This window comes from Pseudomonas japonica, from assembly GCF_900188455.1.
Lineage (GTDB): Bacteria > Pseudomonadota > Gammaproteobacteria > Pseudomonadales > Pseudomonadaceae > Aquipseudomonas > Aquipseudomonas japonica.
This window is the reverse complement of record NZ_FZOL01000034.1, coordinates 1-55,265: the sequence shown is the minus strand read 5'-3', so window position 1 is coordinate 55,265 and position 55,265 is coordinate 1. Positions and strand designations below refer to the sequence as shown.

The 55,265-nt window shown below is 66.5% G+C and carries 53 protein-coding genes and 1 pseudogene; 21 read left to right on the top strand and 33 right to left on the bottom strand.

Annotated features, from left to right (window positions below):
* Positions 1-162 precede the first annotated feature (162 nt).
* Positions 163-1,455, bottom strand: coding sequence for an ATP-binding protein (locus CHB99_RS27680; protein ID WP_042128170.1), 1,293 nt, complete (start codon positions 1,453-1,455; stop codon positions 163-165).
* Positions 1,452-2,195: a response regulator gene (locus CHB99_RS27675; protein WP_042128172.1), complete on the bottom strand. Its 744-nt coding sequence runs from the start codon at positions 2,193-2,195 to the stop codon at positions 1,452-1,454. The genes CHB99_RS27680 and CHB99_RS27675 overlap by 4 nt, the downstream gene beginning before the upstream one ends.
* Before the next feature lie 221 nt (positions 2,196-2,416).
* Here CHB99_RS27675 and CHB99_RS27670 point away from each other — a divergent pair, with 221 nt between their 5' ends.
* Together CHB99_RS27670 and CHB99_RS27665 are read left to right on the top strand one after the other, a co-directional pair.
* Complete coding sequence (locus CHB99_RS27670; RefSeq protein ID WP_042128174.1) at positions 2,417-3,625, top strand: cytochrome c biogenesis protein DipZ; 1,209 nt, start codon at positions 2,417-2,419, stop codon at positions 3,623-3,625.
* Between the two features lie 90 nt (positions 3,626-3,715).
* A pseudogene (locus CHB99_RS27665) lies at positions 3,716-3,946 on the top strand (alpha/beta fold hydrolase); the annotation flags it as partial.
* A 26-nt stretch (positions 3,947-3,972) separates the two neighbouring features.
* Here the strand turns inward: CHB99_RS27665 and CHB99_RS27660 are convergent.
* Together CHB99_RS27660 and CHB99_RS27655 are read right to left on the bottom strand one after the other, a co-directional pair.
* Positions 3,973-4,290, bottom strand: a complete 318-nt coding sequence (locus CHB99_RS27660) for a helix-turn-helix domain-containing protein (protein WP_084702882.1) — start codon at positions 4,288-4,290, stop codon at positions 3,973-3,975.
* A gap of 105 nt (positions 4,291-4,395) precedes the next feature.
* Positions 4,396-5,295, bottom strand: coding sequence for a LysR family transcriptional regulator (locus CHB99_RS27655; protein WP_042128181.1), 900 nt, complete (start codon positions 5,293-5,295; stop codon positions 4,396-4,398).
* A 129-nt stretch (positions 5,296-5,424) separates the two neighbouring features.
* On the opposite strand from CHB99_RS27655, the gene CHB99_RS27650 reads away from it, so the two are divergent.
* A complete protein-coding gene (locus CHB99_RS27650) occupies positions 5,425-6,489 on the top strand; it encodes an AbrB family transcriptional regulator (protein WP_042128183.1) in 1,065 nt (354 codons plus the stop codon).
* A 36-nt stretch (positions 6,490-6,525) separates the two neighbouring features.
* Here the strand turns inward: CHB99_RS27650 and CHB99_RS27645 are convergent, their stop codons facing one another.
* Together CHB99_RS27645 and CHB99_RS27640 are read right to left on the bottom strand one after the other, a co-directional pair.
* Entirely contained in the window at positions 6,526-6,813 is a 288-nt protein-coding gene (locus CHB99_RS27645) for a DUF2218 domain-containing protein (protein ID WP_042128185.1), read from the bottom strand.
* 100 nt (positions 6,814-6,913) lie between these two features.
* Positions 6,914-7,342: an SRPBCC family protein gene (locus CHB99_RS27640; protein ID WP_052419518.1), complete on the bottom strand. Its 429-nt coding sequence runs from the start codon at positions 7,340-7,342 to the stop codon at positions 6,914-6,916.
* Between the two features lie 324 nt (positions 7,343-7,666).
* On the opposite strand from CHB99_RS27640, the gene CHB99_RS27635 reads away from it, so the two are divergent.
* On the top strand, positions 7,667-9,685 hold the full coding sequence (locus CHB99_RS27635; RefSeq protein ID WP_245655650.1) for a c-type cytochrome: 2,019 nt from the start codon (positions 7,667-7,669) through the stop codon (positions 9,683-9,685).
* Between the two features lie 67 nt (positions 9,686-9,752).
* On the opposite strand, the gene CHB99_RS27630 is transcribed toward CHB99_RS27635, so the two are convergent.
* From CHB99_RS27630 to pxpB, 17 genes are all read right to left on the bottom strand, one after another.
* Positions 9,753-10,580, bottom strand: coding sequence for an HpcH/HpaI aldolase/citrate lyase family protein (locus CHB99_RS27630; protein ID WP_377698798.1), 828 nt, complete (start codon positions 10,578-10,580; stop codon positions 9,753-9,755).
* Positions 10,580-11,776, bottom strand: coding sequence for a CaiB/BaiF CoA transferase family protein (locus CHB99_RS27625; protein ID WP_042128189.1), 1,197 nt, complete (start codon positions 11,774-11,776; stop codon positions 10,580-10,582). Before CHB99_RS27625 ends, CHB99_RS27630 begins: the two co-directional genes overlap by 1 nt.
* Positions 11,777-11,852: 76 nt before the next feature.
* On the bottom strand, positions 11,853-13,202 hold the full coding sequence (locus CHB99_RS27620) for an MmgE/PrpD family protein (RefSeq protein WP_042128191.1): 1,350 nt from the start codon (positions 13,200-13,202) through the stop codon (positions 11,853-11,855).
* Positions 13,203-13,215: 13 nt separating this feature from the next.
* Positions 13,216-14,376 (bottom strand): acyl-CoA dehydrogenase family protein, encoded by a 1,161-nt coding sequence (locus tag CHB99_RS27615; protein ID WP_042128193.1) that lies wholly within the window; start codon positions 14,374-14,376, stop codon positions 13,216-13,218.
* A 44-nt stretch (positions 14,377-14,420) separates the two neighbouring features.
* A complete protein-coding gene (locus tag CHB99_RS27610) occupies positions 14,421-15,248 on the bottom strand; it encodes an HTD2 family dehydratase (protein ID WP_042128195.1) in 828 nt (275 codons plus the stop codon).
* A gap of 143 nt (positions 15,249-15,391) precedes the next feature.
* Positions 15,392-15,988 carry a thiamine pyrophosphate-dependent enzyme gene (locus CHB99_RS27605; protein ID WP_042128197.1) on the bottom strand — a complete coding sequence of 199 codons (597 nt, stop codon included), beginning with the start codon at positions 15,986-15,988 and terminating at the stop codon, positions 15,392-15,394.
* Positions 15,989-15,997: 9 nt separating this feature from the next.
* Complete coding sequence (locus tag CHB99_RS27600) at positions 15,998-16,516, bottom strand: thiamine pyrophosphate-binding protein (RefSeq protein ID WP_042128200.1); 519 nt, start codon at positions 16,514-16,516, stop codon at positions 15,998-16,000.
* Positions 16,517-16,600: 84 nt separating this feature from the next.
* Positions 16,601-17,773: an NAD(P)/FAD-dependent oxidoreductase gene (locus CHB99_RS27595; RefSeq protein ID WP_042128201.1), complete on the bottom strand. Its 1,173-nt coding sequence runs from the start codon at positions 17,771-17,773 to the stop codon at positions 16,601-16,603.
* Positions 17,774-17,807: 34 nt separating this feature from the next.
* Positions 17,808-18,530: an ABC transporter ATP-binding protein gene (locus CHB99_RS27590; protein ID WP_042128203.1), complete on the bottom strand. Its 723-nt coding sequence runs from the start codon at positions 18,528-18,530 to the stop codon at positions 17,808-17,810.
* On the bottom strand, positions 18,530-19,339 hold the full coding sequence (locus tag CHB99_RS27585) for an ABC transporter ATP-binding protein (RefSeq protein WP_042128205.1): 810 nt from the start codon (positions 19,337-19,339) through the stop codon (positions 18,530-18,532). Before CHB99_RS27585 ends, CHB99_RS27590 begins: the two co-directional genes overlap by 1 nt.
* A complete protein-coding gene (livM, locus tag CHB99_RS27580; protein ID WP_042128206.1) occupies positions 19,336-20,649 on the bottom strand; it encodes a high-affinity branched-chain amino acid ABC transporter permease LivM in 1,314 nt (437 codons plus the stop codon). The genes CHB99_RS27585 and livM overlap by 4 nt, the downstream gene beginning before the upstream one ends.
* The gene (locus CHB99_RS27575) at positions 20,649-21,563 is read right to left on the bottom strand and encodes an ABC transporter permease subunit (protein ID WP_042128208.1); all 915 of its coding nucleotides are present in this window, start codon (positions 21,561-21,563) and stop codon (positions 20,649-20,651) included. Before CHB99_RS27575 ends, livM begins: the two co-directional genes overlap by 1 nt.
* Before the next feature lie 60 nt (positions 21,564-21,623).
* Positions 21,624-22,727 carry a branched-chain amino acid ABC transporter substrate-binding protein gene (locus CHB99_RS27570; RefSeq protein ID WP_212555929.1) on the bottom strand — a complete coding sequence of 368 codons (1,104 nt, stop codon included), beginning with the start codon at positions 22,725-22,727 and terminating at the stop codon, positions 21,624-21,626.
* 432 nt (positions 22,728-23,159) lie between these two features.
* Complete coding sequence (locus CHB99_RS27565) at positions 23,160-24,431, bottom strand: aspartate aminotransferase type Ic (protein WP_042128210.1); 1,272 nt, start codon at positions 24,429-24,431, stop codon at positions 23,160-23,162.
* Between the two features lie 44 nt (positions 24,432-24,475).
* On the bottom strand, positions 24,476-25,063 hold the full coding sequence (locus CHB99_RS27560) for a TetR/AcrR family transcriptional regulator (RefSeq protein ID WP_042128212.1): 588 nt from the start codon (positions 25,061-25,063) through the stop codon (positions 24,476-24,478).
* A complete protein-coding gene (locus CHB99_RS27555; RefSeq protein ID WP_042128214.1) occupies positions 25,060-26,019 on the bottom strand; it encodes a 5-oxoprolinase subunit C family protein in 960 nt (319 codons plus the stop codon). The genes CHB99_RS27560 and CHB99_RS27555 overlap by 4 nt, the downstream gene beginning before the upstream one ends.
* A complete protein-coding gene (gene pxpB / locus CHB99_RS27550) occupies positions 26,016-26,696 on the bottom strand; it encodes a 5-oxoprolinase subunit PxpB (RefSeq protein ID WP_042128216.1) in 681 nt (226 codons plus the stop codon). The genes CHB99_RS27555 and pxpB overlap by 4 nt, the downstream gene beginning before the upstream one ends.
* A 470-nt stretch (positions 26,697-27,166) precedes the next feature.
* Between pxpB and CHB99_RS27545 the strand changes: the two genes are divergently transcribed.
* Positions 27,167-27,919 (top strand): helix-turn-helix domain-containing protein, encoded by a 753-nt coding sequence (locus CHB99_RS27545; RefSeq protein WP_042128218.1) that lies wholly within the window; start codon positions 27,167-27,169, stop codon positions 27,917-27,919.
* 158 nt (positions 27,920-28,077) lie between these two features.
* On the opposite strand, the gene CHB99_RS30400 is transcribed toward CHB99_RS27545, so the two are convergent.
* From CHB99_RS30400 to CHB99_RS27520, 5 genes are all read right to left on the bottom strand, one after another.
* The gene (locus CHB99_RS30400; RefSeq protein ID WP_052419519.1) at positions 28,078-28,467 is read right to left on the bottom strand and encodes a biotin/lipoyl-containing protein; all 390 of its coding nucleotides are present in this window, start codon (positions 28,465-28,467) and stop codon (positions 28,078-28,080) included.
* A complete protein-coding gene (accC, locus tag CHB99_RS27535; RefSeq protein ID WP_042128220.1) occupies positions 28,464-29,825 on the bottom strand; it encodes an acetyl-CoA carboxylase biotin carboxylase subunit in 1,362 nt (453 codons plus the stop codon). Before accC ends, CHB99_RS30400 begins: the two co-directional genes overlap by 4 nt.
* Entirely contained in the window at positions 29,822-30,250 is a 429-nt protein-coding gene (locus CHB99_RS27530; RefSeq protein WP_042128273.1) for an acetyl-CoA carboxylase biotin carboxyl carrier protein, read from the bottom strand. The genes accC and CHB99_RS27530 overlap by 4 nt, the downstream gene beginning before the upstream one ends.
* Positions 30,251-30,267: 17 nt before the next feature.
* Positions 30,268-31,050 carry a LamB/YcsF family protein gene (locus CHB99_RS27525; RefSeq protein WP_042128222.1) on the bottom strand — a complete coding sequence of 261 codons (783 nt, stop codon included), beginning with the start codon at positions 31,048-31,050 and terminating at the stop codon, positions 30,268-30,270.
* A gap of 79 nt (positions 31,051-31,129) precedes the next feature.
* On the bottom strand, positions 31,130-31,906 hold the full coding sequence (locus tag CHB99_RS27520) for an SDR family NAD(P)-dependent oxidoreductase (protein ID WP_042128224.1): 777 nt from the start codon (positions 31,904-31,906) through the stop codon (positions 31,130-31,132).
* A gap of 260 nt (positions 31,907-32,166) precedes the next feature.
* Here CHB99_RS27520 and CHB99_RS27515 point away from each other — a divergent pair, with 260 nt between their 5' ends.
* From CHB99_RS27515 to CHB99_RS27495, 5 genes are all read left to right on the top strand, one after another.
* Entirely contained in the window at positions 32,167-32,961 is a 795-nt protein-coding gene (locus tag CHB99_RS27515) for an NAD(P)H-dependent oxidoreductase (protein ID WP_042128226.1), read from the top strand.
* Positions 32,961-33,407: a VOC family protein gene (locus CHB99_RS27510; protein ID WP_042128228.1), complete on the top strand. Its 447-nt coding sequence runs from the start codon at positions 32,961-32,963 to the stop codon at positions 33,405-33,407. The genes CHB99_RS27515 and CHB99_RS27510 overlap by 1 nt, the downstream gene beginning before the upstream one ends.
* Positions 33,408-33,559: 152 nt before the next feature.
* Entirely contained in the window at positions 33,560-33,955 is a 396-nt protein-coding gene (locus CHB99_RS27505; protein ID WP_042128230.1) for an ACT domain-containing protein, read from the top strand.
* Between the two features lie 158 nt (positions 33,956-34,113).
* The gene (locus CHB99_RS27500; protein WP_042128233.1) at positions 34,114-34,410 is read left to right on the top strand and encodes a type II toxin-antitoxin system MqsR family toxin; all 297 of its coding nucleotides are present in this window, start codon (positions 34,114-34,116) and stop codon (positions 34,408-34,410) included.
* A 2-nt stretch (positions 34,411-34,412) separates the two neighbouring features.
* A complete protein-coding gene (locus CHB99_RS27495; RefSeq protein WP_042128235.1) occupies positions 34,413-34,814 on the top strand; it encodes a type II toxin-antitoxin system MqsA family antitoxin in 402 nt (133 codons plus the stop codon).
* A gap of 12 nt (positions 34,815-34,826) precedes the next feature.
* On the opposite strand, the gene CHB99_RS27490 is transcribed toward CHB99_RS27495, so the two are convergent.
* Positions 34,827-35,762, bottom strand: coding sequence for an AEC family transporter (locus CHB99_RS27490; protein ID WP_042128237.1), 936 nt, complete (start codon positions 35,760-35,762; stop codon positions 34,827-34,829).
* Between the two features lie 97 nt (positions 35,763-35,859).
* Here CHB99_RS27490 and CHB99_RS27485 point away from each other — a divergent pair, with 97 nt between their 5' ends.
* Positions 35,860-36,741, top strand: a complete 882-nt coding sequence (locus tag CHB99_RS27485) for a LysR substrate-binding domain-containing protein (RefSeq protein WP_042128239.1) — start codon at positions 35,860-35,862, stop codon at positions 36,739-36,741.
* Here the strand turns inward: CHB99_RS27485 and CHB99_RS27480 are convergent.
* From CHB99_RS27480 to CHB99_RS27470, 3 genes are all read right to left on the bottom strand, one after another.
* Entirely contained in the window at positions 36,730-39,834 is a 3,105-nt protein-coding gene (locus CHB99_RS27480) for an efflux RND transporter permease subunit (RefSeq protein WP_042128241.1), read from the bottom strand. The two genes, CHB99_RS27485 and CHB99_RS27480, sit on opposite strands and share 12 nt — an antisense overlap.
* On the bottom strand, positions 39,831-40,922 hold the full coding sequence (locus CHB99_RS27475; RefSeq protein WP_042128243.1) for an efflux RND transporter periplasmic adaptor subunit: 1,092 nt from the start codon (positions 40,920-40,922) through the stop codon (positions 39,831-39,833). Before CHB99_RS27475 ends, CHB99_RS27480 begins: the two co-directional genes overlap by 4 nt.
* 124 nt (positions 40,923-41,046) lie before the next feature.
* A complete protein-coding gene (locus tag CHB99_RS27470; protein WP_084702886.1) occupies positions 41,047-43,071 on the bottom strand; it encodes a methyl-accepting chemotaxis protein in 2,025 nt (674 codons plus the stop codon).
* A gap of 317 nt (positions 43,072-43,388) precedes the next feature.
* On the opposite strand from CHB99_RS27470, the gene CHB99_RS27465 reads away from it, so the two are divergent.
* From CHB99_RS27465 to CHB99_RS27450, 4 genes are all read left to right on the top strand, one after another.
* Complete coding sequence (locus tag CHB99_RS27465; protein WP_042128245.1) at positions 43,389-44,222, top strand: phytanoyl-CoA dioxygenase family protein; 834 nt, start codon at positions 43,389-43,391, stop codon at positions 44,220-44,222.
* A gap of 13 nt (positions 44,223-44,235) precedes the next feature.
* Positions 44,236-44,652 (top strand): RidA family protein, encoded by a 417-nt coding sequence (locus CHB99_RS27460; RefSeq protein ID WP_042128247.1) that lies wholly within the window; start codon positions 44,236-44,238, stop codon positions 44,650-44,652.
* 39 nt (positions 44,653-44,691) lie between these two features.
* On the top strand, positions 44,692-44,988 hold the full coding sequence (locus CHB99_RS27455; protein ID WP_042128249.1) for an EthD family reductase: 297 nt from the start codon (positions 44,692-44,694) through the stop codon (positions 44,986-44,988).
* 153 nt (positions 44,989-45,141) lie between these two features.
* Complete coding sequence (locus tag CHB99_RS27450) at positions 45,142-45,855, top strand: TetR/AcrR family transcriptional regulator (RefSeq protein WP_042128252.1); 714 nt, start codon at positions 45,142-45,144, stop codon at positions 45,853-45,855.
* A gap of 28 nt (positions 45,856-45,883) precedes the next feature.
* Here CHB99_RS27450 and CHB99_RS27445 read toward each other — a convergent pair whose 3' ends face one another.
* Positions 45,884-46,153, bottom strand: coding sequence for a hypothetical protein (locus tag CHB99_RS27445; RefSeq protein WP_052419521.1), 270 nt, complete (start codon positions 46,151-46,153; stop codon positions 45,884-45,886).
* A 249-nt stretch (positions 46,154-46,402) separates the two neighbouring features.
* On the opposite strand from CHB99_RS27445, the gene CHB99_RS27440 reads away from it, so the two are divergent.
* From CHB99_RS27440 to CHB99_RS27415, 6 genes are all read left to right on the top strand, one after another.
* Positions 46,403-47,890: a flavin monoamine oxidase family protein gene (locus CHB99_RS27440; protein ID WP_042128254.1), complete on the top strand. Its 1,488-nt coding sequence runs from the start codon at positions 46,403-46,405 to the stop codon at positions 47,888-47,890.
* Positions 47,887-48,555, top strand: coding sequence for a c-type cytochrome (locus CHB99_RS27435; RefSeq protein ID WP_042128256.1), 669 nt, complete (start codon positions 47,887-47,889; stop codon positions 48,553-48,555). The genes CHB99_RS27440 and CHB99_RS27435 overlap by 4 nt, the downstream gene beginning before the upstream one ends.
* Positions 48,556-48,989: 434 nt before the next feature.
* Positions 48,990-50,489 carry a flavin-containing monooxygenase gene (locus CHB99_RS27430; RefSeq protein ID WP_042128257.1) on the top strand — a complete coding sequence of 500 codons (1,500 nt, stop codon included), beginning with the start codon at positions 48,990-48,992 and terminating at the stop codon, positions 50,487-50,489.
* Positions 50,490-50,578: 89 nt separating this feature from the next.
* Positions 50,579-52,207, top strand: a complete 1,629-nt coding sequence (locus CHB99_RS27425; RefSeq protein WP_377698813.1) for a 3-(methylthio)propionyl-CoA ligase — start codon at positions 50,579-50,581, stop codon at positions 52,205-52,207.
* Positions 52,204-53,154, top strand: a complete 951-nt coding sequence (locus CHB99_RS27420; RefSeq protein ID WP_042128260.1) for an alpha/beta hydrolase — start codon at positions 52,204-52,206, stop codon at positions 53,152-53,154. The genes CHB99_RS27425 and CHB99_RS27420 overlap by 4 nt, the downstream gene beginning before the upstream one ends.
* Before the next feature lie 57 nt (positions 53,155-53,211).
* The gene (locus CHB99_RS27415) at positions 53,212-54,792 is read left to right on the top strand and encodes a GMC family oxidoreductase (RefSeq protein WP_042128262.1); all 1,581 of its coding nucleotides are present in this window, start codon (positions 53,212-53,214) and stop codon (positions 54,790-54,792) included.
* Positions 54,793-55,265 lie beyond the last annotated feature (473 nt).

The window sequence follows — 55,265 nt, the reverse complement described above, 5'->3', positions numbered from 1 at the left end:
ATTCGACCCTGGGCTATCTACCGCCCAACCGGTATGAGCGGCAGATAGCCTGAGCTCCCACATTGCGGTGTCCGGAAAAAGTTGACCAGCTCAAAGTCTGTCGCCATGCACAACGCTCGATTTCACGGTCACCGCCCCTTTCAAGACAAACCCCTTGCCCCCTCACTCCCCCCGCAACACAACCTCGGCACACAACCCACCCTCCTGCCGATTGCTCAGGCGCAATTCCCCGCCCAGGCTCGCCGCCAGTTGCGCGGCGATGGCCAGGCCCAGGCCGGTGCCGCCGGTATCACGGTTGCGCGAGCTTTCCAGGCGGAAGAACGGCTTGAGCACTTCGCCCAGCATCGCCTCGGGAATGCCCGGACCACCGTCCAGCACCTGAATCGACAAGCGCCCGGCGGACACATCCAACACGCGCAACCGTGCCTCGCCGCCGAACTTCAGCGCGTTGTCGATCAGGTTGGTCAGCAAGCGGCGCAACGCCTGGGGCCGGCTGACGATCAACAGACCGGCCGGCGCCTCCAGGGCGACCGGCTTGCCGGTGTCGAGGTAGTCGAAAACCAGGCTTTCGAGAAACGCATCGAGGCGGATCCGGCTGGCCGGCTCCGTCGAGGGTTCGGTACTGCGGGCATAGGCCACCCCCTCCTTGACCAGGTGCTGGATCTCGTCGAGGTCGCTGCACAGTTTGTCCTTTTCCGCGCAGTCCTCCATGAACTCGACCCGCAGCTTCATCCGCGTGATCGGTGTCTGCAGGTCGTGGGAGATGGCGGCGAGCAGTTGCACGCGCTCCTTCACATAGGCGGCAATGCGCTCCTGCATGGCGTTGAACGCGCTGGCCGCTCTGGCGACTTCGGTCGGGCCGCGCTCCTCCAGCGCTTGCACCGGGCGGCTCAGGTCGAGGTTGTCGACCGCGTTCGCCAGGTGGGTCAGCGGGCGCAGGGCGGTGCGCACGGCCAGCCAGGTGCAGACCAGCAGCAACGCCAGTTGCCCCAGCAGCAGCAACGGCAGCCAGGGCGACAAGGGCATGATCGACGGACGCACATCGAGGGTCAGCGGCTGGCCGTCGGCGAAGCGCAGGTGTGCCTGGTAATGCGCGCGGCTGTCGGGGATATCGCGGAACGTCAGGTCATAGTGCGCGCCGAGGGTGGCCCTGATCGACTTCACCGAGACCGGCTCGTCCCGCATCGCCACGCCCGCCTCGCCCTGGTCCAGGCGATAGCTGTAGTTGGGCCGCTGCAGGCGCGCCAGCCAGGCCGGCCGCTCCTCCGCCGGCAGCCGTTCGAGAATCGCCACCGAGGTGTCGATGTCCTGCTCGAAATTGCTCAGCATCAGGGTTTTCGCGCTGCTGTAGCGCTCGAAAGTCTGCAGGCCGAAGGACAGGCCGTGGGCGATCACCAGGCTGGCGAGGAAGATCAGCGACAGCCGCGAGGCCAGGCTGCGCGGCCAGCGACTCACGGCGTGCCCTCGATCAGGCGCACGGCGAAGCTGAATACATAGCCTTCGTTGCGCACTGTCTTGATGTAGGCCGGCTGCCGCGCGTCGTCCAGCAGGCGCTGGCGCAGGCGGCTGACCATCAGGTCGATGGAGCGGTCGAACAGATCGGCCTCGCGGCCCTGGGTCAGGTTGAGCAACTGGTCGCGGCTGAGCACCCGTTGCGGGTGGTCGAGGAACACCCGCAGCAGGCGGTACTCGGCACCACTCAGGGCCACCACCGTGTCGTTGGCGTCGAGCAGATGGCGCGCCGTGGTATCCAGGCGCCAGTTGCCGAAGCCCAACAGTCGCGCCTGTTCGCTGACCACCAGATTCGGCGGCAGCATGCGCGTGCGGCGCAGCACCGCATTGATCCGCGCCAGCAACTCACGGGCCGAGAACGGCTTGACCAGGTAATCGTCGGCGCCCATTTCCAGGCCGACGATACGGTCGGTTTCGTCGTCCCGCGCGGTGAGCATCAGCACCGGGGTATGGCGGTGCTTGCCGGCGCGCAGTTCGCGACACAGCACCAGGCCATCGTCGCCGGGGAGCATGAGGTCGAGGACGATCAGATCGACCTGACCGGCGTCGAGAAAGGCGCGCATCTGTCGGCCGTCGGCGGCCAGGGTGGTGCGCAGGCCGTTCTTCTTCAGGTAGTTGCCCACCAGCTCGCGGATTTCCCGGTCGTCGTCGACGATCAGCACATGATCAGCGTTGGCATCCATCGCAGTGGCCTTTTAGCGGAGAGACGGTGGGTGGAGTCTATCGAGCCAGAAATCGTCTGACAGCCCGGTTTGTAGGGTTATGTATCAGAACCGTGCCGATATACCTGAAGCGACAGTAAAGACCGGCTGCGAAACACGTGGGACACCTGCCCAGGGCGAAATGCCTCACAGCCGCGGACCGACCGGTCGGCGGCGCCCCCTTCTCGCCAGTGGAGCACGCCATGCTGATCATTGCCTTTCTCGGCGGTCTGTTGACCGTCCTCAGTCCCTGCATCCTGCCCATCGTGCCATTCGTCTTCGCCCGTGCCGGGCGCAGCCGTGCCTCCCTGTTGCTGACCCTCGGCGGCCTGGTGCTGACCTTCGCCGCGGTGTCGAGCCTGGCGGTGGTGGGCAGCGACTGGGTGGTCAGGGCCAACATCGGCGGGCGCTACTTCGCCCTGGCGGTGATGCTGCTGTTCGCCCTGTCGCTGCTGGCACCGCGCCTCGGCACCTGGCTGGCCCGTCCCTTCGTCGCCCTGGGCAACCGCCTCGCGCCGAACGCCACGGCGTCCGGGCCGCTGGCCGCGCTGCTGATCGGCGTCGCCACCGGCCTGTTGTGGGCCCCCTGCGCCGGGCCGATCCTCGGCCTGATCCTCAGTGGCGCCCTGCTCGCCGGGCCGAACCCGCAGACCAGCCTGCTGTTGCTGGCCTACGGCCTGGGCAGCGCGGTGTCGCTGGGTACCTTGATCATGGCCGGCAAAGGCTTGAGCAAGCGTCTGCGCCTGTCCCTGCCGGTGGTCGAATGGCTGCGTCGCGCCAGCGGCGTGCTGGTGCTGCTGGCCGCGGTCGGCATCGCTTCCGGCGGCACCCGCGAGCTGCTGGCGGGCACCTCGTCGCAACTGTCCAACCGCCTGGAACAGCAGGTGCTGAAGTCGGTGTCGGCGGTCATCGACCGCCTGGTCGCCAAGGCCCAGGCCGCCAGCGAAGCGGACCTGACGCCCAAGGGCCGCATGCCGTCGCTGAGCGGCGCCGTGCAGTGGCTGAACTCGCCGCCGCTGAGCCGTGAAGACCTGCGCGGCAAGGTGGTGCTGGTGGATTTCTGGACCTTCGACTGCATCAACTGCCAGCACACCCTGCCCTACGTCAGGCAGTGGGCCGAACGCTACGGCAAGGACGGCCTGGTGGTGATCGGCGTGCACACCCCGGAATACCCCTTCGAGCGGGTACTGGCCAATGTGCGCGAGCAGGTCGAGCGCCTGGGCATCACCTACCCGGTGGCGGTCGACAACGACTATGCGATCTGGCGCAACTTCGCCAACCAGTACTGGCCCGCCCACTACCTGATCGATGCCGACGGCCAGGTGCGCTACAGCCACTTCGGTGAAGGCGCCTACGCCACCCAGGAAAACGTCATCCGCAAACTGCTGGCCGAAGCCAAGGCCACCCGTTGAATCCCCCGCGTTCTTCAAGGAGCAAGCGCATGCACAACCCTCACTGCCGTCATCGCCGCCTGCGTCCTGCAACTGGGGCTTCTGGCGGGCGCCCAGGCCCTTGCCGAACAGGGCTACCGGGTGCTGATCCCCTATGCCCGCGGCTACGGCGAGACTCGCTTCCTCTCGGCCAAGACCCTGCGCAACGGCCAGCCGGCGGCACTGGCCGAGGATCTGGTGGCCTTCATGGATGCCCTGGGCATCGAACGGGCCGTGCTCGGCGGCTACGACTGGGGCGCGCGCACCGCGGACATCGTCGCCGCGCTGTGGCCGCAGCGGGTCAACCTTCGTAATACACCTCGATCCGATCAGGCATCCACGGACCTCCTTCTGACCCGTTGACGAGTGGCGGTACCCTCGTAGCGACGGATGTCATCCAGGCTTTCAAGCCGGGGCATGAACAGCCCTTCGAGCTCCTTGACCCGACCGAGGACCATCGCTACCCGTACCACGGTTTCGAAGCCGACGTTGCGTCCTGCCTCGAGGTTGGACACGGTATTGACCCCGACGCCGGCACGCCCGGCGAGATCGGACTGGGTCATCCCTTGCGCCAGACGTTCCGTGCGCAGGCGCTCGCAGAGTCGCTTGACGATTTCTTCCGGCCTGCTGAAAGATAAATCCAACATAATGTGGCCTATTTCGATTTAAAGGACTTAAACCACAAAATTGTAGAGTTATCCTGAGAACAGAACAGCCTCCTTCTCGGTCGACTCTGCCGCGCCTGCTGCTCGTCACCCATTGAAGAAATTCCGCCCGTCGCTGCGCAACAACTCCACCATCGCCTCCACCGCGGGCGGCAGATAGCCCTCCGCCCTGATCATCACGGCGACCGTCCTGCTCATCGTCGTTTCGGCCAACGGCACCTCGCGCAGACGCGACATGCCCTGGCCGTGCTCCAGGGTCTCGCGGGCGAGGAAACTCAACAGCCGGGTCCGTGCGATCAGCCGCGGCAGCAGGGAAATGGAGTTGGTCTCGATCTGCGCCACCGGCGCCGGCAACTGCCGGGACAGGAAGGCGTTGTCAATCCAGCGCCGCGCGGTCACCGTCGGCGCTGCCAGGACCCAGCGATAGGCGCACAGGTCCTTGAGCTGGACCGGCCTGGAAAACACCGGGTGATCTTCGCTGGCGACCACCACCGCCTCGTCCTGCACGATCGGGTAGGTGAGGAAACGCGGGTCGTCGACGATCAGCGGACAGATGATCGCGTCCAGACGCCCGGCGCGCAGTGACTCACGCAGGACATCGTCCTGGGCGATGGACAGGCTCAGGGTCAGTTCCGGCGCGCGCGCCAGCAGGGCCTCCACCAGTTGCGGCAGGAGGTGCTCGGCCATGCTCGCCGCGCAGCCCAGGCGGATGTTGCCGATCAGCCCGCTGGCGAAGTCGCGGACCTCGCGCTCGGTCTCGCTGATGCTCAGGCGCAACTGCTTGCCCCGCGCCAACAGCAGTTCGCCGACATCGGTGAGCTTGATGCGCCGGCCGTCACGCTGGAACAGGCGCGTACCCAGCGATTCCTCCAGGCGCTGGATGCTCTTGCTCAGGGCCGGCTGGCTGCGATTGAGCTTTTCCGCAGCGCGGCCGAGGTGGCCGATTTCGGCGATGGTTTCGAAGTAGGTCAGGTCACGCAGGTCCATGATTCATGAATTTCAGTTATCGATTCATCGAAAGTAGAAAATAGACCTGATGGATTGCGCCGTCGATAATTTCCTCGCCTGCTGCCTTTCGCGGTGTCGCAGCGCCGCTCTGATCGGGAGATATCGTCCTTGCCCTCCGTCACTCCGTGGTTCCGTTCCCCTCCCTTGCAATGGCTGGCACTGATTGCCAGCGCCGGTGCCGGCGGCCAGTTGCTGCATGCCTTCGAAGTCCCCGCGGGCCTGTTTCTCGGGCCGATGCTGGTGGCCATCGTCTTCGCCGCGAGCGGTGCGAGCATCCGCCTGCACCGGCATGCCTTTCGCTTCGGCCAGGGCTGCGTCGGCCTGCTGGTCGCCCACTCGATCAGTTGGTCGGTGCTCGCCGCGCTGGCCCAGTCCTGGCAACTGATGCTGTTCGCCACCCTGCTGACCGTGCTGCTCAGTGCCCTGGTCGGCCTCGCCACCGTACGCTACGGCGGCATTCCCGGTAGCACCGCCGCCTGGGGCACCGCACCCGGCGCGGCCTCGGCCATGGTGGCGATGTCCGAGGAAAACGGTGCCGATGCCCGGGTGGTGGCGACCATGCAGTACGTGCGGGTGGTGTGCGTGGTGATGCTCGGCTCGCTGGTCAGTCATCTGCTGGGTGCCAGCACGGGCGGCGAGATCGCCGTCGCCGTGGCGACGCCGGAAGAGACCGCGCCGATGCTGAATCTCGCGCTGGGTCTGGGGGTGGTGCTGTTCGGGGTCGTCGCCGGCGCGAAGGTACCCGCCGGTGCCCTGCTTCTGCCCCTGTTGCTGGGCGGCTGCCTGCAACTGTCCGGACTGCTGCGCATCAGCATGCCCGAGTGGCTGCTGGCCAGCGCCTACGGTGCCATCGGCGCCTACATCGGCCTGCGCTTCGACCGCGACACGCTGGCCTACGTCTGGAAACGCCTGCCCACCATGATCGCCGGCGCCATGCTGCTGATCGTGCTCTGCGCCGCCTGCGCCTGGCCGCTGGCGCGCCTGAGCGGCAGCGACTTCCTGTCCATGTACCTGGCCACCAGCCCCGGCGGGCTGGATGCCATGGCGATCATCGCGGTGGAAACCGATTCGGATGTCGGCCTGGTCCTGGCCATGCAGACCCTGCGCCTGTTCGGCGTGATCCTCACCGGAGCGTTCTGCGCCCGGCAGATCATCCGCCTGACCCAGCGCTGAGGCGGCGCACGCAACACCTTGTGGAAGCCAGCGATCTCAGCTGCGCCGCTGCCAGGCGAAGCTCAGAGTCTCGCCAGCCACCGCGTTGCGCTGCAGGTGATCGACGATCACCACCTCCAGCTCATCCATCTCCTCCGCCGGCGCCCAGGCCTCGACCCACAGCCCGGCGTCCACCACCTTGAGCAGGCAGCCGCTGCCGTCGAAATCGATGCGGCTGCGGCCGTCCTCCTGCTCGACCTGGAACTTGTGCGCCCAGTGCCGCGACAGGCGGTTGATCAGGCGCTGGGGTTGCGCGGCGGGGGTAGTGGCCTGGCTGTAGAGCATGACTGCATTCCTTGAGGGGGATTAAAGTTAATACATTAACGATATAGCGGGAGGCTGTCATGCCACAACCCCGTCCCCAGCGGCAACGCCGCACTCGCGCCTACCCGGCGAACTGCTCGCGCAGGTAGCCGAGTCCGGCGTCATAGATACCCTGGACGATTTCCGCCGCCTGCCCGTCGGAAACACCCTGCGCCTCGAACGAACCACTCCAGACCACCCGGCAGCGCCCATCGCCACTGTCCTCGACCCGAACCACCGACTCATAGCCGCTCACCGGCAACGGGGAGTCGAGAATGCAGTAGCGATAACGCCGCTCGCTGTCCGAGTGGTCCAGCAGTCGTTCCTTGATGGTCCCGCCACCGTCCAGCGCCAGCAGGCGCTCGGCGCCCACCTGGTTGTTGCCGCCCGCTGTCAGCTGGCTGCCCGTCACCGCCGGATGCCAGACCTGCAAGCCGTTGAAGTTGCCGACGATCTGCCAGACCAGGTCCGCGCTCGCCTTCAGCGTGACTTCTCCCTGTGCCGAGTTCATGTGTCCGTCTCCTGTGATCATTGTTCGGAGCTGCGAGTCTTGCAGGCCATGGGCGCCACTCCCATTCTTCCAACGGACGAGGCCCGCGGCGCACGGCGGTACTTTGGAAGCAATCCCCGCCTTCATTGATGAGGATCACTACGCACACAAATCAAATAACCAAAAGTAAGGTTCAAATAACTAAAAAACATAACAGTTATCAAACGGACCTGATGCTTGACAATGAACACTACCGTGCAAACCCTCTTGAGAGCCGTTGCCGCCGCCGCGCTGGCGACCCTGATATCTCCTGCCCTGGCGAGCGACAACGCCAGCCTCCCGCAGATCATCGACGACCTCCCCGCCGACTATGCCGCTGACCTCGACAACGCCACCCGGGCCCAGGTGGAGCGCGGCCGCTACGTCGCCCGCCTCGGCGATTGCGTGGCCTGTCACACCGGCGCCGACCGCGGCAAGCCGATGGCGGGTGGCCTGGCGCTGGAGACGCCGTTCGGCGTGCTCTACTCGACCAACATCACTCCGGACCGGGAAACCGGCATCGGCCGCTACTCCTTCGAGCAGTTCGACCGCGCCATGCGCAAGGGCGTGACGACGGATGGGCAGAACCTCTACCCGGCGATGCCCTACCCCTCCTACGCGCGGATCAGCGCCGAGGACATGCAGGCGCTGTATGCCTACCTGATGCACGGGGTCAATCCCGTGCGCCAGGAGAACCGTGCCCTGGAGATGGGCTTCCCGTTCAACCAGCGCTGGGGCCTGACCCTGTGGAACTGGATGTTCCTCGACGACCAGGTATTCAGCGCCGACCCCACGCAGAGCGCGCAATGGAATCGCGGCGCCTATATCGTCCAGGGCCTCGGCCATTGCGGCGCCTGCCATACGCCACGGGGCATCGGCTTCCAGGAAAAGACCCTGTCCGAGGCCGGCGAGCACGGCAGTTACTTCCTCGCCGGCGAAACCGTGGAGGGCTGGCGCGCCCTGAGCCTGCGCAACCTGTGGAGCCCGGAGCAGACCGCCGAGATGCTCAAGACCGGACGCAACGCCCATGGCACGGTGTCCGGCAACATGGTCGACGTGGTCCAGCACAGCACCCAGTACATGGACGACAGCGACCTGCACGCGGTGGGCCTGTACCTGAAGTCGCTACCCAGTTCCGCGCACGACAAGCCGATGCAGGTCGCCCAAGGCCCCGCCCCGCTGATCAACCTGCGTTCCACCACCCCGACCAACCTGCTGGCCTCGCGCGGCGGCCTGGGCTACCAGCAGTTCTGCGCCGACTGCCACCGCGCCGACGGTGCCGGGGTCAAGGGCGTGTTTCCGCCGCTGGCCGGCAACCCGGTGCTGATCTCGGAAGACCCGTCGACCCTGGTGCACATCACCCTGACCGGCTGGCGCTCGGCGCGCACCGTGGACAACGCCCGGGCGCTGAGCATGCCGTCGTTCGCCCGCCTGAGCGACCAGGAGATCGCCGAGATCCTCAACTTCACCCGTGACAGCTGGGGCCGTCCGGCGGCCAAGGCGATCCAGGCGAGCACCGTCACCGAGATGCGCAAGCGCCTCGACGTCAAGAACCTCGACCAGCGTCCCTTCGAGACCCCGCGCCTGGCCGACCTGCTCAAGGAAGCCAACGCCGGCCAGTTGATCCTCGGCGCGCGCCTGAACACCAACACCCACGAACTGCTGCCGGCCAATGTCGGCAATGCGCTCAACTGCGCCAGTTGCCATCTCAACGCCGGGACCGTGGCGGACGGCTCGCCTTACGTTGGCGTGTCGGCGTTCTTCCCCAGCTACGCGCCGCGCGCCGGGCGGGTGATTACCCTGGAGGACCGCATCAACGGCTGCTTCCTGCGCTCGATGAACGGCAAGCCGCTGGGCCTGGAGTCGGTGGAGATGAAGGCGATGGTGGCCTACTTCGACTGGATGAAGCGCGAGACCACCGCGCAGGACAAGGTCGAAGGCCGTGGCGTCGGCAAGATCGACCCGAGCATCGTGCCGAACCTGGAGAATGGCGAGAAGATCTATGCGGTGCAGTGTGCCCTGTGCCACGGCAACGACGGCGAAGGCATCCGCAACGCGGCGGGCAAGTGGGTGTACCCGCCGCTGTGGGGCGACGACTCGTTCAACATCGGTGCCGGCATGGCGCGTACCTATACCGCGGCGGCCTTCGTGAAGAAGAACATGCCGATCGCCTTCCACGAAGGCTTTCCCCTCGGCCAGGGTGGCCTGAGCGACCAGGAGGCGGTCGATGTGGCGGAGTACTTCAGCCATAAGCCGCGACCGGATTTCGCCGGCAAGGTGAAGGACTGGCCGAAGGACAAGAAGCCGGTGGATGCGCGGTATTGAGTCCGAAAGCCACTGAAGCGGCGTATCGCTGGCTTGCCAGCGATACGATCTGGAGCGCGCCGCAAACTCAGGACGCGCCCTCCTCCTCACGCCCCAGCACCCGCCGCGCCCGCGCCAGCACCGGCGCATCGACCATCTGCCCCTCGAACTGAAACGCCGCCTTGCCGCTCACCCGCGCCGCCTCCAGCACGCGGGTGGCCCAGGCCAGCTCGTCGGCGCTCGGCGCCAGCGCCACATGCACCACCGCGACCTGGCGCGGGTGTATGCACAACGCCCCCAGCATGCCCAGGTCGCGGCCATGGGCGATCACCGCGGCCAGCCCGGCATCGTCGTCGAACGCCGGGTACACGGTGTCCAACGGCGGCGGCAGGCCATTGGCCTTGGAATGCAGGATCAGCGCCAGACGCATCTGCTCGTAGACCGTCGACGCCGCCGCGCTGCCGCTGCGCATGCCGATGTCCAGCGCCAGGTCCAGGCCGCCGAAACCCAGGCGCGCGACGCTGGCGCTCGCGGCGATCTCGGGCAGCGCCAGCCAGCCGACGGCGGTTTCGATCAGCGGCCAGACCGGCTTGCCCTGCCACGCCACCTGACCGACCTGAACCGCACTTTCCGCCTTCGGCAGCATGATCCCGAGCACACCCGGCAGGCGCGCGCAGAGCGCCAGGTCGGCGGCATGCTCGGGATGATCGGTGGCATTGACCCGCACCAGCACCCGTACCTGCGGCTGACGCTCCAGGAACGCGGCCAGATGGCCGCGCGCCTGTGCCTTGAGCGACGCTTCCACCGCGTCCTCGAGGTCGATGATGACCAGGTCGGCACCCACCGCCAGGGCCTTGGCGAAACGCTCCGGACGGCTGCCCGGAACGAACAGCGCGCTACGCGCGAGTACGCTCATCAGATCGCCCCCTCTTCGCGCAAGGCCTGCACCTGCGCCACGCTGTAGCCCAGCCCGGAGAGGATCGGCGCGGTGTGCTCGCCGAGTGCCGGCACGCCGTCCATGCGCGCGGCATAGGCGCTGTTGCTGGCCGGCGGCAACAACGCCGGCAAGGGCCCGGCCGGGCTGTCGATGGTGCGCCAGCGCTGACGCGCTTCGAGCTGCGGATGACGCCACAGGTCGTGCAGGGTGTTGACCCGGGCATTGGCGATCTGCGCCTGGTCCAGGCGGCGCAGCACTTCGCCGCTGTCCAGGCCAGCAAAGGCCTCGACGATCAGGGCACGCAGCTCATCGCGACGGGCGACCCGGCCACTGGTGCTGGCGAAACGCTCGTCGGCGGCCAGCGCCGGTCGTTGCAGCACGGCCTCGCAGAACAGCTTCCACTCCCGTTCGTTCTGCACCCCGAGCATGACGCTGCTGCCGTCACCCACCGGGAACGGCCCATAGGGGTAGATCGTCGCGTGCGCGGCGCCCGCCCGCGGCGGTGGCGGCGCGCCGTCGAAGGCGTAGTACAGCGGAAAGCTCATCCACTCGGCCATGCTTTCCAGCATCGAGACATCGATGCGGCTGCCGCTGCCCGTGCGCTCGCGCAATTGCAGGGCGGCAAGAATGCCGCTGTAGGCGTACATGCCCGCGGCGATATCGGCGATGGAGCAACCGGCCTTGGCCATGCTGTCCTCGCCGGGCCCGCCAGTCACCGAGAGAAAGCCGCTTTCGCTCTGGATCAGCAGGTCGTAGGCCTTCTTGTCCTGGTACGGCCCGCCTTCGCCGTAGCCGGAGATATCGCAGACGATCAGCCGCGGGAAGCGCTCGTGCAACTGCTCGAACGACAGCCCCAGGCGCGCCGCGGCGCCCGGCGCGAGGTTCTGCACCAGCACGTCGGCCTGCTCCAGCAGGCGCAGCAGCACCGGCCGCGCCTGGACGTGCTTGAGGTCCATGGCCAGGCTCTCCTTGGAGCGGTTGGCCCAGACGAAATGCGAAGCCAGGCCACGCACGCGCTCGTCATAGCCGCGGGCGAAATCGCCCGCGCCGGGGCGCTCGACCTTGATCACCCGGGCGCCCTGGTCCGCCAACTGGCGGGTGCAGAATGGCGCGGCGATCGCATGTTCCAGGCTCACGACGGTGATGCCGTCCAAGGGACGGATGGTCGGGATCATGATGGGTGTTCCTCCTGTCCAGCCAGGGCGTCCGCCGACGTTGGCGGCGGACGGTTCGTGGGTACGTCGTGCCGTTTCAGGCAATCAGGTGCAGGTCGTCGAGCCCGCGCAGCGCCCAGACCCGCGCGATCAGCTCGCGGCCCTGCGCCGGCGTGCGCGCGGCGGAGAACGCCAGCAGGCGCTGGAACTTGTCCTCCAGCTCGGCACGGCTGAGGGTGTTGCCGGGATCGCCCTTGGGCTCGTCGATGGCGCCCGCCAGGGTGCGCCCGTCGCGGGTGCGTACCTGCACGCGCCCCAGCCAGCGCCGTGGATAGGCACCATCGACCTCGGCGTCCAGCTCCATGCTGACCTTGCCGCGCAGGGCCACCACCTCGGCGTCGTTCAGCGCGTGCTGCTCGAACTCCACCAGCCCGGCCTTGCCGTACACGGCGATCAGGCCGAGCACCGTGCCCATGGAGAACTTCGCCTGGTGCACGCTTTGCGGCACTTCGACGCGGCCGAGCACGTCGATCGCGCCCTGGTGTACCCGCGTGGTGATGTGCTCGATGTCGCCATGGCGCAGGTCATGCCGCTGCATCAGCGCCAGCAGGGCATCGGCGGCCGGGTGGGTGTGGCGGCACGAGGCGTGGAACTTGAACGAGGTTTCGCTCAGCGCCCAGCGCGTGCCCAGGCCATCCACCAGCCAGCGCGCGTCGGCATCGCTGGACATGCCCGCGGCCATGCCCTGGGCGCCTTCGAGAATGTTCTGCGCGCCGCTCAGGCCGTCGGCGGTCAGGTAGGCGGCGAGCAGGCCATCGGCGGCGGCCTTGGCGGTGTGCAACTGCTTGGAGTCGGCGGCATCGCGGAGGAACTCCCACAGCCCGGCGGCCTGGGTCCCGGCGCTGCCCAGGCAGTGGATGAACTGCGCGGCACTGAAGCCCATCAGCTTGCCCACCGCCACCGCCGCGGCGAGGGTGCCGACCGTGGCCGTGGTGTGGAAGATCCGGTAGTGCGAACGGCCGAGGAATTCGCCGATGCGGATGCCCGCCTCATAGCCCGCCACGCAGGCCAGGATCAGCTCGCGCCCGGACTTGCCGAGGTCCTGGGCGGCGGCCAGCGCCGCCGGGAAGACCACCGTGGCCGGGTGCAGCACGGAGCTGTTGTGCAGGTCGTCCTGCTCCACCAGGTGCGAGCTGGCCGCGTTCACCAGGGCGGCGAAGTACGGCGAACTGCTGCCCTCGTCGACCAGGATCCGCGCGCTGCCCTCGGCGGGCCCCATGTGCCGGACCCAGGCCTGGAACAGCGGGATCGGGTGCTGGCCCTGGCTGGCCAGGGCCGAGCCGAGCCAGTCGAGAAACAGCTCTTCGGTGCGGTCCAGCACCGCGGATGGCAGGTCTTCGTAGGCCAGGCCGGCGAGAAATTCGGCGAGCAGGTGCGTGTTGTTCATCGGAGTACCCGTTTCAGAAAGAGCGTGGCAGTTCGAGCAGGTGCTCGGCGACGTAGGACAGGATCAGGTTGGTGGAGATCGGCGCCACCTGGTACAGACGGGTCTCGCGGAACTTGCGCTCGACGTCGTATTCGTTGGCGAAACCGAAGCCGCCGTGGGTCTGCAGGCAGGCGTTGGCCGCTTCCCACGACGCCTTGGCCGCCAGGTACTTGGCCATGTTCGCCGCCGCCCCGGCGTTGCGCCCGCTGTCGTATTCCTCGCAGGCGCGCCAGCGCATCAGGTCGGCGGCCTCGATCTCGATATGCGCTTCGGCGATGGGGAACTGCACGCCCTGGTTCTGCCCGATCGGGCGACCGAACACCACGCGGTCGCGGGCATACTGGCTGGCCTTCTCGACGAACCAGCGGCCGTCGCCGATGCACTCGGCGGCGATCAGCGTGCGTTCGGCGTTGAGGCCATCGAGGATGTAGCGGAAGCCCTTGCCCTCTTCGCCGATCAGGCTGCTGGCGGGGATTTCCAGGTTGTCGAAGAACAGCTCGTTGGTCTCGTGGTTGACCAGGTTGGCGATCGGCTGCACGGTCAGGCCGTTGCCGATGGCCTCGCGCAGGTCGACGAGGAAGATCGACATGCCGTCGACTTTCTTCTTCACCTCGGCCAGCGGCGTGGTGCGCGCCAGGAGGATCATCAGGTCGGAATGCTGGACCCGCGAGATCCATACCTTCTGCCCGTTGATCACGTACTTGTCGCCACGGCGCACGGCGGTGGTCTTGATCTTCGTCGTGTCGGTGCCGGTGGTGGGCTCGGTGACGCCCATGGACTGCAGGCGCAACTCGCCGCTGGCCAGCTTGGGCAGGTAGTAGGCCTTCTGCTCGGCGCTGCCGTTACGCAGCAGGGTGAACATGTTGTACATCTGCCCGTGGATGGTCCCGGAGTTGCCGCCGCAGTGGTTGACCTCTTCGAGGATCACCGAGGCTTCGGCCAGGCCCAGGCCGGAGCCGCCGTATTCTTCCGGGATCATCGCCGAGAGCCAGCCGGCTTCGGTCATGGCCGCGACGAAGGCTTCGGGAAAGCCCTTTTCTTCGTCGATCCGGCGCCAGTATTCGGCGGGAAACTGCGCGCACAGGGCGCGCACGCCGTCGCGGATGGCCTGGAGTGCTTCGTCGTTGGCATTCATCTTGGTTACTCGATCTGTTGTTGTTTTCAAGGCAGCGACGCGGCTCAGTCGAACTCGACGACGCCGTGCTGGCCGATACCGCCGGCATTGCCGGCCTGCAGTTCCGCCCGGCCCGGGGCGACGATCCGGCCACCGACGCGCAGCGCCTCGGGCGCCAGCAGCGGGCGCGCGCTGCGGAAGCTGAAACGGCGCAGGCGGGCCTCGGGATGGGCGCGCCGGAACGCCGCCAGGTTCAGGGTGGCGAGCAGCGGCCCGTGCACCACCAGGCCCGGGTAGCCCTCGCTGTCGCGGGCATAGGGAAGGTCGTAGTGAATCCGGTGACCGTTGAAGGTCACCGCGCTGTAGCGAAACAGCAGCACCGCCGTGGGCTCGATCGACTCGGACCATTGCTGCGCCGGCAGCGCCTCGCCAGCGCCGGTCTTCGGCGGGGTGGCTTCGCGGTAGACGATGTCCTGCTCTTCGTGCAGCGCCAGGCGCTCGTCCTGCAGGTACTCGTGGCGCAGGGTGACGAACAGCAGCGCACCGCTGCGCCCCTGCTTTTCCTCGATGCCGACGATGGTGCTCACGCGCCTGACCGTGGCACCGACCCGCAAGGGCTCATGGAAGGTCAGGCGACCTCCGGCCCACATGCGGTTGCGATCGGCGGCCGGCGGCAGGAAGCCGCCACGGGCCGGGTGGCCGTCCTCGCCCAGGCCGTCGGCCGGGGCCTCGTCCTGGAAGAACGCCCAGTGCCACAGCGGTGCCAGGGCCTGACCCGTGGCAGGTGCCGAGGTACCCAGGGTGGCGGCCAGGCGCCGTACCAGCACTTCGCTCAGGCACTCTTCGCGCGTCTGCGTGCGACCCTCCCAGGCCGCATACGGGGACTCGTTCATTGCAACGCCTCCAGCTTGTCCGGGAAAAAAAGGCAGGGCTGTCCACCAGCCATGAACGATGGCCAGCCCTGCAAAGCGTTCCGGGTCATCACCCCGGAAGGGTGTGGCTGCGACCGTCCAGCGTGGTGGACGGCGCGTCAGCCTCAGCGGTGCGCGTCGCTGCCCAGCAGCGCTTCGCGGAAGCGGCTGCGCAGGTGCGGACCGTCACGCGGCGGCAGCGCGGTCGGCGCCGGCTCGGTGGTGACCTTCACCGTGACCTGCACCGGACCTTCGCCGTTGAGGATGGTCTCCACGGCGTGCTCCAGTTCGTCCGCCGTGCGCGCCACGCCGAAGTGCCGGAAGCCCACCGCCCGCGCCACTTCGCTGATGCTCACGCCACGCCCGGCGTGGGCCGGCTGCATGCCGGTCTCGGCGTAGTGCTCGTTGTCGATGACCACGATGCTCAGGTTCGCCGCGCCGTGGCAGGCCACGGTGGCCAGGGAACCCAGGCCCATCATCATTTCGCCGTCGCCGACGAAGACGATCACGCGCTTGTCCGGCTGGGCCAGGGCCAGGCCCAGGCCGACCATCACCGCGCCGCCCATGGCACCCCACAGGTAGAAGTTCTGCGGACAGTCACCGGCGGCGGCGACGTCGAAGGTCGGGTTGCCCAGGCTGGTGATGGCCAGGGCATCGCCGCGCTGTTCCAGGATGCGGGCGACCACGGCCCGCCGATTCAAGCTGATCTGTTGCGAAGACATGGTGTCGACTCACTTGTTGAAGTTTTTGGTTCCGATGATCCGTTGCCCGATCAGCACCGCGGCCATGCGCCCGGTCTGGTAGGCGAAGCGCGCGCAGGCGGCCACGGTGGGAGCGATGTCCTCGGCGTTGGCGGCGCGGTAGACGTGCACGCCGGAGTCCTCCAGGACCTGCTCGGTGGTTTTGCCCATCGCCACCTGCCACGGGTTGAACTCGCCCCACTCGCCGCGCATGGTCACGATCATGATCAGCGGGATGCGCGTCTCGTGTTGCAGGGACAGCATGTTGATGCAGTTGCCGACACCGCTGGACTGCAGCAGCAGGACGCCGCGCTGGCCACCGATCCAGGCGCCGGCCAGCTGGGCCACGCCCTCCTCCTCGGTGGTCAGGGACACCGACTGGATCTCGGGGTCGGCGTCGCACAACTGGATCAGGCGGCTATGGCCGGCATCCGGGACATAGGCGACCTGGCGCACATCCAGGTCCTTGAACTGCGCGTAGATCTGCGCGGGCCAATTGATTTCGCTCATTGCAGTTACTTCCTCAACGTGGACTGACGGTTTTCTCGCCACGGGCCGGGACGCCCGTGGCATCGGTTGTTGAAGGGCGCCGGTTCAATACACCACCGCCTCGACGATCGGCCGTTTGGCGGCGATGCGCTCATAGCCGAGGGGCGACAGGTCCAGGCTGCGGTAGCCGCCATGGACAATCAGTTCGGCCACCGCGCGGCCGGTGGCCGGCGAATGCATCACGCCGTGCCCGGAAAAACCGGTGGCGAAGACGAAGTTGCCGATCTGCGGATGCGCGCCGACCACACCGTTGTGGTCCAGCAGGTTCATTTCGTAGTGGCCGGCCCAGGCCCGCTGCAGGCGCAGTTGTTCCAGCGCCGGCACGCGGTGGGCGAGCAGCGGCCAGAGGGTTTCTTCGAGCAGGTAGTGGTCGGGCTCGAAATCGCCCGCGGCATGCGGGTCGCGCTGGGCCTCCGGGGCGATGCCGGCGATGAAGCCGTCGCCTTCCGGACGGATCCAGGCCCCGGAGTTGTCGAACAGCATGGGGAAATCGCGGCCGTCCAGCGGCGCCTTGATGTGGAACACCGTGCGTTTGCGCGGCTCCACCGGCAGGGCGACGCCAGCGAATCCGGCCACCTTGCCGCCGGCGGCCCCGGCGGCGTTCACGCACCAGTCGCAGGCCAGGCGTTCGCCGCCGGCCAGGCGCACGCCGGTGATGCGTTCGCCCTGCAGGTCGAGGCCGCTGACGTCCGCTTCGAGGTACTCGACGCCCAGGCGCCGCGCTTCGCGGCGCACCAGTTGCAGCAGCGCCCAGGCATCGAACCAGCCTTCGTTCGCCGCGCCGTAGGTGGCGATGCCGATGTCCTCGACATTCAGCCAGGGGTAGCGCTGGCGGGCCTGTTCGGGACTGAGGATATCGACCCGGGCGCCCTGCCCGTTCTGCATCAGGGCGTTGTCGCGCTGGCTGTCGGCATGCCGCGGCGAGCCGAGCATCAGGTAGCCGCGCTCCTCGAAGCCGATATCGGCGTCCTCGCCGAACCACTGCCTGATGTTCCTGAACAGGTCGGCGCTGAACAGGCTCATGCCGATGTTGAACGGGCAGCCGAACTGGGTGCGGATCGAGGCGGCGGACAGCGCGGTGGAGGAAAACTGGTAGGTGCTGTCGCGCTCGACCACCTTGATGATCCCGGCAAAGCCCTGCCGGCGCAGGAAGAACGCGACGAAGCTGCCGATGACGCCGCCGCCGATGATGACCACTGTTTCTGAAGAAGCTGTCATGGAGAAATCCTGGACTGGGAGCGAAGGGTTCAGGTCAGGCACGTTGCTTGTGCCCGGCTTCGAGATAGGCGGCGCGTACCTCCGGGCTGCCGGCCAGTTCGCGGCCGCTGCCGCGCAGGACGATCTCGCCGTGCTGCAGGACGTAGCCGCGATGGGCCACCGCCAGCGCCTGACGGGCGTTCTGCTCGACCAGGAGGATGGTCATGCCCAGCTCGTCGTTGAGCCGGCGGATGATCTGGAACACCTTCTGGATGTAGATCGGCGCCAGCCCCAGCGACGGTTCGTCGAGCAGCAGCAGTTGCGGATGGCTCATCAGCGCGCGGGCGATGGCGAGCATCTGCTGCTCGCCGCCGGACAGGGTGCCGGCGGTCTGCTGCAGGCGCGCCTTGAGGATCGGGAACAGCCCGTACATGCGTTGCAGGTCGTCCTCGCGTCCCGCCGGATCGGCATGGATGCTGCCCATCAGCAGGTTGTCCAGCACGCTCATGCGCAGGTAGATGCGCCGTCCTTCCGGGGCGATGGCGATGCCCTGGCGCGCCACCTGGTGCGGCGCCAGGCCGACCAGCGGGGTGCCGTTGAACGACACCTCGCCGGCACTCGGCCGCGGGCTGCCGAGGATGCTGGTCATCAGGGTCGACTTGCCGGCGCCGTTGGCGCCGATCAGGGTGACGATCTCGCCCCTGGCGATGTCCAGGTCGATGCCGCGCAGGGCGTGCACATGCCCGTAGTGCACATGCAATTGGCGTAGTTGCAGCATCAGGCAACCTCCTCGTCCGGGTTGCCCAGGTAGGCGGCGATCACCTGGTCATCGTTCTGGATCTGCTGCGGCGTGCCTTCGGCGATCTTGCGCCCGTAGCACAGCACATGGATGTGATCGGAAATGTTCATCACCACGCTCATGTCATGTTCGATCAGCAGCACGCTGAGGTCCTGCTCGCTGACCAGGCCCTGCAGGCATTCGTTGAGTTCGGCGGACTCGCGCGGATTGAGGCCGGCGGCCGGTTCGTCGAGGCACAGCAGCAACGGATCGACGCACAGCGCCCGGGCCAGCTCGACCTTGCGCTGGATACCGTAGGACAGGGCCCCGGCCGGCTCGTCGGCGAAGCGTTCCAGGTCCAGCCGGCGCAGGTGCGTCAGGGCCTTTTCCAGCGCCGCCTGCTGGGCATCGCGATAGACCTTGAGGCCGAGAATCGCCGCGACGGAGAACCACGAGGCCCGCTGCAAGGCGTTGTGCTGGGCGACGATCAGGTTCTCCAGCACGGTCATCCGCGGGAACAGGCGAATGTTCTGGAAGGTCCGCACCACTCCGGCCTTGCGCGCCACGTCACGGGTCGCCAGCTCCTGCAAGCGCAGGGTGCCGTGCGCGGGGTGATGCAAGCGCAGGTCGCCGCCGCTGGGCTGGTAGAAACCGGTCAGGCAGTTGAACAGGGTGGTCTTGCCGGCGCCGTTGGGGCCGATCACCGAGGTGATCTGCCGGCGCCGCACCTGCAGCGACAGGCCTTCGATCGCCTTGATCCCGCCGAAGGTCATGTCCAGTGCCTGGACATCGAGGAGTACGTCGTTCATCGGCTGGCCTCCAGGTTGACCGGTCGCGTCGCGGCGGGCCGCGCCTTGCGCCCCAGGCGCGACCACAGCAGGCTCGGTTCGCGGGCCGCGAAGATGCCGCCCGGCCGCCAGACCATGATCAGCACCATGGCGGCGCCGAACAGCAGCATGCGGTACTCGGAGAAGTTGCGGCCCAGCTCCGGCAGCAACACCAGGACCAGCGCGCCGAGGACCACACCCAACTGGCTGCCCATGCCGCCGAGGACGACGATGGCCAGGACGATCGCGCTTTCGTTGAAGGTGAAGCTCTCCGGCGAGATGAAGCCCTGCCGCGCGGCGAAGAACACCCCGGCCAGGCCGCCGAGCATGGCGCCGAGGGCGAACGCCGAGAGCTTGATGTTGGTGATGTTGATGCCCAGCGCGCGGCAGGCGATCTCGTCCTCGCGCACGGCCTCCCAGGCGCGTCCCGCCGGGACCTTGCGCATGCGCAGGACCAGGGCGTTGGTCAGCAGCGCCAGGCCGAGGATGACGTAGTAGAGAAAGACGATGCGCTGGCTGCTCGAATGACCCAGGCCGAAGAAGGCGGCGAAGCTGTTGGGGTCGCCGGCGCCGAAGGTCAGGCCGAAGAAGCTCGGCCGTTCGATCGACGACACGCCGTTGGGACCGCCGGTGACCTCGGTCCAGTTGATCAGCACCAGGCGGATGATCTCGCCGAAGCCGAGGGTGACGATGGCCAGGTAGTCGCCGCGCAGGCGCAGGGTCGGGTAGCCCAGGAGCATGCCGAAGAGTGCCGCCAGCAGCGCGGCGATCGGCAGGCACAGCCAGAACGAGAAGCCCAGGTACTGCGAGAGCAAGGCGTAGCTGTAGGCACCCACGGCGTAGAACGCCACGTAGCCGAGGTCGAGCAGGCCGGCCAGGCCCACCACCACGTTCAGGCCCCAGCCGAGCATCACGTAGATCAGCACGGTGGTGGCGATGTCGATCACATAGCGGTTGCCGGAGAACAGCAGCGGCAGGGCCAGCGCGCCGATCAGCAGCAGCCAGCCCAGCGGCTGTACCAGCGGACGCGGCGAGCGCAGCAGCGGGCGGGCCGCGGCGCGGCGTTGCAGACGGGTGCGCAGGCCACCGAGCAGCGAGGTCTGCGCCAGGCGCAGGCAGAACACGGCACTCACCACGGCGGCGAGCAGCGGCCAGCGCGTGTGCAGTTGCAGTACACCGCCGCTGTCGCTGGTGTACAGGCCGACCAGGGGGATGCCGAGGACGATCGCCACCAGGGCGATGCGCATGGCGTCGAGCAGACGCGCCCGGGGAGTGAGGGAAACAACGCTCATCAGACTTTCTCCACTTCGGGACGGCCGAGCAGTCCGTAGGGCCGTACCAGAAGAACCAGAATCAGAATCAGGAAGGTGGCGACATCCTTGTACTCGGCGGAGAAATAGGCTCCCCAGAAGGACTCGATGATGCCGATCAGCAGGCCGCCGAGCATGGCCCCCGGCAGCGAGCCGATGCCGCCCAGCACCGCGGCGGTGAAGGCCTTGATGCCGACCAGGAAGCCGATGCTGAAATCGATCACGCCGTAGTAGAGGGTGACCATGACCCCGGCCACCGCGGCCAGCGCGGCACCGATCATGAAGGTCAGGGAAATGATCCGGTCGGCGTTCACGCCGAGGAAACCGGTCATCGTGCGGTCCTGTTCGCAGGCCCGCTGCTGGCGGCCGAACGAGGTGCGGGTGAGCATCCAGGTGAAGCCCGCGAGGAGCAGCACCGTGGTGGCCACCACCAGCACCTGGATATACGACACGTACACGCTGTGCCCGGTGCCGACCGCGAATTCCCAGCCGCCGGAGAGCACCGGGGCAATGGACTTGACCCGCGCGCCCTGGCTCAGTTGCACGAAGTTCTGCAGGAAGATCGACATGCCGATCGCCGAGATCAGCGGCGCCAGGCGTGTCGAGCCGCGCAGCGGACGATAGGCGGTACGCTCCACCGCCCAGCCGTACACGGCGGTGAGGAGGATGCTGACCAGCAGCACGGCGAGGATGGCCAGCGGCACCGAGGTCACCCCCAGCGCCGCCAGCAGGGTGAAGCAGGCGATGGCGATGAAGGCACCGATCATGAAGATCTCGCCATGGGCGAAATTGATCATGCCGATGATGCCGTAGACCATGGTGTAGCCAATGGCGATCAAGCCGTACACCGACCCCAGGGTCAGGCCGTTGATCAGTTGTTGAAGGGCAAGGTACATGGAAGGACTCCAGACAGGGCGACATCGGGTGACGGGCCGCCCGGGCCCGTCACCCACGACTCATTCGGCGTAGCCGTACTGGTTGCCGGACCAGCGATACACGACGTAGGCGGACTGGGTGATATCGCCCTTGGCGTCGAACGCCAGCGGCCCCACCACGGTGTCGAAGGTCTGCCCGCTCCAGGCCTTGCGGATGTCCTCGACCTTGGTCGATCCGGCCAGTTGCGCGGCCTGGGCGAACAGCTGGACCGCGGCGTAGGAGTACAGGGTGTAGCCTTCCGGCTCGATCCTGGCCTGGCGGAAACTGGCGACGATTTCCGCCGCCGCCGGCGAAGTGCGCGGGTCCGGGCCGAAGGTGAACAGCGTGCCGTCGGCCGCCGCGCCACCGGCCACCAGCAGCTCGGAGTTGGTCAGGGTGTCGCCGCCGATGGTGGTCAGCTTCAGGCCGCTCTGCGCGGCCTGGCGCAGGATCAGGCCGAGCTCGGTGTAGTAGCCGCCGTAGGCGAGCACTTCGATACCCGCGGCCTTCATGCGGCTGACCAGGCTGTTGTAGTCCTTCTCGCCGGCGGTGATCGAGGTGCGCAGCGCCAGGCTCAGACCCTGGGCGCGCAGGCCCTTGTCGACCTCGTCGGCGAGGCCCTTGCCGTAGGCGCTCTTGTCGTCGACCACGGCGATCTTGCGCCCGGCGAAATGCCGCGCCAGGTACTGGGCCGCCACACCGCCCTGCTGGTCGTCACGACCGACCACACGGATCAGGTTGTTCAGCCCGCGTTCGGTGACCTGCGGGTTGGTGGAGATGGTCGCCATGCTGATGCCCTCGTCGGCGTACACCTCCGAGGCCGGCATGGTCGAGCTGGAGCAATAGTGACCGTCGACGAACACCACACCTTTGTTGACCAGGGTGTTGGCCACCGCGACCGCCTGTTTCGGGTCGCAGACATCGTCGCCGACCACCAGCTTCAGCGGCTGGCCGAGCACCCCGCCACGGGCATTGATATCGGCGATGGCGCGCTCCGCGCCATTGCGCATCTGCTCGCCACCGGAGGCGTAGGGCCCCGTCATCGGCCCGGCCACACCAATCAGCAGGTCGGCCTGCGCCGCCTGCGTCCACAAGTAACCCGCCATGGCGAGGCCAAGGCCCCATTTGCCCGCGTGCATGTTCATAGCGCCTGCTCCGGTTGCTTTTTTGTTCTGGGTTTATCCCGTCGGCGACGCCGTCGGGACCACGTTGGATCGGCAGTAAAAGGCTTCACGGCGGTGGGCGATCTGCCCAACCGCGGGTCCGGACATCTGTTTGGAGTTGTCTGTCTGGACGCCCCCATTGTGCGGACCGAGGGGGCGGCTGGCTTGCATCCATGGGAGGGGGAATCTGCGGCTTTCTGCATAGTCGCCAGACCCTGAAAAATGCCTGCGTGCGGCCCTCACCTGTGGGAGCGAGCTTGCTCGCGAATGGGCGCGAAGCGGCCACAAAACCTGAATCCGCAGTGTGTCAGGCAAACTCGGGACTCAGGTTTTACGACGGCTTCGCCGCCGTTCGCGAGCGAGCTCGCTCCCACAGGTTGGTATCGACCCCTTGTGCAGATGCCCATGGGGCGGTTACGACGCCTGCAAGCGGATTTCGCAGGCCGCCAGCAGAATGCTCACGGCAATCACTTCGGCAGCCTGCTCAAGGTCGTCCGGCGCCGGGGACGACGGCGCGATGCGCAGATGGCTGTCGCGCGGGTCGAGGCCCTGGGGGAATGCCGCGCCGGCGGCCGTCATCCGCACACCGGCCGCCTTCGCCAGCTCCACTACGCGGCGGGCCGTGCCGGGCAGGCAGTCGACGCTGATGAAATAGCCGCCCCGGGGCACGCTCCAGCGCGCCACCCGCCAGGTCGTCAGCAGGCGCTCGAAGACCTGGCGTACCGCCTCGAAACGCGGCGCGAGGATTTCCCGGTGGCCGTCCATCAGCGCTTCCAGGCCCTGCAGGTCGCGCAGGAAGCGGACATGGCGCAACTGGTTCAGCTTGTCCGGGCCGACGCTGCGAACCGCCGCATGGCGCAGCCACCAGGCGATGTTCGGCGTGGAACTGCCGAACAGGGCCAGGCCGCCGCCGGCGAAGGTCATCTTCGAGGTGGAGGCGAATACCAGCGCCCGGTTGGCGTGCCCGTGCCGCTGGCAGCGCTCGCTGACATTGGCGATGCGCACCGGCTCCGCCGTGAGGTGGTGCATGCTGTAGGCGTCGTCCCAGAACAGGCGGAAGTCCGCCGCCGCCGTGTCCATCGCGGCGAGAAAGTCGATCACTTCGTCGCTGTAGATGGCCCCGGTGGGGTTGCTGTACTTGGGCACGCACCACATGCCCTTGACCGCCGGATCCTTGACCAGGCGCGCGACTTCGTCGAGGTCGGGCCCGTCGTCGTGCAGGGTGACGGGGATCAGTCGGATGCCGAAGGCCTCGCAGATGGCGTAGTGCCGGTCATAACCAGGCACCGGGCAGAGAAAGGCCACGTCGGGCTCGGCCGACCAGGGCCGCGCCGAGTCGCAGGTGCCGCTGCGCCAGGCGTAGGCGATGCAGTCGTGCATCAGGGCCAGGCTGGAGTTGCCGTCCACCACCACCTGGTCGGCGGGCACGCCGAGCAAGGGCGCGAACAACGCCCGCGCCTCGGGCAGGCCCTGCTGACCCATGTAGTTGCGACAGTCGGTACCGTCCTCGGCGAAGTAGCCGTCGAAATCGAGCATCGCATTGGACAGGTCCAGCTGTTCGCTGCTCGGCACGCCGCGGGCCATGTTGATCGCAAGGTTTCGGTCGCGCAGCCGTGCGTAGTGTGCGGCCACCTCGGTCTGCAGCCGCTGCGCCTCGTCCCGCGGCAGGGCCATGAAATCGTTCATGCTGGTTTCTCCTCAGCTGTTGGAATGAATGCCGGCCGGCGCGCTCAGCGCCCGGCCTCGCCGACCCGCAGGACCCGCGCCGCGACCTCGATCATCCACGGCGTCATGCGCCCGTCGTCCGGCGCATCCTCGATGCTGTCCAGCAGGCCGCGCAGGGTGCGCGCCGCCAGCCTGGCGCAGGTCACCGAGAACACCCCGGCGGCCACGCCCTCGGCCACGCTGGCGAACAGCACCTGGAAATACTCGCGCTCCAGTTGCTCCAGGCGTTCGCGAGCCTGGGCATCGAGGTAGCGCCGTTCGGAGCGCAGCACCGCCTGGTCGGCGGCATGCTGCAGGACATGCCGGACATGGAACTCGATGAACTGCTGCAGGCGCTGCCACGCCGGGCGCGCCAAGGGCCGCACCCGGCGCCAGCCGCCCACCCGACGCTGGACGATGCCGCCGAGCACTTCTTCCAGGACTTCCTGCTTGCCGGAGAAGTGATGGTAGAGACTGCCCGCCTGCAAACCGGCGCGATGGCTCAGGCAGCGCATCGACATGCCGGCGAAACCGCCTTCCAGCAGCAGTTGATGGGCGGCCAGGAGGATGGTTTCGTCGGTGCGCGGCGCCAGCGCGATGCCCTGGCCGCTCATGAGTAGCGCCGCTGCAGTTGCAGGGCCCGGGCGATCGGCTCCAGTTCCTGTTCCGCCAGGCGCTGTGCCTGCTCGGCCTGGGCGGCATCGACCAGGACAAAGCCCAGGCACGCGCCGATCGGTGCCTGGGCCAGGGTCGGCAGGTCGGCTTCGATGACATGGGCGATCTTCGGGTAGCCGCCGCAGGTGTTGGCATCCACCAGCTGGATGATCGGCTGACCCGCCGGCGGCACCTGCACGGTGCCGGGCAGGATGCCGTGGGAAAGCATTTCCAGCGGCTCGCGCAGCGCCAGGGCCTCGCCCTTCAAACGCATGCCCATGCGGTTGCTGTCCGGGGTGACGCTCCATTGCTGGTGCAGCAAGGCCTGCCGCGAGGCGTCGTCGAGCAGCGCCCACTCGGCGCCCGGCGTGATCCTCACCGGCACCACGCCACCGCGTTCGCCGAGAAAGCGCGGCAGGGCCGCGCCCAGCTCCTTGTCGCGGGACGCCGGCGCGGTGCCGAGCGGCAGGCGATCACCCTTGCGCAGGCCGCGCCCGTGGAAACCGCCGAAACCGGTTTTCAGGTCGGTGGCACGCGAACCGAGGACCGTCTCGACCTCGATGCCGCCGGCGAAGGTCAGGTAACTGCGCGCGCCGCGCGTCGGCGGCGCCAGGCTCAGGACCTGCCCGGCCCTGGCCTGGAAGCGCCACGACGGGTAGAGGGTGCGTTCGTCCAGCGTCGCCGGGCCGTCGGCGCCGGTCAGGGCGAACTGGCAGTCGACGAGAAACTTCAGGCGGAAGGGAAACAGGGCGATCTCCAGCCCGGCCGCGCAGGCCGGGTTGTCCAGCAACAGGTTGCCCAGGCGCAGGGCCGCGACGTCCATCGCCCCGCCGGCGCACAGGCCCAGGTGCAGATGGCCCGGGCGCCCCAGGTCCTGTACGGAATTGGCGGCGGCGCTGCTCAGTATCTCGATCATGGCAGCAGCTCCAGCACCGTGAAGCGCACCCGGTCGCCCGGCAGGAGCAAGGTCGGTTGCGCCGCCTGCGGGTCGAACAGGCGGCACCGGGTCTGCCCGATCACATGCCAGCCCGAGGGCGCCGCGCAGGGCATCACCCCGGCCTGGGGCCCACCGATGATCACCGCGCCCTGCTCCAGACGCATGCGCGGTACCGCCCGGCGTGGCATGGCCAGGCGCGGATCGAGCCCGCTGAGGTAGGGAAAGCCCGGCATCGCGCCGAGGCAGGCGACGCGGTAGGTCGCCGCGCTGTGCAGGCGGACCACCTCGGCGACGCTCATCCCGGCGTGCTCGGCCAGGGCGCGCAGGTCCTCGCCGGCCTCGCCGCCGTAGACCACGGCGATCTCGATCTCGCGACCCGGCGCCGCGGGCTGCTCCCGCGCCGCCCATTGCTCCAGCAGCCAGGCTTCCAGCGCCGGCCGCTCGCCCGCCGCCGCGCGCTGCACCAGCAGCAGATTGTTCATCCCCGGCACGGCCTGTTCGATCGCCGGATGCTGGCGCGCGATGGCCGCCAGGGCCAGCACGCGATCCTGCAGGTCGGCATCGAAGGCGCCCTGCGCCATGTCCATCAGCAAGCCGCGGCTGCCGGCGGGTGAAAGCCGCGGCGTGACGGCCCGCGACGGTGGTTGTGCAAGCATGTTCATGACTACCTCGAAGCGTGCGGACGCGACGGCGCCCGACTCAGAACGGTGCGGCCCTGCCCAGCCGCTCCAGGAAACGAACGCAGGCTTTCTTGAAGCGGGACCACCATGGACGGTTCATGCTCGGGCCTTGTCGTGGTGAAAAAGGGCCGATGCGCAGGGCCGGCCTGGTGCTGCCGATTGTGCGCAGGATGGCGGCATCCGGCTTGCATCGAGCCGGTCCGTGCAGGGCTGTTTTCTGCACAGTGTCCTTGCGCGCAGAGGCAGCCGTCCTGCCCCTGGCTTTTCACGGCGAATCCTGGGAAAAGCCCGGTGCGCGGGGCGATGAGTATTCGATATACCGTTCTTGAGCTGCGGCATTGCGCACAATCGGGAGGAATCACGAAGAACCACTCGCGCGGTATCCGGCAGAACTGCTAGGGTGGCGCGAACGCTGTTGCCCAATCGTCTTTCGAGGAGGATGTCCGATGATCGAAGGCAAGGAACTCCTGCACTGGATCGACCAGGACCTGACCCTGCTGGACAAGCTGTTCGATCGCATGCCGGACGTGATGTTCTACGTCAAGGATGCCGACGGGCGCTATGTGGTGGTCAACCAGACCCTGGTGCAGTACAGCGGCAAGCGCAGCAAGGAAGAGGTGATCGGCCTGACCGCCGACGAACTGTTCCCGGTCACCAGTTCCAGCATCATGGCCCAGGACCTCTCGGTGATCAGCACGGGGCGTGACGTGGTGGATGCCTTGCGGCTGTTTCGTTCGGCGGATGGCCACAAGCAGTGGTGCCTGAGTTCCAAGTTCGGCATCTTCAACCAGCACAACCAGGTCACCGGGCTGGTGGGTATTTCCCGCCTGCTCAACCGGCCGGACGAGAAGCACCTGGGTTACAAGCGGCTCATGGAGTTTTCCCGCCTGGTGCGCGAGAACCTCAGCCAGCCGCAGTTGATCGCCGATATCGCCGAGCAGGTGGGGCTGTCGATGGACACCTTGCAGCGCCTGACCCGCGAGGTGTTCCAGCTGTCGCCCAAGCAGATCCTGATGAAGGCGCGCATCGAAAAGGCCTGCGAATTGCTGGAACAGACGCTGATGAGCATTACCGATGTCGCCACCGAGTGCGGCTATTCCGACCATAGTGCCTTCAGCCGCCAGTTCAAGGCGGCGCTGCACTGCACGCCGATGCAGTATCGGCTGTCGAGTGCGGCGGTGGGGGCGCGGTCGTTGTGAGCGGGGTTGCCGGGGGGTCTCGTGCCGGCCTCATCGCGGGCAATGCCCGCTCCCACAAGGATCTGGGTCAGCCACAAGATCCTGGCCCGGCGTGAGACCTGTGGGAGCGGGCGTTGCCCGCGATGAGACCGGTACTGGCGATGGTTGTACCCAGGCCCTCAGCGGTACTCGAACAACGCATCGGCATACCCGACCCGCTGCCCATCCCCCGTCAGCACCTGGCCAACGACCCCGGCCTCGACCGCCCGGATTTCCTCCAGCAGCCCATCGTTCTCCAGCCAGGCCACCACCTGCCCGGGAATGACCACGGCACCCGCAGCGACCTCCGCCTGCGCTCGCTGCGGATGACAAAGACGCAACAGCCCCATCCCCGGAGAACGCAGCACTAGCGCCGCCGGTAGCGCGGCTGGCGTCTGTACTGGTGCCATGTCGCCCTGCCCACGCCCCGCCACCAGCGCCAGGCGCTCCCCGGCCATTTCCACCTCCAGCTCCACCAGACCCTGGCGCCGGAATAGCGCCGCGATGCCCTGCAAGCGTTCGCCGTTCATGCCTCGTTCTCCGCCAGATAACGTTCCAGATGGTGAATGTCACAGCCACCACCGACGAACCCCGGCTCCGCCATCAAGGCCTGGTGCAGGGCGATGCTGCTCTTGATCCCGTCGAGACGGGTTTCCCCCAGGGCGCCACGCATGCGCCGCAGGGCCAGCTCACGGTCGCTGCCGTGGGCGAGGAACTTGGCGATCAGCGAGTCGTACTGGCTGGGCACCCGATAGCCGCCATACAGATGGCTGTCGACACGGATCCCCGGTCCGCCCGGGGCGATCCATTCGCTGACCACACCCGGCGCGGGCAGGAAGCTGAACGGGTCCTCGGCGTTGATCCGGCACTCGATGGCATGCCCGCTGATACGCACATCGGCCTGGGTGAGCGACAGCGGCAGGCCGGCGGCGATGCGCAGTTGCTCGGCGACGATGTCGATACCGGTCACCAGTTCGGTCACCGGATGCTCGACCTGCACCCGGGTGTTCATTTCGATGAAGAAGAACGCGCCATCCTCGTAGAGGAACTCGAAGGTACCGGCGCCGCGATAGCCGATCTGCCGGCAGGCCTGCGCGCAACGCTCGCCGATGGCGGCGATGGCCTCGCGGGCGATGCCAGGGGCCGGTGCCTCCTCGATGACCTTCTGGTGCCGGCGCTGCATCGAACAGTCCCGCTCCCCCAGCCACACGGCATTGCCGTGGGTGTCGGCAAGCACCTGGATCTCGATATGCCGCGGTCGCTCCAGAAAACGTTCCAGATAGACCTGCGGATTGCCGAAGGCGCGCTCCGCTTCCTGGCGGGTCATGGCCACCGCGTCGAGCAGTTCCCCCGGCGCACGCACCACGCGCATGCCACGACCGCCACCACCACCGGCGGCCTTGACGATCAGCGGATAGCCGCAGGCTTCGCCGAGGGCGACAATGGCCTGCGCCTCGTCCGGCAAGGCCCCGGCGGAACCGGGCACACAAGGCACGCCAGCATCGAGCATGGCCTGCTTGGCCGAAACCTTGTCGCCCATCAGGCGGATCGACGCCGCCGTCGGCCCGACGAAGACCAGCCCGGCCTCCTCCACCGCCGCGGCGAAGCGGCTGTTCTCGGAAAGAAAGCCGTAGCCGGGGTGAATGGCCTGGGCACCGGTCAGGCGCGCGGCCTGCAGCACCCGGGCGATATCCAGGTAGCTGTCGCGCGACGGCGCCGGCCCCAGGCAGATGCGCTCGTCGGCCAGTTGCACATGGCGCAGCCCGGCGTCCGCCTCGGAATAGGCGGCGATGGTACGGATGCCCGCCTCGCGGGCAGCGCGCAGGATACGCAGGGCGATTTCCCCGCGGTTGGCTATCAGCAGGCTGTCGAACGGACGTGCGCTCATGCCGGATTCTCCTCGATGACGAACAGGGGCATGCCGTACTCGACGGCCTGACCGTCGCTGGCCAGGATCCCGGCGATTCGCCCGGCCACCGGCGACTCCAGCGGGTTGAGCATCTTCATCGCCTCGACGATGGCCAGCACCTGGCCCTCGACCACGCGGTCGCCGACCTCGACGAATACCGCCTGGTCCGGCCCCGGGGCGCGGTAGAACACCCCGGTCATGCTGGCCTCGACGTGCCGGCCTGTCGCCGCGGGCGCTGCCGCGACCGTGGCCAGCGCCTGTTCGTCCAGGCGCAGGGTGGGCGCCTGGCTCGCGCTGCCATCCAGCACCAGGCGCACCCGCGCGCCGGCGCCGCTGTACTCCAGCACACCCGCCCCCGCCTGCACGGCGATGTCCAGCAGGTGTTCGATCATTTCAATTTTCATCTGGGTCTCATCCGGGGTCAGGCTGCGGACCGGGTCCAACTGCCAATGTGCAGGCCGTCCGCCTGCAGTGCGTCACGCACGGCACGGGCGATGGCCACGGCGGCGGGCGTGTCGCTGTGCACGCACACCGAATCGATGCGGCACGCGAGGGATTCGCCGTCGACGGTTTCCAGGGCCTGCGCGCGAACCATGCGCAGCACCCGCGCCGCCGCCTCGGCGGGGTCGTGGATCACCGCCCCCGGCAGACCGCGCTTGAGCAGGTGGCCGGCGGCGGTGTAGGCGCGGTCGGCGAAGATTTCCGAGCGGGTATCCAGGCCCATCTCCGCGGCGATGCGCGCCTGGTGGCCGAGGGCGATGACCAGGCAGGTCAGCGACGGATCGACGGCCTTCACCGCGCGGCACACCGCGCGCGCCACGGCTTCGTCGGTCTGGGTCAGGTTGCCGAGGGCGCCATGGGCCTTGACGTGGGTCAGGCGGTGCCCGGCATAGGCGGCCAGGGCCTGGGCGGCGCCGACCTGGTAGGCCACCAGGCGCTCGATCTCGGCGGCGGAAAACACCATGGACCGGCGGCCGAAGCCCCACAGGTCGGGGAACGCCGGGTGCGCGCCCACCGCCACGCCCTTGTCCCTGGCCAGGGCAAAGGTGCGCGCCATGATGTGCGGATCGCCGGCATGAAAGCCGCAGGCGACATTGGCCGTGCTGACGATGTCGAGGATGGCGCTGTCATCGCCCATCTCCCAGGCACCGAAGCCCTCCCCCATGTCCGAGTTGAGGTCTATGCAGCGAACATCGACGGTCATGAACTGCCATTTCCCTTGTTGTTGTACGGTGGTCTCGAACCCCGTGCCGCGCGGCACGGGGGCATCTGGCCGGCGGACCTCAGTCCTTGACCGGCACCGTGTAGTTGAGGATCAGGCGCCCGCCATCGGGGTAGATGGTCTGACCGATGATGTAGGAGGCATCGTCGCTGGCCAGGAAGGAGGCGACGCTGGCGACTTCCGACGCCTCGCCGCAGCGGCCCATGGGCGTGCGCGACAGCACCGTGCGGCGCTGCGCCTCGTTGGCCATCACCGAATTGAGCACCAGGTCGGTGGCGATGGTGCCCGGGCCGATGGCATTGACCCGGATCCCGTGGTTGACCAGGCCCACCGCCATGACCGCGGTGAGCTGCTTGATGCCGCCCTTGGACACCGCGTAGGCCACGGAATTGGGGATCGCCAGCTCGGCATTGATCGACGACATGTTGATGATCGAACCATGGATCCCGTGCTCGATCATCACCCGCGCCGCCGCCTGGCCGATCAGGAACTGCGACTTCAGATTGACGTGCAGGACCTTGTCGAACATCGCCTCGGGAAAGTCGACGAAGTCCGCGTTGTGGATGATCCCGGCGTTGTTGACCACGATGTCCAGGCTGCCGAAATGCTCCACGGCGCGGGCGACCAGTTGCGTCGCGGCGGCGCTGTCGATCACGCTCAGGTCGGCGACCAGCCAGGTGGCCTGGTCGCCGAAGCGTTCGGCGGCCGCGCGCACCTTGTCGGCCTGGACGTCCACCAGCACCACCCGCGCGCCGTCGGCGACGAAGCGTTCCGCGCAGGCCAGGCCAAGGCCCTGGGCCGCCCCTGTGACCAGCGCCACTTTACCTTGATGTTTCATCGTCTCTCCTCGATTGCCAGCCGCCGCCCGCGCACCTCGCAGCGGGCAGCCTGTGTGGCCTACAGCTTTGCAAGATCGGCGGCGCCCGGCTTGAGGACAGACCGTCCGTGCGCGACGGTATTCGGCACAATCGGTCCGGCCCGGCGGGTGCGGCCGGCGACTGTGCAGAAAGCCGCGGCAGGCGCCCCCGTTCGACACAAGCCGGCCAGGCTCCGGCGTGCTTTGATGGTGCATTCATCCGAACCACACAGGCGTGCACCATGAATGTCCTTATCGTCCTGGCTCATCCGGAGCCCTTTTCCTTCAACGCGGCGCTGAAGAACACCGCCGTCGAGACCTTGCGCCAGGCCGGCCACAGCGTCGAAGTCAGCGATCTCTACGCCATGGGCTGGCAGGCAGCGCTCAGCGCGGACGACTTCCGCGGCGAACGCGCCGACGCCAGCTACCTCGACCTGTCCCGCGAGCAGGAACATGCCTTCGCCAGCGGCAGCTTCGCCGCCCAGGTGCAGGCGGAGCAGGACAAGCTGAGCAACGCCGACCTGCTGATCTTCCAGTTCCCGCTGTGGTGGTTCTCCATGCCGGGGATCCTCAAGGGCTGGGTCGACCGCGTGTTCGCCCGCGGCTTCGCCTACTCCACCGGGCGCAAGTACGCCAGCGGCCACTTCCACGGCAAGAAGGCCATGCTGTGCATCACCACCGGCACCGCCTCGACCCTGTACGAGCCGAACGGCATCGATGGCGACCTGCACCATATCCTCTGGCCGATCCACAACGGCATGCTGGCCTACACCGGCTTCACCGTGCTGCCGCCCTATGCCGCGTGGATGCCGGCGCGGGTCAGCGAGCAGGAACGCATGGCCTACCTGAAGGGCTACGCCTCCCACCTGGGCCGCCTCGACAGCCTCGAAGCGCTGTACTTCCACCCCTGGGAAGACTACGACGACACCCAGCGCCTCAAGCCCGGGGTGGTGGCCCGCTCGGGGGTGCAATGGAATCCGCGCGCCGAGCAGAGCCGCCTCGACGCGGCCAGCCATTTCACCCCGGGGCAGCGCTGATGAACCCGTTCCGCGAACTGCATCACCTGTGCATCGTGGTCCACGAGCTCGAGCGTGCGGTGGCCTGGTACGAGGCGCTGGGGATCGGCCCCTGGCAGGCATTTCCGTCGCTGGAAGCGTTCGCCGGGGACCTGCAGGTGCCGTGCACCGAGGACTTCCTGAAACTGCGCTACCGCTTCTGCAACCTCGACAACCTGCAGTTGCAACTGTGCGCCCCGCCCCCGGGGAACACGCCGCAGCGCCAGCACCTGGAGGCCCATGGCGAAGGGGTGTTCCACCTCGGCTTCAAGGTCGCCCACTGCGATGCCGGCGAACAGGCCGGGCGCGCCCTGGGGCTCGACCTGCTGCTGCGCGGACGGCTGCCCAACGGGCATGGTTTCAGCTACTTCGATACCCGCGAGGCCGGTGCGGGCGTGGTCCTGCAGGTGCGTTCCGCGGCAGGCTGAAGCCGTGCCGACGGCCTGGGCAACGAACACCCCGTTCGGCCCGGGTCGTCCACTTCGCGGCCACTTTCGCTAATCCAGCATCAGCAACATTGATTCCACATGCGCGGGCGTGAAGGGCAGACTGGGCGACCTTTCAAGCGGAGCGACCCGACATGCCTGGCGAAACCTCCATCACCGCGCTGCTGCGCGGCATGAGCCCTACCCTCAACCACGGCGAGTACGTGTTCTGCAGCGTCGCCGACGCGGCGTCACTGCAGGGCCAGGAAGTGCTCGGCAGCTTCCGCGAACAGGAAGGCCTGACGGTCATCCTCGAACGCGGCCGCGCCGATGCCCTGGGCCTGAGCTACGACTACGTCGCGGCGTGGATCACCCTGACCATCCATTCGGCACTGCAGGCCGTGGGCCTGACCGCCGCGTTCGCCACCGCGCTGGGTGACGCCGGGATCAGTTGCAATGTGATCGCGGGGTACTACCACGATCATATTTTCGTCGGTGTGCAGGATGCGGACAGGGCGATGGAGGTGTTGCGCGGGCTTTCGCAACGTTGACGTATCTCGACATTCATTCTTTGCCCCCTCCCTTCATGCCTTGAGCACAATCGCCCAGCTGTCGAACGCGACCGCTGGGCGAACGGATTCCAGGAAGCCGGCGTTTGACACAATTAACCAAGTTGCCAAATTAAACCTAATAGGTTAGCGTGTCTTCCATGGAAAAAAGGACTCCACACTGCAAGCTGTCAGTGATCAAGGCCCTGATCGACGCTGGGAACGTGCGTTCCACGTTGTCTGCTCTTCACGGCGGAGCCGCGTTGGGGCTCGACTTCGAAGGGATCGTCGACATCGTCATGTCACTGCCTGCCCAGGACTTCTACAAAAGCATGACCACTCACGCCGATCACACGATTTGGCAAGACGTGTACCGAACGAGTACGGCGGTCGGAGAGGTCTATGTGAAACTCACTGTCATCGATGACGTGCTCATCGTGTCCTTCAAGGAGCTATGAACATGAAATGCCCATCCTGCGCAGCAGCGGAACTGGTGCATGACACCCGCGACCTGCCGTACACCTACAAGAACGAGTCGACCACCCTTGCGGCAGTCACCGGCGACTTCTGCCCCGCCTGCTCGGAAGCTGTGCTCGAGGCTGCTGAGTCGGCCCGTGTCAGCGCGGCGATGCTGGCGTTCAACAAGCAGGTCAATGCGTCTATCGTCGACCCGAATTTCATCGCCAGCGTGCGCAAGAAGCTCGCGCTTGACCAACGCGAAGCGGCCGAGATTTTCGGCGGCGGTGTCAATGCGTTCTCGCGCTACGAGAACGGCAAGACCAAACCGCCGCAAGCCCTGGTGAAACTGTTGAAAGTGCTGGATCGCCACCCCGAGCTGCTGAACGAGGTCAGAACTTCCTGACGCATTTCACCGTCAGACAGAAAAATGAAAGCAGTACAGCAACCCACCCAGCGTCAGCAACGACCCCAGCGTCGACAGCAGAATCGCCCGTGAAACCACCCCCGCCTCGCGGTTGTAGTATTCCGCCAGCATGAACGGCCCGGTGCCGGTGGGCAGCGCGGCGAGCAGCACCGCCGAGGTGGCCCACATCGACGGCAGGGCCAGCACCTTGAACGCCAGCACCCAGGTGACCAGCGGTTGGCCCACCAGCTTCAGCACCACCAGCGGCCAGGCGCTGCTCGTCTGCGCCGGGGCCTTCTGTGCCAGGAACAAGCCCAGCGAAACCAGGGCACAAGGCGTGGTCGCGGCCGCGAGCAGGTCAAGGAAGTGCAGCACCGGCAGCGCGATACCGAGCCCGCCGCAGGCCCACAGCGCACCGGCGACGGGCGCGATCACCAGTGGATTCTTCGCCAGCGCGCGCAGCACCTTCGCCGCCGCGCGGCCGACATGCTTCTCGGTCTGAAGCCCCACCTCGATGCACACCACGGCAATGGCGAACAACACGCAGACCACGATCAGCGAGGCGATCAATGCCGGCTGCAGCCCGGCGTCGCCGAACAGCAGCGCGCACAGGGGGATGCCGATGTAGCCGGTGTTGGCGTAACCCGCGCTGAGCCCGTCGATGCTCGATGTCGCCAGGCTGTGGCCGCTGAACAGGCGCCAGAGCAGCGTCGCCAGGAACATCGCCAGCGTCCCGCCGCCGAACGCGAGGACGAAACCGGGTTGCCAGATCTCGGCCCATGACGCGCTCGCCGTGACCTTGAACAGCAGCGCGGGCAGGCACAGCCAGACCACCATCCGGTTGATTTCGGAGGCGGCAGTGGGCCCGAGCCTGCCGCTCTTGCGACACAGATAGCCAACCAGGATCAGGGCGAAGATGGGGGCGAGGACAACGAGAACGGTGTGCATGACGCTTCCAGGCAGGACAGAACGGCGCCAGTGTAAGAACCTGTTTCGATACGGTCCAATGACTTAAAATGCCCCGATCCATAGCCTGGAGACATCAATGATCGAACTCCGCCAACTGCGCTATTTCCTCGCCCTGGCCGAGCACCTGCACTTCGGCAAGGCCGCGGCGAGCCTGAACCTGGCGCAACCCTCGCTGAGCCGGCAGATCTCCAGCCTGGAGGAAGCCATGGGCTGCGCACTGGTATTGCGCAGTTCCCGCGCGGTCAGCCTCACCGCCGCCGGCCGCGAGCTGCAGCGCAACGCCGGGCAGGTGCTGGCGGGCCTGGAGTCGGCGATCCGCGCCAGCCAGGCGGTGGCCCGCGGCGAACGCGGCGAGCTGCGCATCGCCTTCACTTCGATGGTGGCCTGGACCGACTTCCCCAGGCTGATCAAGGCGTTTTCCCAAGCCTGGCCCGGCGTCGGCCTGTCCCTGCACGAACTGATGCCGATGGAGCTGGAGCGCTCGGTGCTGGAAGGCAACAACGATGTCTGCCTGTCGTTTCGCCAGGCCGGGCACGAGGCGCTGCGCTATCAGGCCCTGCACAGCGAACCGCTGTGCATCGCCCTCCCCGCCGATCATCGCCTGGCCCGACGGCGCGACCTGCGCCTGGACGAACTGAGCGCCGAGCCGTTCATCCTCGTCCCGCGCAACACCGCTCCGGTGCTCTACGACAACATCATGGCGCAGTGCCAGGCAGCGGGTTTCGACCCGCAGGTGCGCCTGTACACGCAATTGCAGGGCACCATCGTCAACCTCGTGGCCGAGGGCCTGGGGGTGTCGCTGGTGCCCTCGGCGATGGCCCGGAGCAACCTGCCGGGCATCCGTTTCTTCGCCCTGGCCGACTCGCCGCGAATCGAGTTCGGCATCAGCTGGCATCCGGACAACGGCAATCCGTGCCTGGAGTCGTTTCTGCAGATGATGTGCCAGTCAGCCGACTGAGCCAGCAGGGTGCTCCGGCGCTTTGCGTCGGCGATTCTCCCACTGCAGCAGGAACGAGACACCACACGGCAGGACGGTCAAGGTCACCACCGTGGCCACGGCCAGCCCGCCGATGACCGCATAGGCCATCGGCCCCCAGAAGATCTGCGGGGCGATCGGGATCATGCCGAGAATGGCCGCGCAGGCGGTCAGCACGATGGGCCGGGCCCTGTGCATCGAGGCGTGGACGATGGCCTCCAGCGCCGACTGCCCGCCCCGGACATTGATGTCCACCTCCTCGATCAGGATCACCGCGTTGCGCACGATCATGCCCACCAGGGCGATGACCCCGAGCTGCGCGACGAAGCCCATCGGCGTGGCGGTCGGCAACATCGCCAGGACCACGCCGATCAGGCCGAACGGGGCCATCGCCAGCGCCAGGAACATCCGCGAGAAGCTGCGCAACTGCACCATCAGCAACACGCACATCACCAGCGCGGTGATCGGCAGAACCGCGGCGAGCGAGCTGCTGCCTTTCGCCGCTTCCTCGACCGCCCCGCCTGTTTCGACCTTGTAGCCCTTGGGCAGGTCCCTGGCGAACTCCGCCACGGCGGGCGCCAGTGCCTGCACCACGGTGGCGGCCTCGAGCCCCTCGCGCACGTCGCCCTGCACCGTAAGCAGGGGCAGCCGCTGCCGACGCCAGACGATGGGGTCTTCGACGCCGTAGCTGAGCCGGGCGATCTGGCTCAACGGGATGTTCTGGCCTTCGCCGTTGCGAATCTGCAGATTGGCCAGGGTCGCCAGGTCGCTGCGCTCCCCGGTCTGCGCCCGGACCATGACATCGATCAGGCGGTCCTGGTCGCGCACGGTGGTCACCGCCGAACCGGAGAAGATGGTGGCCATGGCGCTGGCGATGTCTTCCGACGAGAAGCCCAGCGCCCGGGCCTGGGTCTGGTCGATCTGGACCAGGACACTGCGTTGCGGCTCTCCCGACAGCAGATGGACTTCCCGTGTGTCCGGGTTGGCCGACACGACGTTGGCCAGGCGCGCGGCGATATCCCGCACCGTGTTCTGATCGGGCCCGGTAACCCGGTACTTGAGCGGCCAACCGACCGGCGGACCGAGCTCCAGCGGGGTCGCGCGGGCGATGAGTCCGGAGAAGTCGGTCTTGAACTTCTGCGCCAGCCGCGCCTGCAGGGCATCGCGCTCCTTGACGCCCTTGGCGATCACCACGGTCTGGGTGACGTTTTCGTTCTGCAGCAGAACCTCCATGGGCAGGTAGAAACGGATCGCGCCGGAACCGACATAGGTCGAGAAGCGCTCGACATCGGCATCGTTCTTGAGCAGTTCCTCCAGTTTCAACGCCTCGCGGTTGGTCGCATCCAGGGAGGCGTTCTGCGGCAGCGTCAGGCTGACCAGCAGTTCGGGGCGGTCGGAAGGCGGGAAAAACTGCTGTTCGAGATAGGCCGAGGCGCCGAGCGAGGCCCCGAAGGCCCCGAGCGCGATGGCGAGGGTCACTGCGCGGTGGCCCAGGGCCCAGGACAGGGCGCGCTCGTAGAACGCCATGATCCGACCCTGCCCGCCGCCGTGGTGCGGCAACGACTTGGGCAGGATCAGGGTGCCGAGCAACGGCGAGAACAGCACCGCCACCACCCAGGACGCCGACAGCGAGATCAGCACCACCATGAACATCGAGTAGCAGTACTCACCCGCACTGGACGCGGCGAAGCCCACCGGGATGAACCCGGCGATCATCACCAGGGTGCCGGTGAGCATCGGGAAGGCGGTGGACTCGTAGGCGAAGCTCGCCGCCCGCTTCAGATCCCAGCCGGCTTCCAGCTTGCCGACCATCGCCTCGACGGTGATCATCGCGTCGTCCACCAGCAGCCCCAGGGCAATGATCAGCGCGCCCAGGGAGATGCGCTGCAGGCCAATCCCGGTCAGTTCCATACCGATGAAGGTGAGCGCCAGGACGAAGGGAATCGAGATGCTGACGACCAGCCCGGCGCGAACACCGAGGGAAAGAAAGGACACCGCGAGGACGATCGCGACCGCTTCGGCCAGGACGGTCAGAAAACCGCTGACGGCTTGCTTGACCACTACCGACTGGTCGGCGACCTGAAGCATCTCGATACCGTGGGGCAGCGCCAGCCTGACGTCCTCCATGCGGGTGCGTACCGCCTCGCCGAAGTCCAGCAGGTTACCGCCGGCGGCCATCGAAATCGCCACACCGAGGGCCTTCTCGCCGTTGACCCGGAACAGCGGTGCCGGCGGATCGGCGGGAATGCGCCGGATCGAGGCGAGCTCGACCAGCGGCACGAAACGGTCGTTGGCGCGCAGGGTCACGTTGCGCAGGCTTTCCTCGGAGGCGAAACCGCCGCTGACGCGCAGCGAAATCTTGTCGTCGGGCAACCGCACGGTTCCGGATGGAATCACCGCGTTCTGGGCCTGCAAGGCCCGCAGGACGGCATTCTCGTCAAGCCCGAAGGAGGCCAGCCGACCGGGCGAGAACTCGATGACGATCTGCTCTTCCTGCACCCCGAGCAACTGCACCTTGCCGATGCCATGAATGCGCAGCAGCTCCGCCCGCACGCCCTCCAGGTAGTCGCGCAGTTCCCGATCGGAGTAGCCCTCGGCGGTGAAGCCGAAGATCTGCCCGTAGGTATCGCCGAATTCGTCGTCGAAGAACGGCCCCTGCACGCCGCTGGGAAGCGTCGCGGCAATGTCGGTCATCTTCTTGCGCACCTGGTACCAGGCGTCCGGGACGATGTGCGACGGCGCGTCATCGCGCAGGTTGACCATGATCACCGTCTCGCCCGGGCGCGTGTAGCTGTCGAGGCGGTCGAGATAGGGGATCTCTTCGAGTTTCTTCTCCAGACGATCGGTCAGCAGCTTGGTCGTGTCGTCGATGTTCGCGCCGGGCCAGCGGGCGGCGACCACCATGGTCTTGATGGTGAAGGCCGGGTCTTCGTTGCGGCTCAGCTTGGAATAGCTGAGGGCACCGCCGACCAGGGTGATCAGCATCAGGAAGAACATCAGCGGCATCTGCCCGATCGACCACGCCGACAGGTTGAAGCCGCCCTTCTCCTCGGGTTGTCCGGTTTCAGACTTCATTTGGCCACCTGCGCGGCGTCGTAGACGACCTTTTGCCCGGCCCTGAGTTTGCTGACGCCCGCGGTCACCACCGCATCGCCTTCGGCAAGCCCGGACTCGATCAGCGCCTGGCTCGCCGTGAAGCGCGTCACCACCACGGGTTTGCGCACCAATACCTGGTCGGAGGGCTGGACCACGAACACCGCGGGTTTGCCATCCTCGCTGGTCAGGGACGAGGCCGGGAGAATGAACAGGGTCTTGCCGGGCAGGAGCAGACGCCCGGTCACCGTGGCCCCGAGCGTCATGGCCGGCGGGGCATCGGGCAAGGCGATACGGACCCGGTAGGTGCGGGTTGCCTCATCCGCGGCCGGGCTGGCATCGCGAATGCGGCCAATGACTTTGATCGCCGGATTCGACACCAGCGCGACTTCCACCTGAATGTCGTTGGACACCGAAATGTACAGACGCTCCGAGATGTTGAAGACAGCGTCGCGCTCATGGGTCGAGGCGAGCTTGAACGCCACTTGCCCGGCATCGACGACCTGGCCGGTATTGACCATCGCCGCGCTGACGATAGCGGCGTCGGGCGCCTGCAGCTCGGTGTAGCTCAGCTTGTTGCGCGCGCTGAGCAGGCCCGTGCGCGCGACGTTGAGCCTGGCGTTCGCCACGCGCCAGTTGGACGCGGCCTCGTCGACCCGGGCACGGGCGACGAACTGCTTGTCGAACAGCGTCTTCTGGCGCTCGAGCCCCGAGCGAGCGAACTCCTCGGCCGCTTCGGCGCTCCTGACTTCGGCCTCGGCCACCCGTACTTCGTTCTGCACGTCGTTGGGATCGAGCACCGCCAGCACCTGCCCCTTGGCGACGCTCATGCCCACCTCGACGCGGCGGCTGGCGACCCGACCGGGGATACGAAAGCCCAGGTCGGTCTCGATGTGAGCGCGGATTTCGCCGGTCTGGGCAACCTCCTCGCCGATCAACCCGGGCTTGGCGATGACCGTTCGGACGGGGCGCGGTGGCTCCTGCGAACGCTGCTCCTGCTGGCAGCCGCTGACGGCCAGACCCAGGCCGCAGGCCAACCCGAGCAGTCGGAAGGTATTACACACTGTCATTTCATCTCCCCTCGATCAGGGCAAAAAAGGCAAAGAAACGCGCCGGCATCGAATCCTGCCGCGGGTATACAAGCGTCCTGGGGGTTAGCGGAAAGTCTAGTAGGCGCATGCCGGATCGATGTGGTTATCGCGCATAAGGGAGTCGGGAAGCACTTCGATCGCCAGTCCCAGCGCTCCCGCGCTCGTCCTCGACGAATTCGAAGAGCTTCACCAACGAGGTCATCTCGCCGCCCAGATGGGCCAAATCGGCGCTGGCAGCGGAAATCTCTTCACTGGCGGCGGCGGATTGCTCCGCCACATCGCGAATGCTGGAAACACTCTGGTTGACCTGCTCGGCGACCGCGCTTTGCTGCTCGGTGGTGGCGGCGATCTGCCGGTTCAGTTCCTGGATATGGGAGACGGAGCGATCGATCGCCATCAGGGACACACCGGCCTGCCGTGCGGCCTGCACGGTTTCGCTGGCCATGAGGCTGCTTTGCGCCATCTTCTCCACGGCGTTCTGCGCGCCTTGCTGCAGGTTGTGGATCAGGGTCTGGATCTGCTCGGTGGACTGCTGGGTGCGCCGTGCCAGGGTCCTGACTTCCTCGGCGACCACGGCGAAACCGCGGCCACCTTCTCCCGCCCTGGCGGCTTCGATCGCGGCGTTGAGGGCAAGCAGGTTGGTCTGCTCGGCGACCTCGCGGATGACGTCGAGCACCGTGCCGATGCTGGCGCTCTCATTCTTCAACTGGCCGATGCATTCGGCGGATTGCTCGACCGCCAGGGCCAGTTTCTCGGTGTGCAGGATCGCCTGCTGGACGGTAACCCCGCCCTCCCGGGTCTGCGCATCGGCATCCCGCGCCGAGGCCGCGGCACTCTGGGCGTTGCGCGCGACATCCTGCACGCTGATCACCATCTCAGACATCGCGGTCACCGCCTGCTCGATTTCCAGGCGCTGGAATTTCGCCCCCTCGCTGGTCTTGTTGGTGACACCGGAAAGCCCATGGGCAGCACTGGCGATCTGCACCACACCGCCGCTGACCCGCCCGATCAGCTGGCGCAGGCTCAGGGTCATTTCCTGCACGGCCTGCATCAGCAGGCCCAACTCGTCGTGGCGCTCGCCGTGGATGTCTTCGGTCAGATTGCCCGCCGCGACCTTGCGGGCAATGCCGACCAGCCGTTGCAGCGGTGCGACGATCGACTGGGTCACCAGGATCGCCCCCACCAGCCCCACCAGCAGCGCAAGAATGGCGGCGCCGATGATCAGCATCCGCGCCTTGTCGGCTTCGCTGCGCAGCGACTTGAGCTCCAGCAGCGCCGAGGCCTCCGAAGAAGCTGCCACTTGCTGGGCGCGCTCGACCATCTCGTGGCGGGTCTTTTCGAGATCATTCAGGCTCTGGCGCAGCGCGGCGAACTGATGGCGATAGCCGCCCAGCTCGCCCAGGGCACTCTCGACGCTGGAACGGGCCTGGTCATCGTCAAGCCCGGCCGAGAGCTGCGATCCCTTGAATTCCAGCATCGCGAAGAACTCCTCGACCTGCTCGGCATCCTCGGGCAAGCGCCGGGTGATGTAGTTGGTACTGGAACGCCGGGCCTCATGCAGTTCCATGGCCATTTCGTTGGCCTGGCTGGAGTCCTCCAGCAAGCGCATGGCCGTGGGGTCGCCGGCCATCTCGACACGCCTGGCCGCGGCGCCGCTCAGCACCTCGTCCAATTGATCGAACTGCTCGAACGCCTTGCGTGACGACTCATCCATGATGCCCTGGGCGGTCTTGTTCGCCGAAATGGCCTTGCCCAGGCCAAGCAGCTTCTCGCGATAGTCGCCGACTTCGCTCTGAACCTTGCGCATGAGGGCCTTGTTCTCAGGCAGTTGCAGACGCCCTTCGCACTCGGCGGCCCGGGACTGGACTTCGTCGACCAGACGAAGGGCCTTGTCCAGGTACTGCAGGTCGCCGGTCATGATCAGTTCCTTCTCGTGCAACTGCGCTTCCTTCAGGCCGACCTTGATGGTGTTGACCTCCAGCAGGTCGTCGAAGCGCAGCAACGTTGAATCAAGCGCCGAAAGGCTCGCCCAGACGACACAGAAGGTGATCGAAAGCGCCAGGCCGAAGCCCGCGAACATTTTCTTGCGCACGCTCAGGTCGCGCATGAAAGCGCTGAAAGACTTCAATCCGCACCCCCCGCTGCACTTGCCAACTGACGGGTCGAGGGGAATAGGCGCATTGAAATCCTCCATCACCCGGACAGCGTCCAGGCGCAACGTTCTTGTTATCGGTGGACTGGAGTGTGCTTTTTGCATCAGCACAAAAGCTTCACTTATCGCGCCATAAAACAGGCATCTAAGGCCATGGCCATCATGCTTGGCCAGCACCCGGAAACAAGATGAATCATCTCACCTTCATAATTTACGATAACATACGTTGTCTTAATTTGGGTCGCTTGCTAGCCTGCTGATTACCCGCAAAGAACAACAACAGGAGAACGGTCATGCAAGACTCGCTGAGCAAGGCGTTTCATGAAGATGGTGCCGTGCTGGTCAAGGGGCTGTTGAATCAGGAACAGTTGGCCCGCTGCGAACAGGCCTACGACTGGGCGCTGCTCAATCACGGCCCGCATGCGACCCGGATGTTCGCCGGGACCACCCAGCAATCCCACGTCGACAATGCCAATCCCCTGGCCAAGGAGCGTCTGGAAGCGCTCGTTGCGGGCCTGCCACTGGGCGAACTGTTCGCCAGGGTCTGGGGCTCGAAGAACGTCTGGTACTTCGCTGAAGAGGTGTTCCTCAAGGCCGGCGGCCAGGGCTCCAGAACCCTCTGGCACCAGGACACCTCCTACCTGCCCTGGGCCGGCAACCATTGGGGCAACGCCTGGATCAGCTTCGACGCCGTGCCCAAAAGCAATGCGCTGGAGATCGTTCGCGGCTCGCATCGCGGACCGCGCTACGACGGCACCACGTTCACCGACCCGGATGATCCGACCCTGCCGCTGCACGGCAATGGCGCCCTGCCCCGCCTGCCGGACATCGAGGCCGAGCGCAAAGCCAACCCGGAGGCTTTCGACATTCTGTCCTGGGCCACCGAGCCGGGCGACGTCGTGCTCCTTCATCCCGGCTCCCTGCACGGCGGCGCGCCGGTCGACGCCAGCTTTCCTCGCCGGCGCACCTTCGTCTTCCGTTTCTTCGGCGACGACGCGACCTTCCAGCCACTGCCGGCCCACAGCGATGCCGGCTACCCGCAACAGGGCGTGCTGTTTACCGAGGAACTGGAGCCGTTGAGCGCAGGCGCACCTTTCCGCCATCCAACCTTCCGCAAGGTCGTCTGATCGGAGCACACCCATGACAGCCAAGAATCTCAAGCGCCAGTCCATCACCCCACCCGCAACCCAGGTGCTGTACGACAATTTCCATTTCTCCCCCGCCACCCGCGTGGGGGATCTGATCTGGGTCTCGGGACAGGTGGGGATCGATCACACCCTGACGCCTGTGGACGGCATCGTCGAACAGTCCCACCTCGCCTTCCAGGCGCTCAGGCAGGTGCTCGAAGCGGCCGGCGCGACCCTGGCGGACGTGGTCGAACTGACGACCTTCCATACCCGGATGCAGACCGACATGGCCGAGTTTGCGAAGGTCAAGGATGAATACTTCCCGACGCGCTACCCCTCCTGGACGGCGGTCGGCATCAGCGAACTGGCCATGCCGCAGCTACGCGTCGAAATTCGCGCCGTGGCGGTCGCAGGTTGCGGCGACGCCTGACCGGCACACCCTGTTCACTTCACCTCGCAAGGAGCTCCCATGGCTACCCTGATCGTCAGCTACCCCGCCACCGAAGGCGCAACGTTCGACAAGGACTACTATCTGTCCACCCACCTCCCCCTGGCCGAGGATGCCTGGGGCGGATACGGCCTGCAGGCCGCGCAGGTGCTGTTTCCCCACGCGGGCCAGCAGCCCCTGGTGGCCTGCCTGATCCTGCGCTTCGCCGACCAGGCCGGGATCGACGCGGCGCTCGCCGCCCCCGGAACGCCAGCGGTGCTCGCCGATGTCGCGAAATTCACCAATATCGCGCCGTCGATATTTCGCGCCAACGACTGACCCGCACGCCCGTCCGACCGGGTGCGAACGCTCCGCACCCGGCCGGACCGGGATGTTTTATTGATGCAACTTCACTATGCTGAAGCTCTTTTCGCCTGCGTCGGCAGTAGAGAACCGCTTCTTTCATCCGACTTCGACACGACCTGAGCGCCCATGCCCGATACCAAAGCCCGTTCCACAACCACCCCTCCACTACGCGACTGCGAAAACGCGCCAGAGACCGTTGCCCGCAGGGGAAGACCGGTCGGCGACCGCGATGCGAAACGCGCGGAACTGCTGACGGCGGCGATCGCGGTCATCGCCCAGGATGGCTACACCGGCGCGTCCATGCGCAAGGTCGCCAAGCAGGCGGGCTGCACCACCGGCGCGGTGACCTATTACTTCGCCAACAAGGAAGAGATGATCTCGGCGGTTGCGCAGAACCTGTTCGATCAGGTCGACATGCTGCTGGAAGCGAACCAGGAACCTCTCGATATCGCCTCGCTGCTGCACCAGTGGATCAACTGGGTCAACTTCGACGAGCCGACCATCTGGCTGTCCTGGCTGCAGATGCTCTCCCACGCCCGGCATGAGCCGGTGTTCGCCGACATCATCAAACAGCGCTATGCCCGCTTCCGCCTGGTGTTCACCCAGCTCATCGATCAGGGTCAGGCAGACGGCAGGATCCGCAACGACATTCCCGCCGATGTGCTGGCCGACCAGATCAGCACCATCTGTGACGGCTGGCTGATGATGCTGCCCATCGAGCCGGAACGCTTTAGTGGCGAGCGCGGCAAGGCGCTGCTCGATGCGCTCATCGTCCTGATCGCCCCGCCGAGAACCATGGGCAGCACGACCAGGGTCAAAGCCGGGCAAACGACAGCCTGAGCGCATGAATCATGGATCGACCTGCCAGCTAGCGCGTCGCGTTCTGGTAGACACTGAGCGCCTGGTTGGCTGACGCCAGGCAGGCCTTCGTATCACCTTTGGCTTGAGCCGCCTTGGCTTGCTCGATCAGCCGGCGAATAGTCGTTGCCACTCCGCCCTCTACCCCTGGCCCTTCAGTCCGCTCGATATGATCGAGCTGGGCTATCTTTTCCTGGCAATAGTCGTGTTTCGGTTCTTCCGCAGCGTGGAGCGGAAGACTGATGACCGACGCGATGACCAACACTTTGAGACCGTTCATCGGTAGTTCCTCGAATTGCTTACGAATTCAAACAACGGTTGTTACCTTTTCTAAGCTAGCCTGCCTCCCCCTTCCCCGCAAGCCCTCCCAAATACCGACCAGTACCCGCCGAGCGTCCGACGACGCGCCGCCATGATCCACTTGGCCAATTGCCGCCAGGGGGGGATTCCCTTAGCCGCACAAGCGCAGTAGGATATTTTGCATAACTACAGTTATCCAAATATAAAAACAGTGGTGGCCGAGGCAAAGATGGATCAGCAAAGCAAAGAACTGTCATCGTCTGCGCTCAAACGGCGCTTGCTCGTGCAAGCGCTCGGCAGCGCAGCCTTGATCGGGGGCGTTGCCCTCAGCGGACGGGCCATGGCCCAGGCATTGACGACTGATTCACAGCCGGTGCTGGACGTGCTGATCATCGGCGCCGGGCTCGCCGGACTGACCGCGGCCCGGGACCTGCAGCGGGCCGGTTGCACCTCTTGCGTGGTGCTGGAAGCGCGGGATCGCGTGGGCGGACGCACCTACAACCATCCCCTTGGCAATGGCCTGGTCTCGGAAGCGGGCGGAGAATGGATCGGCCCCGGCCAGACCGCGATCTTCGACCTGGCACGCGAACTCGAGGTCGAGACCTTCCCCACTTACTACCAGGGGCGCACGGTCTACCTGGCGGGTGATGCCAAGTACGAGGAAGACCTGAGCAAGGCTCAGGGCGGCGGTAATCCGGTCACCGAGAAGCTCAACCAGATGGCGCGCCGGGTCCCCAGCAAGGAGCCCTGGACCGCGGCGGATGCGCCCGAGATCGACAAACTGTCGGTGGGCGAATGGCTGGCCAGTCAGGGCCTGGACAACGTCGGTCGGCTGAGCTTCGACACCTCCATCGGCCTGACCACCGGCACGCCGCCCTCCAGCCTCGCGCTGCTGCACTACCTCTCGTTGATCAACTCCGCCGATTGCAGCATGGAAAAGCTCGAGGGATTCAAGGATGGCGCCCAGGAAACCCGTTTCGTGGGGGGCTCAGAGGTCCTCTGTACACGCATGGCGCAGGCGCTGGGCGATCAGGTGAAACTCTCCACCCCAGTGCGCAAGATCGTCGGCTGGGACAAGGACATCGTCGAGGTCCACACCGATCAGGGCGTGTTCCGCACCCGCCAGGTCATCGCCGCGCTGCACCCGGCTCTGTGCAACCAGATCGTCTTCGATCCGCCCCTGCCGGAAGGCCGGGCGCAGTTGCAGAACCTCTGGCCATCCCACGCGCCGATGCGCAAGACGGTGCATGTCTACGAGCGGCCGTTCTGGCGGGAAAAAGGCCTCAGCGGCCAGGTCGTGCAGGCCGACGGCCCGCTGATTCTCTCCTGCGACAACTCTCCGCCGGACGCCAGCGTCGGCATCCTGATGGGCTTCGTGCGCAGCGCCCAGCTCACCGATGAACCCGCAGCAGCCGAACGCCAGCTCGCACAGATCTATGCCCAGGCGCTGGGCAAGGAAGCACTGGACGTCAAGCAATTCCATGACCACGACTGGGCCAAGGTCGATCCCTGGACCCTGACCTGCGTGGGATCCATTCCCCCCGGATTTCTCACGCGCTGGGGGCGTTACCTGAAGCCGGCGGTCGGGCGCCTGATCTGGTCGGGCACCGAGACCTCGGACCTCTGGGCCAGCAGCATGGATGGCGCGGTACGTTCCGGTCACCGCGCGGCGCTCGAAGCCCTGCAGGCCCTCGTCGACAGCCGGAGGCACGCATGAGAAAGCGCACCTTGCTGTGGAGCAGCGCACTGCTCGCGACCGCCTTGCTGGGCGCGGCGGCCGTCTACGGACCGGAACTGGTCGCCGGTTACCGCTTCATGAATGCCCTGGACCGCCACTACGCCAGCTACGAGGCCAATGGCGGTGCCTGGCCGCAACCGCAGGATACCTGCGCGCTGTGCCATGGCGTCCGCGGACAACCCGAGAACGCTCAATACCCGGCGCTGGCGGGGCAACCGGCGGCCTATCTCCAGGCGCAACTGCAGGCGTTCGCCCAGGGCAAGCGGCACAGCCCGCAGATGCAGCCACTGGCGGCAGACCTGGGCGACGCACGCATCCAGGCCCTGGCCGAGTACTTCGCCCGCCAGACGCCGCGGATCACCGACACGCCTGCGCCAGACGACGCCCTGCAGGCACGCGGCCAGGCCAGCGTCGCCGCGCGGGCCTGCAGCGCCTGCCATGGCGCGCAGCTGTCCGGCAGCGAGATAGGTCCACGCCTCGCCGGCCAGGGCCAGGCCTACCTTCTGGAACAACTCCAGGCCTTCAAGCAAGGCCGGCGAACGGACCCCACAGGCGCCATGAACGCCACCGTCAGCCTCATTCCGGACGACGAACTGCAAGCCTTGGCGCACTACCTCGCAGGTCTGGAACCAACGGCCCGATAAGGCCGTTCATCCCTCCCATGAACAGTGCCTGCGCGAGACGGGCACTGTCGTTGACGCACTCATCCTTGGCAGTCGGGCAATCCGCCGTTGATGTGGGTCAATAATATACATAACAGTCGTTGCGTTAATCTTCGCGGCGATTTACAGTCTTGTAGAACAACAATTACAGGAGCTCATCAAATGACAGACTCCACGTGCCACTCCATCCGTGAACACGCTCACCGTGTCACGCACAGCGCTTCTGTGCAGTCGACACATCTCCCGGGCTTGCTGCCCCGATCGAGAGCGCTGGCCACCAGGTTCGAGCCATCGCGGGACCTCCCCCGCGCAGCTCATCACGCTGCAAAAACCACGCTCCGCCGGCAGTCCCTGTCGGCCCGGATCAGCCCCTCTCAATCCATTGCCCGGCTTGGTCACACAGGCACGGAGATCTCATGAGCAATCTACATTTCGATACCCTGATCATCGGTGCGGGCCTGTCAGGCATCGGCACGGCATGCCACCTGGCGAAAGAGTTCCCGGATCGCAGCATGGCCATCCTGGAGCGGCGCGACTGCATGGGGGGGACGTGGGACCTGTTCCGCTATCCGGGTATTCGCTCCGACTCGGACATGCTCAGCTACGGCTACAAATTCCGCCTGTGGGACAGCGAAAAGGTACTGGCCGACGGCGCCGCCATCCGCAGCTACATCCAGGACACCGCCAAGCAGTACGGACTGAGCGAAAAGATTCACTACGGGGTGAAGATCACCAACGCCAACTGGTCCAGCGAGCAGCGCCTGTGGCAACTGACCGCCCAGCACGAGGCGAGCGGAGTCGTGCGGCACTACACCTGCAGATTCCTCTTGTGCTGCACCGGCTACTACAACCACGACGACGGCTTCCTGCCCAGCTTCCCGGGCGAGGAAGCCTTCAAGGGCGTGCGCGTTCACCCGCAGCACTGGCCCGAGGACCTGGACTACAGCGACAAGAAGGTGGTGGTGATCGGCAGCGGTGCCACCGCGGCCACGCTGATCCCGGCCATGGCCGACAAGACCCGCCACATCACCATGCTGCAGCGCTCGCCCTCCTACATCTACTCGCTGCCGGCCACCGACAAGCTCACCAGCGCGCTCGCCCACATCATGCCCACGCGCTGGGCCCATGGCCTGGCGCGCAAGCGCAATATCGCCTTGTACCGGGCGGTGTACCTCGCCTGTCGGCAATGGCCGCAGCTGGCGCGCCGGATCATCCTGTCCCACGTGCGCCGCCAGGTCGGTCCCAACGCCGACATGCGCCATTTCACGCCCCACTACATGCCCTGGGACGAACGCCTGTGCGCGGTGCCTGATGGCGATCTGTTCAAAGCCATCCGCAACGGCCAGGCCTCGGTCGAGACCGATCACATCGAGCGTTTCACCGAAAACGGCATCCTGCTGAAGTCCGGCAAGCTGCTGCCCGCCGACATCATCATCGCGGCCACCGGCCTCAAGCTTCAGGTGCTGGGCGGGATGAGCATCTCGGTGGATGGCGTTCCGCGCCAGGTCGGCGAGCAGATGACCTACAAAGCGGTGCTTCTGGAAAACCTGCCGAACATGGCCTGGGTCTTCGGCTACACCAACGTGTCCTGGACCCTCAAGGTCGACCTGGCGGCCCGGTACCTGTGCCGGCTCTTCCACTACATGGACGAGAACCGCTTCGATGTCGTGACCCCTCGTGACGATGCCAACAACGCGTTGAACGACGGGATGATGAACTCCATGAAGTCGGGATACATCCAGCGCGACCAGCAGTTCCTGCCGCGCCAGGGCAAGTCCTACCCGTGGTTCGTGTTCATGCACTACGGCCGCGACAAGAAGATGCTGCTCAAGGATCCCGTCGAAGATCACCGCCTGAAATTCATTCGCAGCGAACGACACGTCTCCGCCGCGCGGCCTTCGCCCGTCGCCAGCTGAGTGCAACTTCCCGCCCGACCACTTGCTTGCGCTCGAGTGGTCAGGGCCTGACAACAAAAAAAAGGTAGAACCCGATGCAAGGTCAAATGATGACGCTGCCCCTGACCATCCCTTCACTGCTCGAACACGCAGCGCGGTATCACGGCGACACGGAAATCGTCTCCCGTACCCACGAAGGTTCCGTTCATCGCTACACCTACGCTGACGCGCACCTGCGTGCCAAGCAGGCTGCCAACGCCCTGATCCGCCTGGGCACGACCCCGGGCAGCCGCGTGGGCACCCTGGCCTGGAACGGCTTCCGGCATTTCGAGCTCTACTATGCGATCTCGGGTACCGGCGCAATCACCCATACCGTCAACCCGCGGCTGTTCCCCGAACAGATCACCTGGATCATCAAGGACGCCGAGGACGAAATCGTCTTCTTCGACCTGAGTTTCGCCTCGCTGGTGGAAAGCATCGCCGTCGATTGCCCGAGCGTGAAGCATTGGGTGGCGATGACTGACCGTGCGCACATGCCGGTCATGCAAGTCGCCAATCTGCTGTGCTACGAAGAACTGCTCGACGCCGAGTCGAACCAGTTCACCTGGCCGCAACTGGACGAGCACTCGGCAGCGGCGCTGTGCTACACCTCGGGCACCACCGGCAACCCCAAGGGCGTGCTCTATTCCCACCGCGCCACCATGCTGCATGCGCTGTCCAGCTCGCTTCCGGATGCAATGGCGCTGTCCGCAAGCGACGTGGTTGCCCCGGTGGTGCCGATGTTCCACGTCAACGCCTGGGGCTTGCCGTACTCGGCGCCGATGGTGGGCGCCAAGCTGGTGTTTCCCGGCTCCGCCCTGGACGGTGAAAGCATTTTCACGCTGTTCGAACGCGAGCGCGTGACCTTCTCCGCCGGCGTCCCCACGGTGTGGCTGAGCCTGCAGCAGCACATGCGCCAGAGCACAGGCCGCCTCCCGGAGCTGAAACGCATGGTCGTCGGCGGTGCCGCCTGCCCGCCGGCAATGATGCGCAGCTACGAGGAAGAGTTCGGCATCCGTCTGCAACACGCCTGGGGCATGACCGAGCTGTCGCCTCTGGGCGTCATCAACACGCTGAAGGCAACGCAACTGACCCTGGACGACGAGGCGCGCTTCGCCATTGGCGTCAAACAGGGGCGCCCGCCCTTCGGTATCGACCTGAAAATCATCGACGACGCTGGCAACGAGCTGCCGCGCGACGGCAAGGCCGCCGGTGCCCTGATGGTCCGTGGCCACTGGGTGGTCGACAACTACTACGGCATTGACGCCAGCCCGCTGGTGGATGGCTGGTTCCCCACCGGCGATGTGGCCAACCTCGACGCCGACGGTTTCATGCAGATCACCGACCGGGCCAAGGATGTGATCAAGTCCGGCGGCGAATGGATCAGCTCCATCGACCTGGAAAACATCGCCATGAGTCACCCGGCGGTCGCCGAAGCCGCCGCGCTGGGGATCGCCCATCCGAAGTGGGACGAGCGCCCGGTGGTGGCGGTGGTACTGAAACCCGGCCAGAGCGCGACCCGCGAAGACGTGCTGGCCCAGTACCCCGGCAAGGTCGCGCGCTTCTGCATCCCCGACGACATCGTGTTCGTCGAGGCGCTGCCGCACACCGCGACCGGCAAGGTCAGCAAGGTACTGCTGCGCGAGCAACTGCGCGACTACCGCTGGCCAGCCCCTCAGCAGCCCAAGGTGAGCTCATGAACGCGCAGATCTATACCCGCGAGATCGACCCGCCCGAGGGGCGCTGGAAAAGCAGGCTGGTCAACCTGACCCTGCGCCTGCTGGTGAAATCGAGCCATGGCCTGAACATCGATATCGGCAAGCTGCGCAAGCAGTTCGACCGGCTCGATGGCCAGGCACCCAAGGCGTTTCCCGCGAACGTCCGGCGCGAGGCGGTGAACTGCAACGGCGTCGCCGCCCAGTGGCTGACCCCCACCGATTGCAGGCCGGAACGGGTGCTGCTGTACATCCATGGCGGGGCGTTCGTCGCCTACACCCCCGAGGTCTATGCCGCGATGGTCGCGAGCTGGTGCCAGCCGCTCAAGGCGCGGGCGTTGCTGGTGGACTACCGCCTGGCGCCCGAGCACCCGTTCCCGGCGGCGCTCAATGACGCGCTGAAGTCCTATCGCTGGCTGCTCAATCAAGGCCTCAAGCCGGAAAACATCGTGATCGCCGGCGACTCCGCGGGGGCCAACCTGGTACTGGCGTTGCTCCAGCGTCTGCGCGATGACCGCGAGATCGCGCCAGGCTGCGCCGTACTGCTCTCGCCGTTCCTCGATTTCACCCTCAGCGGTGCCAGCGCGCTGGGCAATGCGCGCCATGACCCGATCTTCACCCCGGCCTTCGCGATCGGTATCCGCGGCTTCTATGCCCCGGCCGAGACGCACGGGCTGCCGGCGGTGTCACCGCTGTTCGGCAGCTTCGCGGGGCTGCCGCCGCTGCTGTTCCAGGTCGGCAGCACCGAAATGCTGCTGGACGATTCCGTGCGCGCGGCCGCCAAGGCCGCGGCCGCCGGCGTCCCCGTGCAACTGGAGGTGTGGAAGCGCCTGCCACATGTGTTCCAGATGATGCCGGCACTGCCACAGGCCTCGGCGGCGCAACGCAACATCGTCGGCTTCGTCAATCGATACACGGCCTGGAACGGGTGAGCCCACCTCGTCAATAACGCCGTGCCACCCTCATCGCCACCCTTCGAGAACAACAAGATGGAATTCGACTATCTGATCGTTGGCGCCGGCTCCGCCGGCTGCGTCCTTGCCAATCGCCTCAGCGCCGACCCGAGCGTCAGCGTGGGCTTGCTGGAGGCCGGTCCCGAGGACCGTTCGCCACTGATCCATACCCCGGTAGGCATGGCCGCCATCCTGCCGACCCGGCATGTCAACTGGGCCTTCAAGACCACCGCGCAACCGGGTCTGGGCGGTCGTCTCGGCTACCAGCCGCGCGGCAAGGTGCTGGGCGGCAGTAGTTCGATCAATGGCATGGTCTACATCCGCGGCCATCAAGATGACTTCAACGACTGGCAGGCGCTCGGCAACGACGGCTGGTCGTTCGACGACGTGCTGCCGTACTTCCGCAAGAGCGAGATGCACCACGGCGGCAAGAGTGATTTTCACGGCGGCGAAGGCGAACTCTACGTCAGCCCCGCGCATCGTCATGTCGCCACCGAGGCCTTCGTCGAGTCGGCGATTCGCGCCGGGCACCGCTTCAACGACGACTTCAACGGCGCACAACAGGAAGGCATCGGCTATTACGACGTGACCATTCGCGACGGTCGGCGCTGGAGCACGGCAACCGCGTTCCTGAAACCGGTCCGGCAACGGCGCAACCTCACCGTGCTGACCAACACCCATGTCGAGAGCATCGTCCTGCACGGCGATCGGGCCACGGGCGTGCAAGCGCTGATCAAGGGCCAGCGGGTTCACCTGAAGGCGCGCAAGGAAGTCCTGCTGGCCGCCGGCACGTTCGGCAGTCCCCATCTGCTGATGCTCTCCGGCATCGGTTCCGAGGCCGAGCTCAAGCCCCAGGGCATCGAAGTGCGGCATGAGTTGCCGGGTGTCGGCCAGAACCTTCGGGATCACCCTGACGTGGTGCTGTGCTACAAGAGCAGCGACACCTCGTTGCTCGGTTTCTCCGTGGGCGGCAGCCTGAACATGGGCAAGGCGGTTTACGATTACCTGCGCCACCGGCGCGGCCCGCTGTCGAGCAACTGCGCCGAGGCCGGCGGCTTCCTGAAGACCGACCCGAGCCTCGCGCGTCCGGATATCCAGTTGCATGCGGTGATCGGTACGGTCGACGACCACAACCGCAAACTGCACTGGGGCCACGGTTTCAGCTGTCACGTCTGCGTACTGCGTCCCAAGAGCATCGGCAGCGTCGGCCTGACCTCCCCCGACTCGCGGGTGGCACCGCGCATCGACCCGCATTTCCTGGAGCACGACGACGACGTCAAGACCCTGCTCAAGGGCTACCGCATGACCCGGGAGATCATTGCCCAGACCCCGATGGCCGGCTTCGGTCTGCGCGATTTCTACAGCACGGGCCTGCACAGCGATGAGCAACTGATCGACCTGCTGCGCAAACGCACCGACAGCATTTACCACCCGATCGGCACCTGCAAGATGGGCCAGGACGAAATGGCCGTGGTAGACAGCCAGTTGCGCGTTCATGGGATCGAAGGCCTGCGGGTCATCGACGCCTCGATCATGCCGACCCTGGTCGGCGGCAACACCAACGCCGCGTCGATCATGATCGCCGAACGCGGTGCCGAGTGGGTTGCCCAGGCCTGACCTGAGCAGACATCACCGACCTGCACCACCCACGCCACGGCCTGCTGCTCCAGCAGGCCGTGGCGCCTCTATTCTCTCGATCTGCCCGCCTTGAGCCTTGTAGCGCCCTCCAGATCGAGCGCCGCCCGCGCGGCGCATCGCTGTGCATGACGATGCTCTTCTAGCGCCCTTGAGATCGAGCGCCGTCCGCACGGCGCATCGCGGGCAATGCCCGCTCCCACATCTTTTGCAACGTACCTATGCCTGACAGGCCATGGTTGACCGCCTTGTTGGTTCGACTTGATACCGAGTCGAGCCCAACAGCCTCCCCGCGATGCATCGCCGAAAAAACAAAGGCTGACAACTCAAATTCCACAGGCCATGGCACGTTGCAAAAGATGATTGGGTCGAGGTGACGGGACCAGCCCGTCACCCCTCCCACACCACCGGACGTGCGGTTTTCCGCATCCGGCGGTTGAATCGCTCAGCGTTGC

Coding starts and splice junctions, on each gene's coding strand:
- CHB99_RS27555 (WP_042128214.1), bottom strand. CDS start 26,019: ATGATCGAGATACTGAGCAGCGCCGCCGCCAATTCCGTACAGGACCTG.
- CHB99_RS27670 (WP_042128174.1), top strand. CDS start 2,417: ATGCTGATCATTGCCTTTCTCGGCGGTCTGTTGACCGTCCTCAGTCCC.
- CHB99_RS27480 (WP_042128241.1), bottom strand. CDS start 39,834: ATGAAGTCTGAAACCGGACAACCCGAGGAGAAGGGCGGCTTCAACCTG.
- CHB99_RS27440 (WP_042128254.1), top strand. CDS start 46,403: ATGGATCAGCAAAGCAAAGAACTGTCATCGTCTGCGCTCAAACGGCGC.
- CHB99_RS27620 (WP_042128191.1), bottom strand. CDS start 13,202: ATGAACAACACGCACCTGCTCGCCGAATTTCTCGCCGGCCTGGCCTAC.
- CHB99_RS27420 (WP_042128260.1), top strand. CDS start 52,204: ATGAACGCGCAGATCTATACCCGCGAGATCGACCCGCCCGAGGGGCGC.
- CHB99_RS27590 (WP_042128203.1), bottom strand. CDS start 18,530: ATGCTGCAACTACGCCAATTGCATGTGCACTACGGGCATGTGCACGCC.
- CHB99_RS27675 (WP_042128172.1), bottom strand. CDS start 2,195: ATGGATGCCAACGCTGATCATGTGCTGATCGTCGACGACGACCGGGAA.
- CHB99_RS27475 (WP_042128243.1), bottom strand. CDS start 40,922: ATGACAGTGTGTAATACCTTCCGACTGCTCGGGTTGGCCTGCGGCCTG.
- CHB99_RS27500 (WP_042128233.1), top strand. CDS start 34,114: ATGGAAAAAAGGACTCCACACTGCAAGCTGTCAGTGATCAAGGCCCTG.
- CHB99_RS27490 (WP_042128237.1), bottom strand. CDS start 35,762: ATGCACACCGTTCTCGTTGTCCTCGCCCCCATCTTCGCCCTGATCCTG.
- CHB99_RS27430 (WP_042128257.1), top strand. CDS start 48,990: ATGAGCAATCTACATTTCGATACCCTGATCATCGGTGCGGGCCTGTCA.
- CHB99_RS27425 (WP_377698813.1), top strand. CDS start 50,579: ATGACGCTGCCCCTGACCATCCCTTCACTGCTCGAACACGCAGCGCGG.
- CHB99_RS27435 (WP_042128256.1), top strand. CDS start 47,887: ATGAGAAAGCGCACCTTGCTGTGGAGCAGCGCACTGCTCGCGACCGCC.
- CHB99_RS27645 (WP_042128185.1), bottom strand. CDS start 6,813: ATGCTCTACAGCCAGGCCACTACCCCCGCCGCGCAACCCCAGCGCCTG.
- CHB99_RS27445 (WP_052419521.1), bottom strand. CDS start 46,153: ATGAACGGTCTCAAAGTGTTGGTCATCGCGTCGGTCATCAGTCTTCCG.
- CHB99_RS27565 (WP_042128210.1), bottom strand. CDS start 24,431: ATGAACGATTTCATGGCCCTGCCGCGGGACGAGGCGCAGCGGCTGCAG.
- CHB99_RS27515 (WP_042128226.1), top strand. CDS start 32,167: ATGAATGTCCTTATCGTCCTGGCTCATCCGGAGCCCTTTTCCTTCAAC.
- CHB99_RS27625 (WP_042128189.1), bottom strand. CDS start 11,776: ATGATCCCGACCATCCGTCCCTTGGACGGCATCACCGTCGTGAGCCTG.
- CHB99_RS27415 (WP_042128262.1), top strand. CDS start 53,212: ATGGAATTCGACTATCTGATCGTTGGCGCCGGCTCCGCCGGCTGCGTC.
- CHB99_RS27495 (WP_042128235.1), top strand. CDS start 34,413: ATGAAATGCCCATCCTGCGCAGCAGCGGAACTGGTGCATGACACCCGC.
- CHB99_RS27610 (WP_042128195.1), bottom strand. CDS start 15,248: ATGAACGAGTCCCCGTATGCGGCCTGGGAGGGTCGCACGCAGACGCGC.
- CHB99_RS27585 (WP_042128205.1), bottom strand. CDS start 19,339: ATGAACGACGTACTCCTCGATGTCCAGGCACTGGACATGACCTTCGGC.
- accC (WP_042128220.1), bottom strand. CDS start 29,825: ATGAGCGCACGTCCGTTCGACAGCCTGCTGATAGCCAACCGCGGGGAA.
- CHB99_RS27605 (WP_042128197.1), bottom strand. CDS start 15,988: ATGTCTTCGCAACAGATCAGCTTGAATCGGCGGGCCGTGGTCGCCCGC.
- CHB99_RS30400 (WP_052419519.1), bottom strand. CDS start 28,467: ATGAACGGCGAACGCTTGCAGGGCATCGCGGCGCTATTCCGGCGCCAG.
- CHB99_RS27660 (WP_084702882.1), bottom strand. CDS start 4,290: ATGTTGGATTTATCTTTCAGCAGGCCGGAAGAAATCGTCAAGCGACTC.
- CHB99_RS27465 (WP_042128245.1), top strand. CDS start 43,389: ATGCAAGACTCGCTGAGCAAGGCGTTTCATGAAGATGGTGCCGTGCTG.
- CHB99_RS27455 (WP_042128249.1), top strand. CDS start 44,692: ATGGCTACCCTGATCGTCAGCTACCCCGCCACCGAAGGCGCAACGTTC.
- CHB99_RS27520 (WP_042128224.1), bottom strand. CDS start 31,906: ATGAAACATCAAGGTAAAGTGGCGCTGGTCACAGGGGCGGCCCAGGGC.
- CHB99_RS27600 (WP_042128200.1), bottom strand. CDS start 16,516: ATGAGCGAAATCAATTGGCCCGCGCAGATCTACGCGCAGTTCAAGGAC.
- CHB99_RS27655 (WP_042128181.1), bottom strand. CDS start 5,295: ATGGACCTGCGTGACCTGACCTACTTCGAAACCATCGCCGAAATCGGC.
- CHB99_RS27485 (WP_042128239.1), top strand. CDS start 35,860: ATGATCGAACTCCGCCAACTGCGCTATTTCCTCGCCCTGGCCGAGCAC.
- pxpB (WP_042128216.1), bottom strand. CDS start 26,696: ATGCTTGCACAACCACCGTCGCGGGCCGTCACGCCGCGGCTTTCACCC.
- CHB99_RS27640 (WP_052419518.1), bottom strand. CDS start 7,342: ATGAACTCGGCACAGGGAGAAGTCACGCTGAAGGCGAGCGCGGACCTG.
- CHB99_RS27530 (WP_042128273.1), bottom strand. CDS start 30,250: ATGAAAATTGAAATGATCGAACACCTGCTGGACATCGCCGTGCAGGCG.
- CHB99_RS27630 (WP_377698798.1), bottom strand. CDS start 10,580: ATGAGCGTACTCGCGCGTAGCGCGCTGTTCGTTCCGGGCAGCCGTCCG.
- CHB99_RS27525 (WP_042128222.1), bottom strand. CDS start 31,050: ATGACCGTCGATGTTCGCTGCATAGACCTCAACTCGGACATGGGGGAG.
- livM (WP_042128206.1), bottom strand. CDS start 20,649: ATGAGCGTTGTTTCCCTCACTCCCCGGGCGCGTCTGCTCGACGCCATG.
- CHB99_RS27615 (WP_042128193.1), bottom strand. CDS start 14,376: ATGAATGCCAACGACGAAGCACTCCAGGCCATCCGCGACGGCGTGCGC.
- CHB99_RS27545 (WP_042128218.1), top strand. CDS start 27,167: ATGATCGAAGGCAAGGAACTCCTGCACTGGATCGACCAGGACCTGACC.
- CHB99_RS27510 (WP_042128228.1), top strand. CDS start 32,961: ATGAACCCGTTCCGCGAACTGCATCACCTGTGCATCGTGGTCCACGAG.
- CHB99_RS27450 (WP_042128252.1), top strand. CDS start 45,142: ATGCCCGATACCAAAGCCCGTTCCACAACCACCCCTCCACTACGCGAC.
- CHB99_RS27595 (WP_042128201.1), bottom strand. CDS start 17,773: ATGACAGCTTCTTCAGAAACAGTGGTCATCATCGGCGGCGGCGTCATC.
- CHB99_RS27460 (WP_042128247.1), top strand. CDS start 44,236: ATGACAGCCAAGAATCTCAAGCGCCAGTCCATCACCCCACCCGCAACC.
- CHB99_RS27570 (WP_212555929.1), bottom strand. CDS start 22,727: ATGAACATGCACGCGGGCAAATGGGGCCTTGGCCTCGCCATGGCGGGT.
- CHB99_RS27560 (WP_042128212.1), bottom strand. CDS start 25,063: ATGAGCGGCCAGGGCATCGCGCTGGCGCCGCGCACCGACGAAACCATC.
- CHB99_RS27575 (WP_042128208.1), bottom strand. CDS start 21,563: ATGTACCTTGCCCTTCAACAACTGATCAACGGCCTGACCCTGGGGTCG.
- CHB99_RS27505 (WP_042128230.1), top strand. CDS start 33,560: ATGCCTGGCGAAACCTCCATCACCGCGCTGCTGCGCGGCATGAGCCCT.